The 57,671-nt window shown below is 71.5% G+C and carries 48 protein-coding genes, 3 tRNA genes and 3 rRNA genes (2 of these 54 running past the window's edge); 13 read left to right on the forward strand and 41 right to left on the reverse strand.

Features of this window, described 5'->3' with window-relative positions; all coding sequences use genetic code 11:
* The 3 genes from sufB to HLI28_RS02325 form a co-directional block, all read right to left on the reverse strand.
* Positions 1 to 992, reverse strand: the 5' portion of a protein-coding gene (sufB, locus tag HLI28_RS02315; protein ID WP_171245865.1) for a Fe-S cluster assembly protein SufB. Its footprint begins 460 nt before the window's first position; only the first 992 of its 1,452 coding nucleotides appear in the window; it begins with the start codon at positions 990 to 992; its stop codon lies off the left edge, out of view.
* Entirely contained in the window at positions 989 to 1,735 is a 747-nt protein-coding gene (locus HLI28_RS02320) for a helix-turn-helix domain-containing protein (protein WP_171245866.1), read from the reverse strand. The genes sufB and HLI28_RS02320 overlap by 4 nt, the downstream gene beginning before the upstream one ends.
* A gap of 195 nt (positions 1,736 to 1,930) precedes the next feature.
* Positions 1,931 to 2,557 (reverse strand): HdeD family acid-resistance protein, encoded by a 627-nt coding sequence (locus HLI28_RS02325; protein WP_171245867.1) that lies wholly within the window; start codon positions 2,555 to 2,557, stop codon positions 1,931 to 1,933.
* 39 nt (positions 2,558 to 2,596) lie between these two features.
* On the opposite strand from HLI28_RS02325, the gene HLI28_RS02330 reads away from it, so the two are divergent.
* The 3 genes from HLI28_RS02330 to HLI28_RS02340 all read left to right on the forward strand — a co-directional run bounded on the left by HLI28_RS02330 (position 2,597) and on the right by HLI28_RS02340 (position 5,346).
* The gene (locus HLI28_RS02330) at positions 2,597 to 3,553 is read left to right on the forward strand and encodes an ATP-binding cassette domain-containing protein (RefSeq protein ID WP_171245868.1); all 957 of its coding nucleotides are present in this window, start codon (positions 2,597 to 2,599) and stop codon (positions 3,551 to 3,553) included.
* Positions 3,550 to 4,326: an ABC transporter permease gene (locus HLI28_RS02335; protein WP_171245869.1), complete on the forward strand. Its 777-nt coding sequence runs from the start codon at positions 3,550 to 3,552 to the stop codon at positions 4,324 to 4,326. Before HLI28_RS02330 ends, HLI28_RS02335 begins: the two co-directional genes overlap by 4 nt.
* Before the next feature lie 66 nt (positions 4,327 to 4,392).
* A complete protein-coding gene (locus tag HLI28_RS02340) occupies positions 4,393 to 5,346 on the forward strand; it encodes a COX15/CtaA family protein (RefSeq protein WP_171245870.1) in 954 nt (317 codons plus the stop codon).
* Between the two features lie 16 nt (positions 5,347 to 5,362).
* On the opposite strand, the gene HLI28_RS02345 is transcribed toward HLI28_RS02340, so the two are convergent.
* From HLI28_RS02345 to HLI28_RS02430, 18 genes are all read right to left on the reverse strand, one after another.
* A complete protein-coding gene (locus tag HLI28_RS02345; protein ID WP_171245871.1) occupies positions 5,363 to 6,019 on the reverse strand; it encodes an NUDIX domain-containing protein in 657 nt (218 codons plus the stop codon).
* Positions 6,016 to 7,701: a CTP synthase gene (gene pyrG, locus HLI28_RS02350; RefSeq protein WP_171245872.1), complete on the reverse strand. Its 1,686-nt coding sequence runs from the start codon at positions 7,699 to 7,701 to the stop codon at positions 6,016 to 6,018. The genes HLI28_RS02345 and pyrG overlap by 4 nt, the downstream gene beginning before the upstream one ends.
* Before the next feature lie 79 nt (positions 7,702 to 7,780).
* Positions 7,781 to 9,427 (reverse strand): lipid II flippase MurJ, encoded by a 1,647-nt coding sequence (murJ, locus tag HLI28_RS02355; protein ID WP_171245873.1) that lies wholly within the window; start codon positions 9,425 to 9,427, stop codon positions 7,781 to 7,783.
* Entirely contained in the window at positions 9,424 to 10,311 is an 888-nt protein-coding gene (locus HLI28_RS02360; RefSeq protein ID WP_171245874.1) for a hypothetical protein, read from the reverse strand. The genes murJ and HLI28_RS02360 overlap by 4 nt, the downstream gene beginning before the upstream one ends.
* Positions 10,311 to 11,357: a copper transporter gene (locus HLI28_RS02365; protein ID WP_171245875.1), complete on the reverse strand. Its 1,047-nt coding sequence runs from the start codon at positions 11,355 to 11,357 to the stop codon at positions 10,311 to 10,313. Before HLI28_RS02365 ends, HLI28_RS02360 begins: the two co-directional genes overlap by 1 nt.
* 40 nt (positions 11,358 to 11,397) lie before the next feature.
* Positions 11,398 to 12,588 carry a putative cytokinetic ring protein SteA gene (steA, locus tag HLI28_RS02370; protein ID WP_171245876.1) on the reverse strand — a complete coding sequence of 397 codons (1,191 nt, stop codon included), beginning with the start codon at positions 12,586 to 12,588 and terminating at the stop codon, positions 11,398 to 11,400.
* A gap of 6 nt (positions 12,589 to 12,594) precedes the next feature.
* Entirely contained in the window at positions 12,595 to 14,295 is a 1,701-nt protein-coding gene (gene recN, locus HLI28_RS02375; RefSeq protein WP_171245968.1) for a DNA repair protein RecN, read from the reverse strand.
* A 2-nt stretch (positions 14,296 to 14,297) separates the two neighbouring features.
* The gene (locus HLI28_RS02380; protein ID WP_171245877.1) at positions 14,298 to 15,236 is read right to left on the reverse strand and encodes an NAD kinase; all 939 of its coding nucleotides are present in this window, start codon (positions 15,234 to 15,236) and stop codon (positions 14,298 to 14,300) included.
* Entirely contained in the window at positions 15,233 to 16,123 is an 891-nt protein-coding gene (locus HLI28_RS02385) for a TlyA family RNA methyltransferase (RefSeq protein WP_171245878.1), read from the reverse strand. The genes HLI28_RS02380 and HLI28_RS02385 overlap by 4 nt, the downstream gene beginning before the upstream one ends.
* Entirely contained in the window at positions 16,123 to 16,308 is a 186-nt protein-coding gene (locus HLI28_RS02390) for a hypothetical protein (RefSeq protein WP_171245879.1), read from the reverse strand. The genes HLI28_RS02385 and HLI28_RS02390 overlap by 1 nt, the downstream gene beginning before the upstream one ends.
* A 74-nt stretch (positions 16,309 to 16,382) precedes the next feature.
* A complete protein-coding gene (locus HLI28_RS02395; RefSeq protein WP_171245880.1) occupies positions 16,383 to 17,393 on the reverse strand; it encodes an HAD-IIA family hydrolase in 1,011 nt (336 codons plus the stop codon).
* On the reverse strand, positions 17,390 to 18,076 hold the full coding sequence (locus HLI28_RS02400) for a tetratricopeptide repeat protein (protein WP_246246263.1): 687 nt from the start codon (positions 18,074 to 18,076) through the stop codon (positions 17,390 to 17,392). Before HLI28_RS02400 ends, HLI28_RS02395 begins: the two co-directional genes overlap by 4 nt.
* A 479-nt stretch (positions 18,077 to 18,555) precedes the next feature.
* Positions 18,556 to 18,672 (reverse strand): 5S ribosomal RNA (gene rrf, locus HLI28_RS02405).
* Between the two features lie 114 nt (positions 18,673 to 18,786).
* Positions 18,787 to 21,898 (reverse strand): 23S ribosomal RNA (locus tag HLI28_RS02410).
* A gap of 476 nt (positions 21,899 to 22,374) precedes the next feature.
* Positions 22,375 to 23,901: ribosomal RNA gene (locus HLI28_RS02415) — 16S ribosomal RNA — on the reverse strand.
* Together the 16S, 23S and 5S rRNA genes form the textbook arrangement of a ribosomal RNA operon.
* A gap of 684 nt (positions 23,902 to 24,585) precedes the next feature.
* The gene (locus tag HLI28_RS02420) at positions 24,586 to 24,753 is read right to left on the reverse strand and encodes a hypothetical protein (protein WP_171245881.1); all 168 of its coding nucleotides are present in this window, start codon (positions 24,751 to 24,753) and stop codon (positions 24,586 to 24,588) included.
* Between the two features lie 189 nt (positions 24,754 to 24,942).
* Positions 24,943 to 25,015 (reverse strand) — tRNA-Arg (locus tag HLI28_RS02425).
* Between the two features lie 149 nt (positions 25,016 to 25,164).
* Positions 25,165 to 25,256 (reverse strand) — tRNA-Ser (locus HLI28_RS02430).
* 93 nt (positions 25,257 to 25,349) lie between these two features.
* Here HLI28_RS02430 and HLI28_RS02435 point away from each other — a divergent pair.
* Entirely contained in the window at positions 25,350 to 27,107 is a 1,758-nt protein-coding gene (locus HLI28_RS02435) for a GMC oxidoreductase (protein WP_216077237.1), read from the forward strand.
* A 106-nt stretch (positions 27,108 to 27,213) separates the two neighbouring features.
* Here the strand turns inward: HLI28_RS02435 and HLI28_RS02440 are convergent, their stop codons facing one another.
* Entirely contained in the window at positions 27,214 to 28,515 is a 1,302-nt protein-coding gene (locus tag HLI28_RS02440; protein ID WP_171245882.1) for an alpha/beta hydrolase family protein, read from the reverse strand.
* Positions 28,516 to 28,572: 57 nt separating this feature from the next.
* On the opposite strand from HLI28_RS02440, the gene HLI28_RS02445 reads away from it, so the two are divergent.
* Complete coding sequence (locus HLI28_RS02445) at positions 28,573 to 29,100, forward strand: helix-turn-helix domain-containing protein (protein WP_171245883.1); 528 nt, start codon at positions 28,573 to 28,575, stop codon at positions 29,098 to 29,100.
* Positions 29,101 to 29,104: 4 nt separating this feature from the next.
* Here the strand turns inward: HLI28_RS02445 and bla are convergent, their stop codons facing one another.
* The 6 genes from bla to HLI28_RS02470 form a co-directional block, all read right to left on the reverse strand.
* Positions 29,105 to 30,100, reverse strand: coding sequence for a class A beta-lactamase (gene bla, locus HLI28_RS02450; protein ID WP_216077238.1), 996 nt, complete (start codon positions 30,098 to 30,100; stop codon positions 29,105 to 29,107).
* A gap of 63 nt (positions 30,101 to 30,163) precedes the next feature.
* Positions 30,164 to 30,289 (reverse strand): hypothetical protein, encoded by a 126-nt coding sequence (locus HLI28_RS15710; RefSeq protein WP_281357578.1) that lies wholly within the window; start codon positions 30,287 to 30,289, stop codon positions 30,164 to 30,166.
* Between the two features lie 598 nt (positions 30,290 to 30,887).
* Positions 30,888 to 31,850, reverse strand: coding sequence for an NAD-dependent epimerase/dehydratase family protein (locus tag HLI28_RS02455; RefSeq protein ID WP_171245884.1), 963 nt, complete (start codon positions 31,848 to 31,850; stop codon positions 30,888 to 30,890).
* Between the two features lie 150 nt (positions 31,851 to 32,000).
* Positions 32,001 to 32,606, reverse strand: coding sequence for a TetR/AcrR family transcriptional regulator (locus HLI28_RS02460; protein ID WP_171245885.1), 606 nt, complete (start codon positions 32,604 to 32,606; stop codon positions 32,001 to 32,003).
* A gap of 61 nt (positions 32,607 to 32,667) precedes the next feature.
* Positions 32,668 to 33,600, reverse strand: coding sequence for a CPBP family glutamic-type intramembrane protease (locus tag HLI28_RS02465; RefSeq protein ID WP_171245886.1), 933 nt, complete (start codon positions 33,598 to 33,600; stop codon positions 32,668 to 32,670).
* Between the two features lie 16 nt (positions 33,601 to 33,616).
* On the reverse strand, positions 33,617 to 34,228 hold the full coding sequence (locus HLI28_RS02470; protein ID WP_343035579.1) for a hypothetical protein: 612 nt from the start codon (positions 34,226 to 34,228) through the stop codon (positions 33,617 to 33,619).
* Positions 34,229 to 34,363: 135 nt separating this feature from the next.
* Here HLI28_RS02470 and HLI28_RS02475 point away from each other — a divergent pair, with 135 nt between their 5' ends.
* Complete coding sequence (locus tag HLI28_RS02475) at positions 34,364 to 34,990, forward strand: TetR/AcrR family transcriptional regulator (protein WP_171245888.1); 627 nt, start codon at positions 34,364 to 34,366, stop codon at positions 34,988 to 34,990.
* Between the two features lie 125 nt (positions 34,991 to 35,115).
* Here the strand turns inward: HLI28_RS02475 and HLI28_RS02480 are convergent, their stop codons facing one another.
* Positions 35,116 to 35,421 carry an Atu4866 domain-containing protein gene (locus HLI28_RS02480; protein WP_304604641.1) on the reverse strand — a complete coding sequence of 102 codons (306 nt, stop codon included), beginning with the start codon at positions 35,419 to 35,421 and terminating at the stop codon, positions 35,116 to 35,118.
* Between the two features lie 135 nt (positions 35,422 to 35,556).
* Between HLI28_RS02480 and HLI28_RS02485 the strand changes: the two genes are divergently transcribed.
* The gene (locus tag HLI28_RS02485) at positions 35,557 to 36,402 is read left to right on the forward strand and encodes a helix-turn-helix transcriptional regulator (RefSeq protein ID WP_171245889.1); all 846 of its coding nucleotides are present in this window, start codon (positions 35,557 to 35,559) and stop codon (positions 36,400 to 36,402) included.
* A 35-nt stretch (positions 36,403 to 36,437) separates the two neighbouring features.
* Here the strand turns inward: HLI28_RS02485 and HLI28_RS02490 are convergent, their stop codons facing one another.
* The 6 genes from HLI28_RS02490 to HLI28_RS02515 all read right to left on the reverse strand — a co-directional run bounded on the left by HLI28_RS02490 (position 36,438) and on the right by HLI28_RS02515 (position 44,301).
* A complete protein-coding gene (locus tag HLI28_RS02490; protein WP_171245890.1) occupies positions 36,438 to 37,835 on the reverse strand; it encodes an amidohydrolase family protein in 1,398 nt (465 codons plus the stop codon).
* A 442-nt stretch (positions 37,836 to 38,277) separates the two neighbouring features.
* Positions 38,278 to 38,362, reverse strand: a tRNA-Ser gene (locus HLI28_RS02495).
* 88 nt (positions 38,363 to 38,450) lie between these two features.
* Positions 38,451 to 38,996 (reverse strand): GTP-binding protein, encoded by a 546-nt coding sequence (locus HLI28_RS15385; RefSeq protein ID WP_304604792.1) that lies wholly within the window; start codon positions 38,994 to 38,996, stop codon positions 38,451 to 38,453.
* Between the two features lie 382 nt (positions 38,997 to 39,378).
* Positions 39,379 to 39,795, reverse strand: a complete 417-nt coding sequence (locus tag HLI28_RS02505; protein WP_171245892.1) for a DUF742 domain-containing protein — start codon at positions 39,793 to 39,795, stop codon at positions 39,379 to 39,381.
* Positions 39,796 to 39,803: 8 nt separating this feature from the next.
* Positions 39,804 to 40,253: a roadblock/LC7 domain-containing protein gene (locus HLI28_RS02510; protein WP_171245893.1), complete on the reverse strand. Its 450-nt coding sequence runs from the start codon at positions 40,251 to 40,253 to the stop codon at positions 39,804 to 39,806.
* 76 nt (positions 40,254 to 40,329) lie between these two features.
* On the reverse strand, positions 40,330 to 44,301 hold the full coding sequence (locus tag HLI28_RS02515) for a nitrate- and nitrite sensing domain-containing protein (RefSeq protein WP_171245894.1): 3,972 nt from the start codon (positions 44,299 to 44,301) through the stop codon (positions 40,330 to 40,332).
* Between the two features lie 179 nt (positions 44,302 to 44,480).
* On the opposite strand from HLI28_RS02515, the gene HLI28_RS02520 reads away from it, so the two are divergent.
* Both HLI28_RS02520 and HLI28_RS02525 read left to right on the forward strand, forming a co-directional pair.
* Positions 44,481 to 45,458 (forward strand): zinc-binding dehydrogenase, encoded by a 978-nt coding sequence (locus tag HLI28_RS02520; RefSeq protein ID WP_171245895.1) that lies wholly within the window; start codon positions 44,481 to 44,483, stop codon positions 45,456 to 45,458.
* 31 nt (positions 45,459 to 45,489) lie between these two features.
* The gene (locus HLI28_RS02525) at positions 45,490 to 45,990 is read left to right on the forward strand and encodes a bacterial proteasome activator family protein (RefSeq protein ID WP_171245896.1); all 501 of its coding nucleotides are present in this window, start codon (positions 45,490 to 45,492) and stop codon (positions 45,988 to 45,990) included.
* A 1-nt stretch (position 45,991) separates the two neighbouring features.
* Here the strand turns inward: HLI28_RS02525 and HLI28_RS02530 are convergent, their stop codons facing one another.
* The gene (locus HLI28_RS02530; RefSeq protein ID WP_171245897.1) at positions 45,992 to 46,897 is read right to left on the reverse strand and encodes an EamA family transporter; all 906 of its coding nucleotides are present in this window, start codon (positions 46,895 to 46,897) and stop codon (positions 45,992 to 45,994) included.
* A gap of 172 nt (positions 46,898 to 47,069) precedes the next feature.
* On the opposite strand from HLI28_RS02530, the gene HLI28_RS02535 reads away from it, so the two are divergent.
* A complete protein-coding gene (locus HLI28_RS02535; RefSeq protein ID WP_343035582.1) occupies positions 47,070 to 47,555 on the forward strand; it encodes a DUF805 domain-containing protein in 486 nt (161 codons plus the stop codon).
* 154 nt (positions 47,556 to 47,709) lie between these two features.
* On the opposite strand, the gene HLI28_RS02540 is transcribed toward HLI28_RS02535, so the two are convergent.
* The 3 genes from HLI28_RS02540 to HLI28_RS02550 all read right to left on the reverse strand — a co-directional run bounded on the left by HLI28_RS02540 (position 47,710) and on the right by HLI28_RS02550 (position 51,096).
* Positions 47,710 to 48,660: a carbohydrate ABC transporter permease gene (locus tag HLI28_RS02540; protein WP_171245898.1), complete on the reverse strand. Its 951-nt coding sequence runs from the start codon at positions 48,658 to 48,660 to the stop codon at positions 47,710 to 47,712.
* Complete coding sequence (locus tag HLI28_RS02545; RefSeq protein WP_171245899.1) at positions 48,657 to 49,646, reverse strand: ABC transporter permease subunit; 990 nt, start codon at positions 49,644 to 49,646, stop codon at positions 48,657 to 48,659. The genes HLI28_RS02540 and HLI28_RS02545 overlap by 4 nt, the downstream gene beginning before the upstream one ends.
* 73 nt (positions 49,647 to 49,719) lie before the next feature.
* Positions 49,720 to 51,096 carry an ABC transporter substrate-binding protein gene (locus HLI28_RS02550; RefSeq protein WP_246246265.1) on the reverse strand — a complete coding sequence of 459 codons (1,377 nt, stop codon included), beginning with the start codon at positions 51,094 to 51,096 and terminating at the stop codon, positions 49,720 to 49,722.
* A gap of 254 nt (positions 51,097 to 51,350) precedes the next feature.
* Between HLI28_RS02550 and map the strand changes: the two genes are divergently transcribed.
* The gene (gene map / locus HLI28_RS02555) at positions 51,351 to 52,133 is read left to right on the forward strand and encodes a type I methionyl aminopeptidase (RefSeq protein ID WP_171245901.1); all 783 of its coding nucleotides are present in this window, start codon (positions 51,351 to 51,353) and stop codon (positions 52,131 to 52,133) included.
* A gap of 60 nt (positions 52,134 to 52,193) precedes the next feature.
* Here map and HLI28_RS02560 read toward each other — a convergent pair whose 3' ends face one another.
* The gene (locus tag HLI28_RS02560; protein WP_171245902.1) at positions 52,194 to 53,015 is read right to left on the reverse strand and encodes an HAD family hydrolase; all 822 of its coding nucleotides are present in this window, start codon (positions 53,013 to 53,015) and stop codon (positions 52,194 to 52,196) included.
* 1 nt (position 53,016) lies between these two features.
* The gene (serS, locus tag HLI28_RS02565; protein WP_171245903.1) at positions 53,017 to 54,285 is read right to left on the reverse strand and encodes a serine--tRNA ligase; all 1,269 of its coding nucleotides are present in this window, start codon (positions 54,283 to 54,285) and stop codon (positions 53,017 to 53,019) included.
* Between the two features lie 128 nt (positions 54,286 to 54,413).
* Between serS and HLI28_RS02570 the strand changes: the two genes are divergently transcribed.
* A complete protein-coding gene (locus HLI28_RS02570) occupies positions 54,414 to 55,505 on the forward strand; it encodes a diacylglycerol/lipid kinase family protein (RefSeq protein ID WP_171245904.1) in 1,092 nt (363 codons plus the stop codon).
* 18 nt (positions 55,506 to 55,523) lie between these two features.
* Positions 55,524 to 57,671: the beginning of a hypothetical protein gene (locus HLI28_RS02575; protein ID WP_171245905.1), read on the forward strand. The gene runs 2,295 nt beyond the window's last position; the window shows 2,148 of its 4,443 coding nt (coding positions 1-2,148); its start codon is at positions 55,524 to 55,526; its stop codon lies off the right edge, out of view.

Consider the following 57,671-nt stretch of genomic DNA (forward strand, 5'->3'; position numbering starts at 1 on the left):
GTCTCGCCGCGGGCGCGCTCGCCCAGCAGGTAGATCGCCGGGTACTTCATGGTGACCTTGGAGCCGATGTTGCCGTCGACCCACTCCATGGTGGCGCCGGCCTCGGCCGTGGCGCGCTTGGTCACCAGGTTGTAGACGTTGTTCGACCAGTTCTGGATGGTCGTGTAGCGCACGCGGGCGTTCTTCTTGACGACGATCTCCACGACCGCGGAGTGCAGCGAGTCGGTGGAGTAGATCGGCGCCGTGCAGCCCTCGACGTAGTGCACGTAGGAGCCCTCGTCGGCGATGATCAGCGTCCGCTCGAACTGGCCCATGTTCTCGGTGTTGATCCGGAAGTAGGCCTGCAGCGGGATGTCGACGTGCACGCCCGGCGGCACGTAGATGAACGAGCCGCCCGACCAGACGGCCGAGTTGAGCGCGGAGAACTTGTTGTCGCCGGCCGGGATGACCGTGCCGAAGTACTCCTCGAACAGCTCCGGGTGCTCGCGCAGGCCGGTGTCGGTGTCGACGAAGATGACGCCCTGGGCCTCCAGGTCCTCGCGGATCTGGTGGTAGACGACCTCGGACTCGTACTGCGCCGCGACGCCGGCCACGAGGCGCTGCTTCTCGGCCTCGGGGATCCCCAGCTTGTCGTACGTCGCCTTGATGTCCTCGGGCAGGTCCTCCCAGCTGGTGGCCTGCTTCTCGGTGGAGCGGACGAAGTACTTGATGCGGTCGAAGTCGATGCCCGTGAGGTCGGCGCCCCAGTTCGGCATCGGCTTCTTCTCGAACAGGCGCAGCGCCTTGAGCCGACGCTTGCGCATCCACTCGGGCTCGTCCTTCAGGTCCGAGATGTTGCGCACGACGGCCTCGTTCAGGCCGCGCTCGGCCGTCTGGCCGGCCGCGTCGTCGTCGTGCCAGCCGTACTCGTAGGCACCGATGGAGTTGATGATCTCCTCGTCGGTGCGCTGCTCCGGTGCCGCCTGGGCGGCGTCCTGGGTGGGGGCGCTCATCGTGTTCCTTCCTGCGTACCGCGGGAGCGGCCGGCGGGGGTGGTGGGAGCAAGCGGGACGTTGGTCACGCAGGCGTGCGCGCCGCCCGCGAGCGTGGCCAGACGTTGGACGTGGGTCCCGAGCAGCCGGGCGAAGGCGTCGGCCTCCGCCTCGCACAGCTCGGGGAAGTCCTCGGCCGCGTGCTGGACCGGGCAGTGGCCCTGGCACAGCTGGACCGTGGGGACCCGGGGGCCGGCGACCGGCCGCACCGAGGCGGCGTAGCCGTCGGCGGCGAGCAGGTCCGCGAGCTGGGCGGCCCGCTCGTGCGGGTCGGTGCCGGTCAGGCGCGGGGCGTAGCGACGCACGACGGCGTCGTTGCGTTCGGCGGCGAACTCCGCCACCGCCTGGTCCCCGGCCGTGCGGCGCAGGTAACGCATCACCTGCGTCGCGAGCTCGACGTCCTCGCCCCCGAGCTCGGCCTGTCCCGCGGTGCTCACCACGTAGCGCCGTGCGGGACGGCCCCGGCGGGCCTGACCGCCCGCGGGCCCGGCGTCGTGCACCGCGATGGTGCCGTCCTGCTCGAGGCAGGCGAGGTGACGGCGCACGGCGGCCGAGGTGAGGCACAGGGTGCGGGCCAGGTCACCGGCGGTGACCGGTCCGTCGCTGGCGACCAGTGCGAGGACCCGGCGGCGCGTGCCGTCGGTGTCCGCTCCGGCGTGCGGCACGGTGCCGACCGGTGTCGGGGTCGTCGTCAACGTGCTCACCTCCCGGGGGTCGTCCGGGGCATCGTTCGGCCCGGACCTGACGTCGATATAGAGAACATCCTTGTTGCGAAATTACGAATGTCAAGCAAGGCATGCCTCACCGAACCCCGCGACCGGCACGTTCGTGCGGGCGTCGGGACCGACGTCACAGAGGTTTCACCGGCGGTTCACCTGGACGAGCGCGACCGCCGTCGATCACTCCTCGACGATCTCGCCCTCGATGACCTCGTGACCGGACCCGGCCGGACCGGGCTGCCGGCCGATCGAGCGGAGCTTGACCCCCAGGGCGATGAGCGCCGCACCGATCACGACGGCGAAGACGCCCACCACGACGGCCATCGCGGTGATCGCCGTGCCAGGGTTGGCGAAGCAGACGACCGCCAGCGCGACGAAGAGGATTCCGGAGAGCAGGCTGAGCAGCCACGAGGCTCCTCCCCTGCCACGCACCGCGAACGCCCCCACGATCTGGAGCAGGCCGAAGATCATCGCCCAGATCCCGACCAGCACGACGGCGATCGTCAGGAACACCCCGGGCAGGAACAGCAGCGCGGCGCCGAACGCCACGGCCACCACGCCGATGCCGAGGTTGCCCGAACCCGCCGGGGTCCCGCGGCGACGCAGGCCGTCCACGAGCGAGACCAGGCCGTCCACGAGCACGAACGCGCCGAAGACCTGCACGAGCAGGTCCGGGACGTCGCGCGGGAGCACCATGGCCAGCAGGCCGAAGACCACGGCCAGGACGCCGCGGACGACCGGCCAGTACCAGATCCGTCGCGCGATCTGCGCCAGGTCGGCCGGCGGGGTGAAGGTGTAGAAGGACATCGTCGCTCCCTGGGTTCCGTCGCCTCGTAGAATCCTCGGGTGCCCACCACCGATGCGCCACCCGGCGCCGCCGTCGTCGTGCGCGGCCTGCGCAAGACCTACGGCGGCCGCGACGTCGTCGACGGGCTCGATCTGCAGGCTACCGCCGGAGCGGTCACCGCGGTGCTCGGCCCGAACGGCGCCGGCAAGACCACCACCGTCGAGTGCTGCGAGGGCCTGCGCTCCCCCGACGGAGGCACCGTCCGGGTCCTCGGCCTGGACCCCGTCGCCGACGCCGCCCGCCTGCGGCCCCGCGTCGGGGTGATGCTCCAGGACGGCGGCCTGCCGACCGGCGTGCGTGCCGCGGAGATGCTCCGCCACGTGGCGGCCATGTACGCGGCGCCCCGTGACCTGCACGAGCTCTCCGCGCGGCTCGGTCTGGACGCCTTCGCCCGGACCACCGTCCGCCGCCTCTCCGGGGGCCAGCGCCAGCGGCTCGCGCTGGCGGCCGCCGTGGTCGGGCGCCCCGAGGTCGTGTTCCTCGACGAGCCGAGCGCCGGGCTGGACCCGCAGTCCCGGCACGCCGTGTGGGACCTCGTCCGCGAGCTGCGCGACGAGGGGGTCGCCGTGGTGCTGACCACGCACCTGATGGCCGAGGCCGAGGACCTGGCGGACCTCGTCCACGTCGTCGACCACGGACGCGTCATCGCCTCCGGGAGCGTGCCCGAGCTCGTGGCGGCCGGTCCCGGGTCCTCGCCCACGATCCGTCTGGAGGCGCGGCCCGGCCTCGACGTGGCCGCGCTCGCGACCCGCCTCGCCGAGGACGACGGCGACGCCTGGACGGCCGCCGAACCGTCCCCCGGGGTGTACACCGTCACCGGCGACGCCGGACCGGCCGCGCTCGCGACGCTCACCGCGTGGCTCGCCGAGCAGGACGTGCTGGCACGCCGGGTCACCGTCGGACGGCGCACCCTCGAAGACGTCTTCCTCGACCTGACGGGACGGCACCTGCGATGAGCCCCTCGACCACCCCCGCCGTGCACGCCGGCGCGGCTTCTCCCGCCCGGCGCGTCGCGGCCCAGGCCGGATTCGAGACCCGGGCGATCCTGCGCAACGGCGAACAGCTGCTCGTGACCATCGTGGTGCCCGTGCTCCTGCTCGTGGGCCTGGTGCGGACCTCCGTCGTCGAGCTGGACACCGCCGGCGCGACCCGCGTCGACTTCGTCACCCCGGGCGTCCTCGCCCTGGCCTGTGTCACCACGGCCTTCACCTCGCAGTCCATCGCCACCGCCTTCGACCGGCGCAACGGTGTGCTGCGCCTCCTGGCCACCACGCCCCTGGGACGCGGCGGGCTGCTCGCCGGGAAGGTCCTCGGGGTGCTCGCCGTCGAGGCGGTCCAGGTCGTCGTGATCGGCACCGTCGCCCTCGCCCTCGGGTGGCGGCCCGAGCCGACGGGGCTGCTGCCCGCCGCAGGTCTGCTGCTGCTCGGCACCGCGGCCTTCACCGCCCTCGCCCTGCTCCTGGCGGGGACCCTGCGCGCGGAAGGTGTCCTCGCGGTGGCCAATCTCGTGCTGGTGCTGCTCGTCGTCGGCGGCGGGCTCATCGTGCCCCCGGCGGAGCTGCCCGGGCCGCTGGCCCACGTCGCGGCGTTCCTGCCCTCGGGGGCCCTCGGCGAAGGACTGCGCGGCGCCCTGCTGGGCGACGGCGTGCCCGCGCTGAGCGTCGTGGTGCTCGTGGCCTGGACGGCGGCCTTCGGTGCCGGCGCCGGACGGCTGTTCCGCTGGCACTGACCGACATCACACCCATGACCCCGACGACGGGCGAGAACGGCCCGCCGCAACGGCTACCGTGGTGCTGTGAGCACGTCCGCACCCGCCGAGGCCTCCCGTACCCCCGCACGCCGTGACCGGTTCGCCCGGTTCCGCGGCTGGACCCGGGGCGTGCTGATCGCCAACGTGATCGCCCAGATCGGCATCATCGTCACCGGGGGCGCCGTGCGGCTCACCGGGTCCGGGCTGGGATGCTCCACGTGGCCGCAGTGCGAGCCCGGGAGCTTCACCCCCGTCTTCCACGCCGAGGTCGGGATCCACCCCTACATCGAGTTCGGCAACCGGCTCCTGACGTTCGTCCTGGCGGCGATCGCGGTGCTCGTGCTGCTCCTGGTCCTCACCGACCGCCGCCGGTCGCGTGCCTACCGGTGGCTCGGCGTCGTCCCGCTGGCCGGCGTCCTCGCCCAGGCCGTCATCGGCGGCGTCGTCGTCCTGCTCGACCTCCACCCGGCGTGGGTGTCGCTGCACTTCGTCGTCTCGGCGGCGCTGGTGTGGCTCGCCGCGTACCTGTTGCACCGGCACCGCGAGGGCGACGGGGCCCCGACCCCGGTCGGGCCCCGCACCGTCACCCTCACCGGGCGTGCCCTGGCGCTGCTCGTGGTACCCGTCGTGCTGCTCGGCGTCGCCGTCACCGCCGCCGGACCGCACTCCGGGGACGCGGAGGTCGGCTACCGCCTGGCCGTCGACCCGCTGCGCATGACACGCGCCCACTCGGCCTCGGTGTGGTTGTTCGTCGGGGTGCTCACGGTGCTGCTGGTCCTGCTGCACCGGACCCCCGACGCTGCCGAGGACCCGCTCGTGCGCCGCGCGCGGGCCGGCGCGTGGCTCCTGCTCGCCGTGACCCTGGCCCAGGGCGCGGTCGGCTACGTCCAGTACTTCACCGGGCTGCCCGAGATCCTCGTCGCGCTGCACATGCTGGGCGCGGGTCTGCTCGTGTGGGCGACGGCGAACGCCGTCCTGCGGCTGCGCACCCGCGCCTGACCCACCACGCCCGCGGTCAGTCGGGCAGCACTCCCCGGCGGTAGGGCCACTCCGCCTCCACAGGTCGCAGCGAGGCCCAGCCGCCGGCACGGCTCGCCGCCGCGGCCAGGATGCCCGTCACGGCGGACGGGTTGTGCAGCTCACCGGCGAGGACGTGGGCGACCGCCTCGTCCAGCGGCACCCAGGCCGTGACGATCTCGGCCTCCTCGCCGTGCCGTTCGTGGCGTTCGGCCTCCGGCACCTCGTGCACGTCCCGCGCGAGGAAGATCCGCACGGACTCGTTGCTGAAACCAGGCGTCGTCGCGTAGTCGGCCAGCACGTCCCAGCGGTCCGCGACGACGTCGGCCTCCTCGGCGAGCTCGCGCGCCGCCGCCTCGACGGCGGGTTCGCCGTCGACGTCGAGCAACCCGGCCGGCACCTCCCACATGACGGTGCGCACCGGGTGCCGGTACTGGCGCAGCAGCAGGACCCGGTCCTGCGGATCCAGGACGACGATCGCGACGGCTCCCGGGTGGTCCAGGTACTCGCGCGTCACGACGCCGGCGTCGCCGAGGTCGATGTCGTCGCGCACCAGGTCGAAGACCGTGCCGGCATGCACCGTGGTCCGGCCGACGACGGGCCGCGGGGCGACCTCGTCCCGGCCCGCGACGACCTCCGACGTCCGGCCGCTCACGCGGTCGCGCCCTGGCGCTCCAGGGCCGCGGCGACGAGGCCGGAGAACAGCGGGTGCGAGCCCGTCGGCCGGGACTTGAACTCCGGGTGCGCCTGCGTGCTGATGTAGTACGGGTGCACGTCGGCGGGGAGCTCGACGAACTCCACGAGGTCACCGTCGGGCGAGGTGCCGCTGATCCGCAGCCCGGCCTCCTCCAGCCGGTCGCGGTACAGGTTGTTCACCTCGTACCGGTGCCGGTGCCGCTCGGAGACCTCCGTGGTGCCGTAGGTCTTGGCCGCCACGGACCCCTCGGCCAGGGCCGCCGGGTAGGCACCGAGACGCATCGTGCCACCCAGGTCACCGTCGCCGCCGACGATGGCGAGCTGCTCGGCCATGGTGGCGATGACGGGGTCGGAGGAGTCCGGGTCGAACTCCGTCGAGGACGCCTCCGTCAGCCCCAGCACGTTGCGTGCGTACTCGATGACCATGGACTGCAGCCCGAGGCAGATGCCCAGGGTGGGCACGAGGTTCTCACGCGCCCAGCGCAGCGCCCCGACCTTGCCGTCGATGCCGCGCACCCCGAAGCCGCCGGGCACGAGGACGGCGTCCACACCGGCCAGGGCCTCCTGGGCCCCCGCGGGCGTGGCGCAGTCGTCCGCCGCGACCCAGCGGATCGCGACCCGCGTGTCGTTGTCGAAACCGCCGGCGCGCAGCGCCTCGGTGACCGACAGGTAGGCGTCGGGCAGGTCGATGTACTTGCCGACCAACGCGATCTCGACGTTGTGCTCGGGGGCGTGCACCCGCTCCAGGACACGGTTCCAGCCGCCCCACTCGACGTCGTGGAACGGCAGGTCGAGCCGGCGCACCACGTAGGCGTCCAGCCCCTCGGAGTGCACGACGCGCGGGATGTCGTAGATGCTCGGCGCGTCCGCCGCGTTGACGACCGCCTCGTTCTCCACGTCGCACATCATCGCGATCTTGTGCTTGATGGGGGTCGGCACGGTCCGGTCGGACCGCAGCACGATGGCGTCCGGCTGGATGCCGATCGAGCGCAGCGCGGCGACGGAGTGCTGGGTCGGCTTCGTCTTCAGTTCGCCGGAGGGCCCGATGTAGGGCACGAGGGACACGTGCAGGAAGAAGCAGTCGTCGCGGCCGAGCTCGTGGCGCACCTGGCGGGCCGCCTCGAGGAACGGCAGCGACTCGATGTCTCCGACCGTGCCGCCGATCTCGGTGATGATCACGTCGACGTCGGGGCCGGCCTGGTCCCGCATCCGCAGCTTGATCTCGTCGGTGATGTGCGGGATGACCTGCACCGTGTCGCCGAGGTACTCCCCGCGGCGCTCCTTGGCGATGACGCGGGAGTAGACCTGGCCGGTGGTCACGTTGGACGAGGCCGGGAGCTCGACGTCGAGGAAGCGCTCGTAGTGCCCGATGTCCAGGTCGGTCTCGGCGCCGTCCTCGGTGACGAACACCTCGCCGTGCTGGAACGGGTTCATGGTGCCCGGGTCCACGTTGAGGTACGGATCGAGCTTCTGCATCGTGACCCGCAGCCCGCGGGACCGCAGCAGGCGTCCGAGGGAGGAGGCCGTCAGCCCCTTGCCGAGAGACGAGGCGACGCCGCCCGTCACGAAGATGTGGCGCGTCGGGTGCGTGGCACCGGCGCGGCTCGAGGAACGGGAGGTTCGGTTCACGGTGTCAGCCACGGAACTCCATGCTAACCGAACCCCGCCCGCTCGGCGTGCGGGACACGGGGGTCGAGAGCGTGCCGTGCGGCACAGCGGGTCACCGGCGTCGCAGCAGCCGTCGCCCCGTGCCGAGGGCCCGCGACCGCACGTCCCGGTCGGCCACCGCCGCCGCGAGCAGGACCACCAGCGCCGCGAGCAGCCCCGCGAGAAGCCCCCACCCGACGTCGGCGGCGATCCAGGCGGCCTCGAGGTCGTCCGTGGCACGATCCACGACCGGCACCGCCCAGCGCCCGGCGACCGCGCCGAGCGCGCCGGCGAGCACCGCGACACCACCGGTGCGCACCACGCCGCGCAGGGCGGGTGCCCCCACCCGGCGCCGCACCGCCAGCAGCAGGGCCGCACCGGCGACGGTCATGCCGACCGTGGTGGCCCCGCCCAACCAGGCCAGCACAGCCTGCTCGACGTCCGCTCCCCCGGCGAAGACCGGGACCGCGAGCCCCACGCCGACGGCGACGACGACCCAGCCGGACGCGGTCGCCAGGACCGCGGCCCGGGGGGCGCCGACCGCGTACAGCAGGCGCGACAGCTGCAGGATCAGGGCGTAGCCGAGCAGGCCGGGTGCCATCCAGGCCAGCGCGGCGGCGAGCCCCTCGGCGTCCCCGTCCGCCACCACGCCGAAGACGTTCTCGACCAGCGGCGCCGCGGCGACGAGGGCGGCGGCACCGGCCGCCGAGACGACCACGAGGACCCGCGTGGTCGACGACACCAGCCGCGCGAGGTCGTCGCCGCGTCCCTGGGAGGCCAGCTCGGAGAACCGCGGGAAGGCGCTCGTCGCGATCGGGAAGGCCAGGACCGCGTACGGCAGGAAGTAGACGTTCTGGGCGTACAGGAAGATCGTCCATGTCCCGTCACCCCCGGCCTCGTTGGCGGACGCCATCGTGGCCAGCAGCGCGAGCTGCTGCGCGACCAGCGCGCCGATGCCCGCCGAGGCCAGCCGTGCGGCCCGCCGGCCCTCGCCGTCCGGGAAGCGCAGGGTGGGGCGCAGCCGCAGCCCCGTCCGCGCGACGGGCACGACCAGCGGCAGCGCGAGGAACGCCACCCCCGCCGTCATGCCCCAGGCGAGCCAGCCGAGTGCCTGGGACGTGAGCTCGGCGACGTCCTGCTGGTTGCCCTCGGCCAGCTGCCCGAAGCGGGCGTAGACCCCGATGACGACGAGGCTGGAGACCAGCGGCGCGAACGCCGGCCAGAAGAAGCGGTTGTGGGCCTGCAGGATGCCGCCGAGGACGACGGCCAGGCCGTACAGCGGCACCTGCACGGCGAAGACCCGCAGGAAGTCCGCCGCGACGGCCACGTTGACCGGGTCGTGCAGCCGCAGGACGTGCTCGGCGAGGGGGTCGGCGAGCAGCGCCATGAGACCGGCGACCGGGAGGAGGACCACGACGGTCCAGCCCAGCAGCGCCGAGGCGGTCCGCGAGGCGTTCTGCCGGTCCCCGCGCACGAGGAACCCGGACAGCAGCGGGACGACGGCACCCGTCAGGGCGCCGCCGGCCGCGATCTCGAACAGGACGTTCGGCAGCAGGTTCGCGGCGTTGAGGGGGGCGTCGACCCCGTCGGTTCCCACGAACCGGGCCTGCGCCAGCCAGCGCCCGAACCCGACGACCCGGCTCGCCAGCGTGACGACGGTGATCAGTGCCGCCGCGCCGGCGACCGCCGAGCCGATCCGCCGAGCGCCCGGCGCGCTCACCCGGCCGCGCCCCCGGCGTCGGGCGCCCGGCCCGCGACCGCCGCGGGTGCCGCGGGGCGCCGACCGAGCCGGTCGAGGTGCCGCAGCCACGGCGTGCGATCGATGACGGCGGAGAAGCTGACCCGCTCCGACGCGAGCGTCAGCCCCACCACGGCGGCCAGCGCCCCGACCCGGACCGCGCGGGGCGCGGAGACCGCCCACTGCGCCCCCACGAAGGCACCCAGGGCGTTCGCCCCACCGTCGCCGAGCATGTCGCGCTCGGCCAGGTCGGCGGGCGCGGACGCCGCCGCGACACCCAGCACCGCACCCGTGGTCCCGCGGCCCGGTGCGGCGAGCACCCCCGCGGACAGCGCCGCGGCGGCCTTCAGCGCCCTGCCCGGTCGCAGGTCGAGCAGGTTCACGAGGTTCGCGGTGCCGGCGATCAGCGCGCCGTTGACGACGACGTCCGCCAGGTGCCCGGCCGCACCGCCCCGACGGGGTGTTCCGACCGCCGCGGCGAGGAGCGCCGTCGTCCCGATACCCAGGACCTTCAGGCCGCCGGTCGTGACCTCGCCGCGCGACAGCGCGCCCAGGTGACCCCGCAGCCCCTTGGTGCGGGTGGTGGTGTCCTCGGCGAGGTCGTCCACCACGCCGAACGCCGCGGCGCCCGTCGTCGCCGTCACCAGCGCCGCACGCGTCCTGGCGTCGGCGCCCCCCGCGACCGCTCCCACGACGAGCCCGGCGGCCGCCGCCGGGCCCTCCAGCATGGAGACGGGTTCGTCGCGATGGTTCGTCCGCGTCCACCGCTCGCGCCCGCCGGGTGGTGCGGACTCCAGCACCTGACGCGCGACAGCGGTCGCCGCGGCGGCGGACAGCCCGGCCGCCAGCAGACGGAGCGACCGCATCAGGAGTCCTCGCCGGTCGTCCCGGTGTCCCCGGTGGACGCCTCGTCACCGGTCGTGCCACCGGACTCCTGCGCGGCGTCCTCCCCGTCGGGGGCCCGGACCACCGGGGGCACGGCCTCGGCGTCCTCCTCGAACCCGTACTGCCCGACCTCGTCGGCCGCCTGCGCGGCGATCGCCAGCGGGACGTTCATCCGCATGGTCTCCTGCTCGATCCCGCTGACCGTGCTCGTGGACGCCACGACCTCCTCGGTCGCCCGCAGCTCGGTGAGCAGGTCGCCATCGACCGCGGTCGGGCCGGCCACGACGACCGTGCCCGCCACCGACTGCAGCGTCACCACGGTGCTCGGCACGTCGACGTCCTCGTCCACCTCCGGCGACTCCGAACCGGGGGCACCGTCGTCCTCGGCCGCACCCGCGGTGAGCAGCAGCACCGCGTCCGCGGGCGCCGACGGCGCGAACCGGGAGTCGACGAGGCCGACCTGGGTGAGCAGCTGGTAGAGCTCGACCGCGCGGTCGCTGCGCTCTCCCGGCGTCTGCTCGTCGGCCTCGGTCAGGGCCACGCCCAGCACCGTGCCGAGCACCTGGGACGTGGTGGCGTCCTCGGCCACCATGTCCTCGAGACGGCCCCGCTGGCCGTCCGCGACCGTGTCGCGGAGCACCGAGTCGTCGACGGCGTCCCAGGACTCGGTCATCGAGGACTGGGCCACCACCCGGGCCCCGGCGGCCTCGAGCTGGTTCACGACGTCGAGCTCCAGGGTCTCGGAGATGCCGTCGACGTCCACGACGGCCACGTTGACGTCCTCGAGCGAGCCGTCGACCAGCTCGGCACCGGCCCCCAGGGCGTACGCCTGCAGGTCGGCGAGCTCCGCCTCGGTCGCGGTGAGGCTGTCGCGCAGTGCGGTGCGCTCCACGCGCAGCGCCTCCACCTGGTCCGTGAGCTGGTCCCCGATGGCGTTCTGCAGGGGGCCGGCGCCCAGGATGATGCCGACCGCGAGCGCCAGGAAGACGCTGATCAGCGAGACGAGGTGGTAACGGAAGTCGATCACGGGGTCGGGGTGCTCCTAGGTCGAGGGGATCGCGGGCGGCTCAGCCGCCGAAGAGGCTACCGATCCACGACACGAGGTCGTCGATCTGGGCTCCGACGAGCCCGAACGCGGTCTGCCCGGCTGCCGTCGACCACAGGGCGGCCAGGACCGCCGCCACGCCGGCGAGCGACAGCAGCGTCAGCTGCAGGTTGGAGATCCTGGTGCGGTACAGCCGGGAGACACCCTTGGCGTCGACCAGCTTGCCGCCCACCCGCAGCCGGGTCAGGAAGGTGCTCGCCATGCCGGCGCGGCCCTTGTCGAGGAACTCCACCAGGGTGGCGTGGGTGCCGACCGCGACGATCAGCTTGGCGCCCTTGTCGTCGGCGAGCAGCATCGCGATGTCCTCGCTGGTGCCGGTGGCCGGGAACACGACGGGGTCGACCCCGAGCGCCCGCACGCGCTCCAGTCCCGGGGCGTTGCCGTCGCGGTAGGCGTGCACGACGATCTCGGCGCCGCAGGACAGCGCACGGTCCGAGACCGAGTCCATGTCCCCGACGATCATGTCCGGCCGGTACCCGGCGTCCAGGATGGCGTCCGCCCCGCCGTCGACACCGACCAGAACGGGCCGGTTCTCCGCGATGTACGAGCGCAGCATCGCGAGGTCCTCGCGGTAGTGGTACCCGCGCACGACGATCAGCACGTGCCGGCCGTCGATCTCGGTGCGCACGTCCGGCACGCCCACGCCGTCGAGCAGCAGGTCGCGCTCACGCCGCAGGTAGGACAGCGTGTTCTCGGCGAACCGCTCGATCTCGTCGGAGAGCCCCTCGCGCGCGGCGGCGAGGTCCCGCTCCACGGTCTCGGGCGTCTGCCGGGTGCCCGTCGCGAAGGGCTGACCGTCCACGAGCACGGCGCCGCCCTCGATGTTCACCCGCGCGCCGTCGTGCACGGTCATGATCTCCGGACCGAGGTCGTCGACCAGGATGATGCCCGCCTGCAGCAGGATGTCGGGACCCGCGTTCGGGTAGCGGCCGGTCGTCGACGGCGCGGCGTTCAGCACCGCGCACGGGCCGGCGGCCACCAGCGCCTCGGCGGCGACCCGGTCGATGTCGGCGTGGTCGATGACGGCGACGTCGCCCGGACGCAGCCGCTTGGTGAGGTCCTTGGTCCGCGCGCCGACGCGCGCCGTGCCCCCGCCGTCGGCGTCGTCGCTGGTGTCGGGGCTGCGGTCGGCCCGGCGCAGGATCATTTTCATCGCCGCCTATCGTCCCACGGCCGAGGACTCGAGAAGTTCGAGGGCGTGCTGACGTGCCGTCGCGGAGTCCTCCTGGCCGGACAGCATCCGCGCCAGCTCTCGGACCCGGTCGTCCTCGGCGACCTGCTGGACCCCGGTGACGGTGACGTCGTCGCCCCCGGTGGCCTTCGTCACGACCAGGTGGGCGTCCGCGAACGCGGCCACCTGCGCCAGGTGCGTGACGACGACCACCTGGGTGCGACGGGCCAGCTGCGCCAGGCGGCGGCCGACCTCCACGGCGGCGCGGCCCCCGACCCCGGCGTCGACCTCGTCGAACACGAAGGTGGGCAGCACGGGCTCGTCGCCGGCCGTGGCCAGGGCGACCTCGACCGCCAGCATGACGCGCGAGAGCTCACCGCCGGAGGCTCCCTTGCCCAACGGGCGGGCGGGGGCCCCGGGGTGCGGTTCGAGCAGGAAGGCGACCTGGTCCGCACCCGAGGGCCCGGGCTCGGTCCCGCGCACCTCGACCTCGAGGCGCGCCCCGGACATCGCGAGGCCCGACAGCTCGGCGGTGACCGCCTCGGCGAGCCGGTCGGAGGCGGCCCGACGCCCCGCCGTCACCCGCGTGGCGAGCTCGGCGAGGCGGTCGTCCAGCTCGACGACCCGGTCGCGCATCGCGGTGACGCGGTCGTCCCCGTCGTCCAGGTCGAGGAGCCTCAGCCCGGCGTCGGAGGCCCAGCGCAGCACCTCGTCGACGGTGTCGCCGTAGCTGCGGGTCAGCGTGCCGAGCTCGGCGAGTCGCTGGTGCGCCGTCTCCAGCGCGGCCGGGTCGGCCTGCAGGTCGGCCACGTAGCCGGACAGCTCGGTCGCCACGTCGTTGACGAGGTAGGTCGCCTCCGCGAGCCGCCCGGCCTGCTCGCCGAGCGCCGGGTCCGCCTCCGCGACGGCCTCCAGGGAGCGACGGGCCTGCTCGAGCGCGTGCACGGCGGACCCCTCGGTCTCCATGTCGAGGCCGACGACGGCGTCGTGCGCCCGCTGGGCGGCCTGCCGCAGCTCCTCGGCGTTGCCGAGCCGCGACGTCAGGGCGGTCAGCTCCGCGTCCTCGCCGGGCTGCGGGTCGATGCGCTCGACCTCGGCCAGCCCGAGCCGCAGCAGCTCCGCCTCGCGGGCGCGTTCGGCGGCGCGCGACGTCAGGTCGTCGATCTCGGCCCGCAGCCCGGCCCGTTCGGTCCATGCGGCGCGATAGGCGGACAGCACCTCCGCGTGCTCGGACCCGGCGAACCGGTCGAGAGCCTCGCGCTGCTTGGCCGGCGTCCGCAGCCGCAGCTGGTCGGACTGCCCGTGGACCGTCACGAGCTCGTCGGCGACCTCGGCCAGGACCCCCTGGGGCACTCCGCGTCCGCCGAGGTGGGCGCGGGACCGGCCCGCGGCGACCGTGCGCACGACCACGACCGAGCCGTCGTCGTCCACGCTGCCCCCGGCGTCGTCGACCCGTCCGACGACCTCGGGGTGACGGGTCAGGTCGATCCGGCCCTCCACGACGGCCCGCTCGGCACCGGGCCGGATGCCGCCCGGGTCGGCCTTGCCGCCCATGAGCAGCCCGAGCCCGGTCAGCACCATGGTCTTGCCCGCACCGGTCTCACCGGTGATCACGGTCAGGCCCGCGGACAGCGGGACCCGTGCCGAGCGAATGACCCCGAGGTCCTCGATCGCGATCTCCTCGAGCACCCTCACGCCTCCTTCTGGCCCTGGTCGGTGGGCACGGACCGCCGCGCCGAGCCGTCGGCGGCCTGCCGCCAGCCGATGACGGGCAGGTTGAACTTGGACACGAGCCGGTCCGTGAACGGGGCCGGCATCAGGCGGGCGAACCGGAGCGGGATCGCGCCGCTGCGGACGTGCACGCGGGAGCCGGCGGGCAGCTCGATGCTGCGCCGGCCGTCGCACGTCAGCACGCCGGGGACGGGACTGCGCTCCAGGACCTCCACGACGTACTCCGAGCGCGGGCTGATCACCAGGGGCCGGGAGAACAACGCGTGGGCGGACAGGGGCACCAGCAGGACGGCGTCGACGTCCGGCCACATCACCGGTCCCCCGGCGGAGAAGGCGTGCGCCGTGGAGCCGGTCGCGGTCGAGACCAGCACGCCGTCGCACCCGAAAGAGCTCAGCGGACGACCGTCGACGGCGATCCCGACCTCGAGCATGCGCTCGCGGTCGCCCTTCTCGATCGTGGCCTCGTTCAGCGCCCAGCCCGTGACGGGCTCGTCCTGGTCCGGCCGGTGCACGACGACGTCGACCACGCGCCGCTCCTCGACGACGTAGTCGTGGGCCGCCAGCCGGCGCACGGCGTCGTGCAGGTTCTCGCGCTCGGACTCGGCGAGGAAGCCGACGTGGCCCAGGTTGACCCCGAGCAGGGGCACGTCCGTGCCGTGCGTCAGCTCCGCGGCGCGCAGGATGGTGCCGTCCCCGCCGAGCACCATGACGACCTCGGACTCGGCGACGCCCTCGCGCAGCCGGACGGAGGAGATCCGGTCGCCGAAGGTCTCGGCGAGGTCGTCGTCGTGCAGCGTGACCTCGAAGCCGGCCGCCTCGAGCTCCTCGACCGCCTCGGACATCGCGGCGACGGCGCGTGGACGGCCCGCGTGGGTCACGATCAGGACGCGGCGCGTCATCTCTCACCTCCCGTGCCGGGCCGGGCCACGGCGATCACCGGCGGCAGCTGGCCGTCGGGCTCCCAGGCGGCGGACCGGTCCGCCGCCTGCCGTACGGCGCTGTCGTCGGCCGTGGCGAGCTCGGCCGAACGACGCAACCAGACGAAGAACTCCCGGTTGCCGCTGGGCCCGGGCACCGGGCTGGGCACGACGGCCCGTGCCACGAGCCCGTGGCCGGCGGCTGACGTGACGACGTCCGTCACCGCCGCGGCGTGCAGCGACGGGTCGCGGACGACGCCCCCGCTGCCGAGCCGGTCCCTCCCCACCTCGAACTGCGGCTTGACCAGGAGCAGCAGGTCGGCCCCCGGCGGGACGGACGCGGCCACCGGACCCAGCACGAGCCGCAGGGAGATGAACGACAGGTCACCGACGACGACGTCGGGCGGCACGGGCAGGTCGTCGGGCGTGAGGTCGCGGACGTTGAACCCTTCCACGACGGTGACGCGAGGGTCGCTGCGCAACGCGTCGACGAGCTGGTCGTGCCCGACGTCCATCGCGACGACGTGCGACGCCCGACGCCTCAGCAGCACGTCGGTGAACCCGCCGGTGGAGGCGCCCAGGTCCAGGCAGCGGGCGCCGACGAGCCGGTCCGTCAGGGCACGACCCGCCGGCTCCCGCGACAGGGCGTCCAACGCCCCGGCGAGCTTGCCGCCGGCACGCGAGGCGTAGCCGGGATCGTCCGGGTCGGGGGTGACGGTCAGACGGTCGTCGTCGCCGACGGGTGCGGACGCCTTGGTGACGACGGTCCCGTCGACCAGGACCCGCCCCTCGGCGACGAACGCGGTGGCCTGGCGACGGGACCGGGCCAGTCCGCGCCGCACGAGCTCGCTGTCGGCACGGCTGGGCATCAGGCCTCCGCTCCGTCCGTCCTCGAGCCCTCGGGGTCGTCCAGACGCGCCCGCAGGTGCTCGTGCACGGCCTCGAAACGCGCCGGGTGCTCGGTCGTCGGCAGGTCGTCGAGCCCGTCCAGCGGGGCGAGCGAGGTGGTGCGGTCGGTCGGCTGGTCGCCGACGGCAGTCGCGTCGTCCGACATGGCACTCCCCTCGATCGATCCTGCTCAACGCTACCTGGTCGGGCCCGTCCGGCCGTCCCGACGCACAGGAGCCCTCAGACGGTCAGTTCCGGCACGCTGTCCGCGGCGACCTGCTCGCCATCGTCGACGGCGCTCCACGCGGCGGCACAGGCTGCCCGCACGACGTCGATGCCGGCGGGGCCCTGGTCGTCGAGCTCGAGCCGGCCGTCGACAACGCGGGCCGCCCGGTCACCGCACCGCCACCAGCCGCCCTCGCGGGACGGTGCCTCGTGCGGCTCGAGGAGGGACCGCAGGTCCGCCCCCACGAAGTGCGGGCGCAGGCCCGGCTCGGCCAGCACCGCGTCCCGGGCCGAGGAGACCCCGGTCAGGACGTGCAGTCCGGCGTAGCCGGCGGCCCGGGCACCGGCCAGGTCGGTGTCCAGCCGGTCCCCGATCACCAGGGGACGCTCGGCACCGACCCGGTCGACGGCCAGGCGGTACATCGTCGGCGAGGGCTTGCCCGCGCTGTCCGGCTCGATCCCGGTCGCGGCGACGACGGCCGCGACGAGCGCGCCGTTGCCGGGCGCGAAGCCCCGGGCGGTCGGCAGGGACATGTCACGGTTGCTCGCGACGTGCCAGGCTCCGGCAGCGACCGCGTAGGCCGCCTCGGCCAGGTCGGCCCACCCCAGCTCCGGCGCGAATCCCTGGGCCACGGCGTCCGGCGCGTCGTCGGCGCTGCCGACGACCTCGAAACCCACCTCGCGGACCGCCGTGACCAGTCCCCGTCCGCCGACGACCAGCACGCGGGCCCCCGGCTCGAGGCGCGTGGACAGGAGGCTGGCGCAGGCCTGCGCCGCCGTCATGACCTCGTCCGGTGACGTGGGGATGTCCAGGTCGGTGAGCTGGCCGGACACCTCCTCGGGTTCGCGGGAGGCGTTGTTGGTCACGAAGAGCAGCTGCAGGCCGGCGTCACGCGCCGTGCCCAGGCTCGCGGCCGCGTGGTCGATCGGCAGGTGACCCTGGTAGGCCACCCCGTCGAGGTCGACGAGAGCGAGGTCGTAGGCCTCGGCGAGCGGGACGTCGCAGGCCTCGAGACCGGCGCTCACCGGTCGGCCTCCGCCTCGTTCCCCTCGTCGGCCGACTCGTCGTAGGCGTCGAACACGACCACGTCCTCGTCGGGCGTCGCGGCGGCACCGATGGCCCGCTCGAGCGCCGCCGGGTCGACGCCTGCCAGGACCGTCGCGGCCTCGTCGGACCGTCCTGCGGCCTCCAGGGCGACGGCCCGTGCCTGCAGGACGCGCAGGCCGAGGTCACCGCGCCGCTCCGACGCGGGGATGCGGTCCAGGACGACCAGTGCGGCGTCGTGCTCGCCGAGGTCGGTGCGGGCGCCGCTGACGACGATGGCCAGCTCCGTCCGCGCCTCGGCGTCGAGCGTGCGCGCCTCCTCGGACCCGGCCAGGGCGATCGCGCGCTCCGGGCGGCCGAGCCCGCGTTCCGCGTCGGCCATCAACGGCAGGTGCTCCGAGGAGCCGTTCAGGCGCCGCACCGTGCGCAGCTCGCGCAGCGCCTCGGCGTAGCGTCCGGTGCGATAGGCGGCGATCCCCGCGGCCTCGCGCACGACGTCGATGCGCCCGGCACGGCGGACCGCCGCCTGGGCGTGGGCGTAGGCGAGCTCCGGGTCGGCGTCGAGCAGGCGACCGGCCATGACCAGATGGGCGCCCACCCGCTCGGCGTTCTCCTTGCTCAGTCCGCGCAGCCGGGCACGTGCCTCCTTGTCGAGGTCACGCATGTGCACGTCCTCGGGGAGCTGCGGGTCACTGGGGCCACGGTCGGCCGGGGCGGCGGGTCGATCGCCGCGGGGCGCACCGCGGTTGCCACGGTGCTGGTCGTCCGCGCGGTCCCGGTGCCCGCCGTGCGGGTGGCCTCCGTCGCGACGGCGCGAGTCCTTGCCCCGGCGGGGTTGACCATCACGGCGCGGCTGGTCACCGCGTCCGGGACGACCGTCCCGCGACGGGCGGCCCCGAGGGGCTCCCCCGCGCGAACCTCCGCGTGGCGCTCCCCGGCGCGGGTCGTGTCCGTCGCCGGAATCCGGGGTGCCGCGCGGCGTGTCGTTCACTGTGGTCCTCTCGTGGCTGGGCAACGCCCGATTCTCCCATGTCCGTCGGCCAGCCCGCGAACCGGCCCCCCGCGGGCTGCGGTGGGCGCATGTGGAGTCGCCCACACAGCAGCAGGCCCCCCACCTGTGGTGGGGGGCCTGCTGTGAAGGGTGTCCGGCGGCGTCCTACTCTCCCACCCCGTCTCCAGGGCAGTACCATCGGCGCTGAAGGGCTGAGCTTCCGGGTTCGGTATGGGACCGGGCGTTTCCCCTTCGCTGTGACCGCCGTAACGCTATCGAGTTGTTCGGGTCCCCCTGGTGTGGCCGGCCCTGGTGGGGCTGGCGTGGGGGTGGTGCCCGTTTCTCGGGAACCGCACAGTGGACGCGTGCATAGCAGTGTATGTGTATGGAAGTTGTCGGCTGATTAGTACCGGTCAGCTGCGACAGTCGTTGGTCCTGTCTTCCACTTCCGGCCTATCTACCCAGTGGTCTAGCTGGGTGCCTTCACAGGACTGGCCTGTTGGAAACCTCATCTTGAAGCAGGCTTCCCGCTTAGATGCTTTCAGCGGTTATCCCTCCCGAACGTAGCGAACCAGCGGTGCTCCTGGCGGAACAACTGGCATACCAGAGGTTCGTCCGTCCCGGTCCTCTCGTACTAGGGACAGCCCTTCTCAAGTTTCCTGCGCGCGCAGCGGATAGGGACCGAACTGTCTCACGACGTTCTAAACCCAGCTCGCGTGCCGCTTTAATGGGCGAACAGCCCAACCCTTGGGACCTACTCCAGCCCCAGGATGCGACGAGCCGACATCGAGGTGCCAAACCATCCCGTCGATATGGACTCTTGGGGAAGATCAGCCTGTTATCCCCGGGGTACCTTTTATCCGTTGAGCGACGGCGCTTCCACGAGCCACCGCCGGATCACTAGTTCCGACTTTCGTCCCTGCTCGACCTGTCGGTCTCACAGTCAAGCTCCCTTGTGCACTTGCACTCGACACCTGATTGCCAACCAGGCTGAGGGAACCTTTGAGCGCCTCCGTTACTTTTTGGGAGGCAACCGCCCCAGTTAAACTACCCACCAGGCACTGTCCCTGGTCCGGATCACGGACCGAGGTTAGATGGTCGATGCGGTCAGAGTGGTATTTCAACGGCGACTCCACCGGCGCTGGCGCGCCGGTTTCGTAGTCTCCCACCTATCCTACACAAACCGCACCGAACACCAATACCAAGCTGTAGTAAAGGTCCCGGGGTCTTTCCGTCCTGCTGCGCGTAACGAGCATCTTTACTCGTAGTGCAATTTCGCCGAGTTCGTGGTCGAGACAGCGGAGAAGTCGTTACGCCATTCGTGCAGGTCGGAACTTACCCGACAAGGAATTTCGCTACCTTAGGATGGTTATAGTTACCACCGCCGTTTACTGGGGCTTAAATTCTGGGCTTCGCCGAAGCTGACCCGTCCTCTTAACCTTCCAGCACCGGGCAGGCGTCAGTCCGTATACATCGTCTTGCGACTTCGCACGGACCTGTGTTTTTAGTAAACAGTCGCTTCTCCCTGGTCTCTGCGGCCCTCACCGCTTCCCCCAGCAAGTGGGTTCACGGATCAGGCCCCCCTTCTCCCGAAGTTACGGGGGCATTTTGCCGAGTTCCTTAACCACGATTCTCTCGATCGCCTTAGTATTCTCTACCTGACCACCTGAGTCGGTTTGGGGTACGGGCGGCTAGAACCTCGCGTCGAGGCTTTTCTTGGCAGCTGAGGATCACCCGATTCCCGCATACGCGGTATCTGTCGACTCTCACCCTCGTGCCTCGCGGATTTGCCTACGAGGCGGGCTACGGCCTTGGACGTGGTCAACCATCGCCACGCCGGGCTACCTTCCTGCGTCACCCCTGTTAACACGCTTACCTAGTACCGGCTCGGGTCCCACGCCTAGTCACCGGTGACGTCCCGAAGGACGTCGGTGGTGGTTCGGGGTGGTTAGCATCACCGGATTCGGTATGGGCGGTTCTTCGCCGGTAGGAGAATATCAACTCCTTGTCCATCGACTACGCCTGTCGGCCTCGCCTTAGGTCCCGACTTACCCAGGGAGGATTAACCTGGCCCTGGAACCCTTGGTCATTCGGCGGACGGGTTTCTCACCCGTCTTTCGCTACTCATGCCTGCATTCTCACTCGTGTGGTCTCCACCGCTGGATCACTCCGCGGCTTCACCGCCCACACGACGCTCCCCTACCCGCCCACACGCCTGAACACCGATCGAGTCGGTGCTGGGCTTGTGTGAGCGCCACGGCTTCGGCGGTGTACTTGAGCCCCGCTACATTGTCGGCGCGGAATCACTTGACCAGTGAGCTATTACGCACTCTTTCAAGGGTGGCTGCTTCTAAGCCAACCTCCTGGTTGTCTGGGCAACTCCACATCCTTTCCCACTGAGCACACGCTTAGGGGCCTTAGCCGGTGGTCTGGGCTGTTTCCCTCTCGACTACGAAGCTTATCCCCCGCAGTCTCACTGCCACGCTCTGGCTTGCCGGCATTCGGAGTTTGGTTGACGTCAGTAACCTGGTAGGGCCCATCGGCCATCCAGTAGCTCTACCTCCGGCAAGGAACGCGTGACGCTGCACCTAAATGCATTTCGGGGAGAACCAGCTATCACGAAGTTTGATTGGCCTTTCACCCCTAACCACAGGTCATCCCCTCAGTTTTCAACCTAAGTGGGTTCGGTCCTCCACGCCGTCTTACCGGCGCTTCAACCTGCCCATGGCTAGATCACTTCGCTTCGGGTCTAGACCCGGCGACTGAATCGCCCTGTTCGGACTCGCTTTCGCTACGGCTTCCCCACACGGGTTAACCTCGCCACCGAGCACTAACTCGCAGGCTCATTCTTCAAAAGGCACGCCGTCACCCCCACCAGGGAGGCTCCGACGGCTTGTAGGCACACGGTTTCAGGTACTATTTCACTCCCCTCACGGGGTACTTTTCACCGTTCCCTCACGGTACTGATCCGCTATCGGTCACTAGGTAGTATTTAGGCTTAGCAAGTGGTCTTGCCAGATTCACACGGGATTTCACGGGCCCCGTGCTACTTGGGATCCCCTCCACCAGGCCACGCGATTTCGTCTACGGGACTCACACCCTCTACGGTCCGCCTTTCAATGCGGTTCGACTATCACGCGACTTTCTTACTGGTCAGAACCATGTCAGTGGTTCTCGGAAGGTCCCACAACCCCGCACACGCAACGCCTGACAGCTTGACACGCATACGGTTTGGCCTCATCCGCTTTCGCTCGCCACTACTCACGGAATATCTCTTCCTGTCGGTACTGAGATGTTTCACTTCCCGACGTTCCCTCCAGGCGCCCTATACATTCAGGCGTCGGTGACCGCACATGACTGCGGCCGGGTTCCCCCATTCGGACACCCTCGGATCACAGCTCGTTTGCCAGCTCCCCGAGGCTTATCGCAGGCTACAACGTCCTTCTTCGGCTCCTAGTGCCAAGGCATCCACCATGTGCCCTTAAAAACTTCGACACACTACAAAATTGCTACAGAAATCCAAGAAAACACACCCCACCAGCCCCTGAAGGCAAGGAGGGATGTACTTGAACATCTGGGATGCTCGCGTCCACTGTGCAGTTCTCAAGCAACGGACGGACCCGCCGGCACCTGGCCCACCTACCCCCACCCGGCCCACCGACAGCTCACGCTGCGGCACCCGTGGGAGCGGTCTGCGACCGACCGACGACCCGTATCCATCAAGACCCCGACCAAGCGGCCGGCTGCCTCAGGACCCAACAGTGTGCTCACCAGCCCCGCCACCAACCAGGCCGACCCTTCCGACCGCGAACCCGGCACCCCCGAAGAGGCACCGCACGGTGTACTAGCTCGACCCACCCAGCGGCAGGCTGTAGTCAATGTTCCACCCAGAGCAACCACCAGACGCACGAACGGCGCCTCAAGCGGCTGTGCATGACCCCCCACCAGGGTGGCAGGTATGTGCTCCTTAGAAAGGAGGTGATCCAGCCGCACCTTCCGGTACGGCTACCTTGTTACGACTTAGTCCCAATCGCCAGTCCCACCTTCGACCACTCCCTCCGGACGAACCGGTTGGGCCGTGAGCTTCGGGTGTTACCAACTTTCGTGACTTGACGGGCGGTGTGTACAAGGCCCGGGAACGTATTCACCGCAGCGTTGCTGATCTGCGATTACTAGCGACTCCGACTTCATGGGGTCGAGTTGCAGACCCCAATCCGAACTGAGACCGGCTTTTTGGGATTCGCTCCACCTTACGGTATCGCAGCCCTCTGTACCGGCCATTGTAGCATGCGTGAAGCCCAAGACATAAGGGGCATGATGATTTGACGTCATCCCCGCCTTCCTCCGAGTTGACCCCGGCAGTCTCCCATGAGTCCCCGGCATGACCCGCTGGCAACATAGGACAAGGGTTGCGCTCGTTGCGGGACTTAACCCAACATCTCACGACACGAGCTGACGACAACCATGCACCACCTGTGCACCGACCTTGCGGAACCACCATCTCTGGCAGCGTCCGGTGCATGTCAAGCCTTGGTAAGGTTCTTCGCGTTGCATCGAATTAATCCGCATGCTCCGCCGCTTGTGCGGGCCCCCGTCAATTCCTTTGAGTTTTAGCCTTGCGGCCGTACTCCCCAGGCGGGGCACTTAATGCGTTAGCTGCGGCACGGAACTCGTGGAATGAGCCCCACACCTAGTGCCCAACGTTTACGGCATGGACTACCAGGGTATCTAATCCTGTTCGCTCCCCATGCTTTCGCTCCTCAGCGTCAGTTGCGGCCCAGAGACCTGCCTTCGCCATCGGTGTTCCTCCTGATATCTGCGCATTCCACCGCTACACCAGGAATTCCAGTCTCCCCTACCGCACTCTAGTCTGCCCGTACCCGATGCACGCCCCAGGTTGAGCCTGAGGTTTTCACACCAGACGCGACAAACCGCCTACGAGCTCTTTACGCCCAATAATTCCGGACAACGCTTGCGCCCTACGTATTACCGCGGCTGCTGGCACGTAGTTAGCCGGCGCTTCTTCTGCAGGTACCGTCCACCCGAAGGCCTTCTTCCCTGCTGAAAGAGGTTTACAACCCGAAGGCCGTCATCCCTCACGCGGCGTCGCTGCATCAGGCTTTCGCCCATTGTGCAATATTCCCCACTGCTGCCTCCCGTAGGAGTCTGGGCCGTGTCTCAGTCCCAGTGTGGCCGGTCGCCCTCTCAGGCCGGCTACCCGTCGACGCCTTGGTAGGCCATTACCCCACCAACAAGCTGATAGGCCGCGAGCCCATCCCCCACCGAAAAACTTTCCAACACCCGACATGCGTCGAGTGCTCGTATCCGGTATTAGACCCCGTTTCCAGGGCTTATCCCGAAGTGGAGGGCAGGTTGCTCACGTGTTACTCACCCGTTCGCCACTGATCCACCCAGCAAGCTGGGCTTCACCGTTCGACTTGCATGTGTTAAGCACGCCGCCAGCGTTCGTCCTGAGCCAGGATCAAACTCTCCGTGAAAGAGAGAAAACACCACACACCACCAGGGCGTGCGATGCCATATCGATACTGGCCAGACAAGCTAGCAAAAAAACTAGTTGTCCGATCCAAAGGAACCAATGAAGGTTCAAAATTTGGCATTGACTATCAAGCACACTGTTGAGTTCTCAAACAACCGACACACACCATCCGAAAGCCGGAACCATCCGTCCCGACCCCGTCCGGGGCAACCCCTCTAACTTAGCATTTCGCTTTTCTCTCTGCAAACCGCCCCGATCTTTTCGATCGGATACAGCTTTGACAAAAGCGACCTGCTCCACCCGGTTCAAGGCGCACAATGCTACCTGTCCCGGAGGGTGGTGGTCGTCAGCTCCGGCCCGGCCACCGAATCGAACTTTGCAGCTCGTTCATCTGGTGTCCGTCGGCCCGTCGGGCTGACGTCAGAGAACATTACCGATGCCTCTCCCCGAGAGTCAACGTCGGACGACGTGGCGCGCGCCACTCTCGCGGCAGAGGCCCGGAATGCTGCCGCTGGAGCACCCACGATCAGGTCTCCGACCGGCGGTGCGGCGGCTGGCCTCGGCGAGACGACCTGTTCCGCAGGCGGCTCCGCCGTGTCGGCACCGTGAACGGCAGGTGGTCGACAGCCGGCAGCGAGGCCGGGTCCGTCCGGACGTGCTCTCGTCGCGCCGTGCGATCCCGACCTCAGGACTCGCCGGTCCGGCCCGCACGCCAGATCATGACCACGCCGACCACGGCGAGGAGCGATCCACCGATCGACATCGTGAGGCCGAGCGCCTCCCCGAGCTCGCGCACCTGGGACAGCACCACGGCGAGCACTCCCCCTGCGGCCCAGCATCGGGCCGGTCGCACACGGCGTCGTCCGGCGCGCGACGCCGTGACGGGCAGGACTTCTCCGCAGGAGAGGCGTCCGCTCCCCCGCTCGTGCACCCGGGGCAGCGGCGTGCGGAAGGTGGAGGCCGGGTCGCCGGCGCGGTCGGCGGACGGTCCGGAAACGACGACGGGGCCCACCAGATGATCTGGTGGGCCCCGCGTGTGCTGCGCGCCCGGAGGGATTCGAACCCCCAACCTTCTGATCCGTAGTCAGATGCTCTATCCGTTGAGCTACGGGCGCAGTACGTCCGATGCGTTCGCACCGGCCGACGAGAACTCTACCGCCCTCCACGCCGATCCCCAAACCGGATCGGCCGTTCGTGACCCACGCCACGGGATGGCGATCGAGGCCACAGAAAAGGCCCCGGGCGTCGAGCTCCGAGGCCTTCCTGGCGGAGACGGCGGGATTTGAACCCGCGAACGGGTTGCCCCGTTACCACCTTAGCAGGGTGGCGCACTAGACCAGACTATGCGACGTCTCCTCGCGGCCGGTGACGACGCACGTCGCCATGCCGCGGCGACCAGACTAACCGCCAAGGACCGGATGGAGCAAAGCGCCGTCGTATCGTCAGGGCATGGCGCGCACCACAGTGGGTGAGGACTACGACGTCCTCGTCATCGGATCCGGGTTCGGCGGCAGCGTGGCGGCGCTGCGGCTCACCGAGCGGGGCTACCGCGTCGGTGTCCTCGAGGCGGGTCGGCGGTTCGCCGACCACGAGCTGCCCCGCACGTCGTGGGACCTGCGGCGCTTCCTCTGGGCACCTGCGCTCGGGTGCTTCGGCATCCAGCGCATCCACCGCCTCCGGGACGTCCTCGTCCTCGCAGGTGCCGGCGTCGGCGGCGGATCGCTCGTCTACGCCAACACGCTGTACCGCCCGGTCGGCAGGTTCTGGTCGGACCCGGCCTGGTCCGGCATCACCGACTGGGAGTCCGAGCTGCAGCCCCACTACGACCAGGCCGAACGCATGCTCGGCGTCGTCGACTACGGACGCACCACACCGGCCGACGAGGTCATGCGTGACGTCGCCCGGAGCATGGGCGTCGAGTCCACCAGCCGCACCGCACGCGTCGGGGTCTATCTCGGGGACGACGACGCGACCGGGGCGGCCGCCGGGCCGCGGGACCCGTACTTCGGCGGGATCGGCCCGGACCGGAGCCCCTGTCGGCACTGCGGCGAGTGCATGACCGGGTGCCGGCACAACGCGAAGAACACCCTCGTCAAGAACTACCTCTACCTGGCGGAGCGCGGGGGCGCGCAGGTGCATCCCCTCACCACGGCCACCGCCGTCGTCCCGTCCCCCGACGGGGGCTACGAGATCCGCACCCACCGCACCGGCCGCCCGTGGTCACGTCGCCGGACCCTGCGCGCCCCGCAGGTCGTCCTCGCCGCCGGCACCCTCGGCACGCAACGACTGCTGCACGCGATGCGCGACGCCGGCACGTTGCCCCACCTGTCGGACCGCCTCGGCGAGCTGACCCGGACGAACTCGGAGGCGCTGCTCGGGGCCGGCCTCCCCGCCAGGGACCGGCACGAGGCCGACTACACCCGCGGCGTCGCGATCACCTCGGCGTTCGCGCCGGACGACGAGACACACGTGGAGCCGGTGCGCTACGGGCGAGGATCCAACGCGATGGGGCTGCTGCAGACCGTCCTGGTCGACGGCCGACGCCGCCCCGGGGACCGTGCCCGATGGCTCCGCTGGCTGGGAGAGCTGTGGAGGCAGCGCAGGCACCTGCCGTCGCTGCTCGACCTGCGCGGGTGGTCGCAACGGACCGTCATCGCCCTGGTGATGCAGAACCGGGACAACTCGCTGACGACGTTCACCCGCCGCGGTGCGCTCGGCCGGAGGCTGTCCTCCCGCCAAGGGACCGGTGAGCCCAACCCCGCGTGGATCCCCGTCGCGCACGACGTCGTCCGCGCGATGGCCGCACGGATGGGCGGCGTGCCCGCCGGAAGCATCGGCGACCCGTTCGACGTCCCGATGACCGCGCACATCCTCGGCGGGTGCACGATCGGTGAGTCGGCCGACACGGGTGTCATCGACCCCTACCACCGGGTGCACGGTCACGACGGCCTGCACGTCCTCGACGGCTCCGCCGTCACCGCCAACCTCGGGGTGAACCCGTCACTGACGATCACGGCGATGGCCGAGCGCGCGTGTGCGCTCTGGCCCAACCGCGGGGAGCCCGACCGGCGCCCGGCCCCCGGAGGCTCGTACACCGCCGTCACCCCGACCCGCCCGGTCCGACCGCTCGTCCCCGAGACGGCTCCCGGGGCCCTGCGCCTGCCCGTCGTCGAGATCCGCACACGACGCGACAAGGCGACGCCGTGACGTCGCACCCCGGCCGGTGGCGGAGGGCGGGGTCTGCTGCACCGGGGGCCCGGGACGGCTCCAGACTCGATGACGTCCGTCCGCGCGGCCGCCGTCGGGTGCGGCGCTAAGCCGCCGTGTGCCGGACGACCCACTCGGTGACGATGCCGACGACCTCGGGATCGACGGGGCGGCGCACTTCCTCGCGGTACAGCCGGAGGGAGGGCGTGCCCGGTTGGCGACGCAGCGTGTGCGACAGGTCCGGGATGCGGTGGACGGTGACCTCGGCGGGAGCGGTGGACCGGACGACGTCGAGGTCGTCGCTGCTGACCTGGAGGTCCTTCTCGCCGGTGATCGCGAGGACCGGGGCGGTGATGCGGCGGATGTCCTCGACCGGGTCATGGGCCATGTACTCGCGGACCCAGCGGGCGTTGACCCGGGCCCCGTTGACACGCGCGACGTCGGCCGTCGTGGCCTTGAGCCTGCGGTGGTTGCCCCGCACCCTGTCGACGAGGTCGATGCGCAGCAGGCGCATGACGGCGCGCAGCACGGCAGGAAGGCCGTCTCGCAGCCTCTCGGCCTGCTGCACGAGCACCTCCTCACCCGGACGTGCCGCACCGGCGAGGAGTACGACGCCCGCCAGGTGTGTGTCCCCCGCCGCGACGGCGGCGGCGAGCAGGGCACCCTCGCTGTGGCCCAGGACGACGACGCGAGCGGGGTCGACCCCTGGTTGTGACGCCAGCAGGGCTCGGGCAGCACGTGCGTCCGCCACGAGGTCCGACACGCCGGCAGCGCGCCAGTCTCCGGGGCTGGCGCCGACACCCCGCTTGTCGTAGCGCAGGCTGGCCACGCCGCGGGCCGCGAGGGCGTGCGCAAGCTGGCGGGAGACGTCGACCTGCAGCCGTGGGTGGCTGCCTTCACGGTCCAGCGGCCCGGAGCCCGGCAGCAGCAGCACCGCCGCACGCGCAGGACTGTCGGGACGGCAGACCGTGCCCGCCAGAGTCGCCCCCTCGGAGGTGAAGCGCACGTCGTGCTCGCGGATGGCTGTCGGCGGCGAGGACTCGGTCGTCACGCCGCGTGACGCGAGCGTATCGGCGACGGTGCGGGCGCCCTCGTGGCCGAGGAGGAACTCGTCCCAGCGGGCGCCACGCAGCTCGATCCGCAGCGCCGGCTGACCGCGCCGCACCGAGACGACGGTGCGACGCATGCGACCGCCCTCACGACGGCGCCACGTGCCGACCTTGCGCAGCCCGGGCACACCCAGGCCCGGCGCGCGGATCCCTCGTGCGGCGCGCATGCCGTCGCGCTCCACGGACACGGCGGCGACGGCGGCCCACGGGACGCTGATGTCGCGCACGAGCCCGGCGACCTTCTCGTACACGCTGAAGGACACGGACAGCTCGGACGGGGTGGAGGTGATCGTCGGCATGACCTAGATTGTTCTCATCGATGGAAGCATTGTCAAGATTGAGAATGGTGAGTGACCATGACGCTGTCGAGCCTTCTGCTGCACCCGGTGCGGCTGCGGGTCGTCCAGACGTTCCTCGGACGCGGCGAGCTGACGACCGCAGCACTGGGGAGGCATCTCGCCGACGTCCCGTCGGCCACGCTCTACCGACACGTCAACGCCCTGCTGGAGGCCGGCGTGCTCGAGGTCGTCGACGAACGCAAGGTGCGCGGTGCCGTCGAGCGCACCCTGGTCCTGCGGACGGCCCGAGCCAGCCTCGGTCCCGACGAGGCGGCCGCGATGACCGCCGAGGAGCACCGTCGGGCTTTCGCCGTGTTCGTGGCCGGGCTGATCGGCGACCTGGACCGCTACCTGGCGCGCGGGGACCAGGATCTCGCGCGCGACCGGGTCGGCTACCGGCAGTACGCCGCCCACCTGACCGACGAGGAGATGGACGACTTCGTCGCCGATCTGCGCGCCGTCATCGAGCCCCGGCTCGAGCTCGCGCCAGGCCCCGGCCGACGACGCCGACTGGTCAGCCACGTCCTGATGCCGGACGCCGACTGACGGGTCATTCGAACGCGTCGAGCACCTCACGGGCCGCGGCGGCGACGAGTCGGTCGTCGTGGTCGGCGTCCGGCTGCCCCTTGTCGGAGAAGACGGCGAGCACGACGGGAGCGCGACCGGGCGGGGTGACCACCGCGATGTCGTTGCGGGTGCCGAACCCACCGGTCCCGGTCTTGTCGCCCACGGCCCAGCCCGCGGGTGTGCCGGCGCGGATCAGGTCGTCGCCGGTCGTGTTGCCGAGGAGCCAGTCGTTGAAGAGGTCTCGGTCGTCGGTGTCGAGCGCCGCCCCGACGGCGAAGGCCCGCAGGGTCGCGGCCATGGCACGCGGGGTGGTCGTGTCGCGGACGTCCCCCGGGACGGCCTCGTTCAGGGAGGGTTCGTCGCGCACGGGCCGTGTCACGTCGTCGCCGACGGCCTGAAGGGCCGATCGGAGGCCTGCGGGCCCGCCGACGTCCCGCAGCAGGAGGTTGGCGGCGGTGTTGTCGCTGCGGCGGACGGCGGCCTCGGCGAGCTCACGGCGGGTCATCCCCGTGCTGACGCGGTCCTGCGTCACCGGCGAGTACGCGACGAGGTCCGCCTCGGTGAAGGTGAGGACCTGGTCGAGCTCCGTGTCGTCGGTCGTGGCGAGCACCACCCCCGCGAGCGGCGCCTTGATCGTGGACGCGTAGGCGAAGCGCTCGTCGGCCCGGTACTCGACCTGCTGCCCGGACCCGGTGTCGACGGCGACGACGCCGAGGCGGGCGTCGAACTGCGCCTCCAGCTCCTCCAGCGCCCGGGCCACCTGCGGGTCCGTCGGCACCTCATCGCCGGGACCGGCGGAGTCGGGAGGCTCGGTGGCCTCGCGGCCGGCCACCGCCGCCGGTGGCTCCTCGGCCACGGCGGCGGACGACCCGTCGTCGGGGCCTTCCTCGACGGCGCCGCAGCCTGCCCCGAGCAGCAGGACGAGGACCGCCGGCAGGTACCGACGCGCGACGGTCCGGGATGTGGTGCGATCGCGCACGTCGTCTCCTCCTTCTCGCGCGGAAGGGCCTGGTCCATGGACGGCTCCGACGTCGGCCGGTGGTCAGCCGCCGGGTTCGACGAACCGAAGTTCCCGACCATCCGGCGGGTCGGGCCCGCCGACCTCCACGCCATTCTCGATCACCGCGGACAGGCCGTCGACGAGCGCGGTCTTGCCGGCCGGGTCCACCTGTCCCGGGTGACCCTCGTGGGCCACTCCCAGGGTGCCCGGACGGTCGCCGGACCGTGCGCGCTCGTGTGCCGAGCACCGCCGACCGGATGCCGGGGCCGGCGGTGCTCAGCGGTCTGGGCGCCTACAGCGCGGTCGGGCTCAGTTCCAGAGCCCGACCATGAAGAGGACGGCGCCGAGGAGGACGATCAAGGTCGTCCACCAAGCGGCCTGCTCGAGTCGGCTGGTCATGCTTACCTCACCTTCGGATGTGTGTCAGACGTCTGTTGGGCGCGCTCGGCGGATCAGCTCCACCACAGGAACAGCACGATCGCCAGCAGAGCGAGCGGGGCCAGCGAGAGCCAGCGCACGGTGCGGGTGTCCACGGGTCACCTCCCTTCGGTGTCGATCGGCGCCGACGGCCATGTCGCACGTCGGAGCAGCAAGGTGGTCGGCTCGCCCGCCTCGCCCCAGGAGCAGCCGGGCGGCGCGACGGGGCAGGACAGCTCGATCCGCGGTCTGGGTCGACGGCCCGGTGACGCTGCCGGGACCGACGTCGAGACTCGGGCCGTCGACCACGGCGCGGCCGCCGTGCACGTCGGTCGGAGGCCGGTCTCGCTCAGGACGGGGCGCGCTCACCGGCCGCCTGGCTCAGCTGGGTCGAGTACCAGTCGAGCGTGCTCTCGAGCGCTTCGAGCAGCGGCGTCGGGTGCGCCTCGAATCGTTGCTCGAACGCGGTCGACACCATGTTCTGCGGAAGCAGGTGCTGGTAGAACATCTCGGCGTACTCGGCCATGAACGTCTCGTCGAACGGTCCGTACGGACGGGCTTCCTCGAGACGGTGCACCCGCAGCGGGCGCCCGACCAGACGACCGACCTCCCGGTGGACCTCGTCGGTCGTGACCGCCGGGACGGCAGGCAGGTGCCAGACCCGCCCGCCGTCCTCCTCGCGGGCCTCGCCCAGGGTGGCAAGTCCAGCGGCGACGTCCGGGACGAAGGAGTAGCTGTGCGGGAGGGAGGTGTCGCCGAGGGCGAGGACCGGCTCGTCGGTCAGCGCCCCGGGGAAGAACGCACCGCCGAGGGTGGAGTTGACGACGCCCGGACCGAAGAAGTCGGCGGAGCGACCCAGGGCGACCCAGGCGTCGCCTGCTTCGTGCCGACGGAGGTAGAAGCTGTCGAGGTCCGCGCGCATGCGGCCCTTCCGGCTGGTGGCTGCCCAGGGCGTGCTCTCGGTGATCGCCTCCCCGTCGGCCTCACCGTAGGGGTACAGCGTGTCCAGCACCACGAGCCGGGCGCCGTGGTGCGAGGCTGCGCGGACCACGCTGCGCGCGATCCGCGGCATCACCTCCACCTGCAGGTGATAGGAGACGTTGACGCAGTGGTAGAGGACGCTCGCTCCTTCGGTGGCCCGGAGCGCCTGCTCTGGATCCGTGAGGTCGGCTCGACGCAGTTCCGCGCCGGCGGGCGCCTCGACGGCGCTGCGGTCGACCACTCGGACACGATGACCTCGGGTCACCAGCGCTCGCGCGAGAGTGGTGCCGGCCGGGCCGGCACCAAGGACGACGTGCAGGGAACTGTTCATGAGGACTCCTCGGGGTGAGTGAATGGTCAGTCACTTAGACGGGCGAAAAAATGGGCCCGCCGATCTGCGGGCCGGCCATCAGTCGATGACGACGAGGACTGCGTACGTCATCGGAAGGGCCGCGACGAGCGCGACCACGACGGTGCGCCACTACGGCGGGCCATCGTCCTCGACCTCCTCCCGTGTCAGTGGCGCCGCGGGCGAGGGGTGGCGGATACCGCGACTGAGCGCTCTGGCCCACGACTGGTCGAGGTCCGGGATGCCCAGCATCGTGAGCAGGTGGCACAGCTGGCCCACCGCGACGAATCGCTGGACCTGCGCATCCGAGCCCCGCGACCGGGACTGTGCAAACGACGTGATGCGAGCGACCCCCCTGGTCATCGATGCGTGGATCTCCGGGACGTCGGACGCGCTCAGGGCGTGCACCTGGAGCAGGAGGAGATCGCGGTCTGCGATCAGTCGGGCGTAGGCACCCCCCATGGCCTCCAGCACATCGGCAGGTTCGACGGACGCAGAGGCGCTCGCACCTTCCTCCAGCGCTGCCTCCACCAGATCGAAGCACCGGTCGAGGGCTGCCACGAACAAAGCCGTCTTGTTCGGGAAGAGCTTGAAGACGTACGCCGGGGAGATACCCGCGTCCTGCGCGAGGGCCGTCGTGGGAGTCCCCAGGTAGCCCGTGCGAGCGAACGTACGAATGGCGCTGTCCACCAGAGCGGTCCGTCGGGACTGAGAGGTGGAGGTCACGGTGCGCGCCATGTGAGTGACTGTACACTCACTCCTGTCGGACAGCAACCCCTCGGGACCATGCGTCGTCGGCTCATCGTGCGGGTGTGCGAGCGGGGCCGGTGCTGCGCGTCGTCCACCAGATGATGGTGGTGATGACGACCAGTGCGGCGCTCGGGATGAGATACGTGATCGAGCCGGCGGCCTCCGCCCGGCCGCTGAGTGCCCCGCTGACATCGGTGTGCAGGGTGGTGGCCAGCACCAGGCCCACGACGTTGTAGAGCGCGTGGAGCGCGACGGCGACCTCGAGCCCACCGGTGCGCCACGTGATGACAGCCATCGACCCGAACAGCACGAGGTACGAGGTGAGGATGTAGGGGTCGAGCGAGCCGTGGGCGAGCGCGAAGAGGACGGTCGTGACGACGACGCCGAGCACCGCACCCGAGCGGGCACCGCGGGTCCACCCCCCGACGACCCGAAACACCAGGCCACGGAGCCCGTACTCCTCGCCGGCGGCCGCCAGCGGCGTCAGCAGCATGCCGATCACGAAGTACGCCACGAGGTCCGCGATCGTCCACGGGATCTGCTCGCCGGGCTCCAGCAGGGAGCTGACGGAGACCGCGACGAGCAGCAGCGGACCGAAGACCAGCAGCGTTCGGGCCACGAGCCCGTACCGGAAGCGTCCGACCACGGAGTGCAGTGAGCGGGCGGGCAGTCCGTAGAGCCAGCGTTGCAGCAGCATGGAGTAGGGGATCAGCACCGCGAGGGAGAGGGTGCCTGCGGCATGCTGGAGCGGGGTGGACCCCGCACCTCCCATCAGGTGCGCGTCGATGAGGGACGCACCGAACAGGAACAGCTGGGCGAAGCCGACGAGTCCGGCGAGCAGCAGCACGATGGCCAGCAGGCCGCGCGGGATGCGGCGCGCGTCGCCCGCGTACACGCGGTGGTACTCGACGTCGGCCGGCACACCGGATGGACGGGTCGGCCCCTCGAGCTGGAGGGGAGGGTTCTTGGTGGCGTTGGGCACGGTTCTCCTGGTGAGGTCAGCCGGCGAGGTCGTCGAGCCAGTTCGAGCGCATCCGGAGGGCGCGTTCGGTGCTACCGATGACCGCAGCGATCCCGACGAGCACGTTGCCCGTCGGGGGAAGGCGGATGGGCGAGGTGAAGGTCCCGATCGAGTCGGCGACGGGAGGGACCTGGGAGATCTCCTGGATGATCTGCGGGACGGCTACGCACACCCCGGCGAGGACGAGCAGGGTCGAGGCGAGGCCGACGACCCGGCTCAGGCGAGGACGCTCGTGGTGCAGACGTGCGCGGCGCCCCTCGGCCGAGGAGGGGTGGGGGATCAACGGCACCTCCCCACCGCCCGCGGGTACGTAGTGGCAGCGTCGGAGCCCGAAGGTGCCGACGGCGACCTCGATGCGGCCCCCCGGCACCACGAGCCGCGCCGGCAGCGTCGAGACGGCGAGCTGTACTCCGTCGCGGTAGAGACGCGCACGGACCGCGCCGTCGGAGCCGTCGCCGGCTCGGCGGACGTCGACGGCGTAGGTGGAGGCCGCACCCCCGGGCCCGGGCAGCGTCAGCGTGCGCAGCGACCTGCCGGCCAGCTGCCACCAGCGGAAGGGCGGCAGCGGCTGCCCGGTTCCAGGACGCACGCGCCGTGCAGCGAGGCGATTCCGCGCTCCGTCGAACATTCACGCTCGCCCCCTCTCGTTCTAGTACGCTGTAACAGAGATGTTGGAGTGGACGCTATCACACTGTGATACTCAATCCAGGCGAGAGGGACGGGCATGGGTGCGCGCACCGAGGAACCAGGAACGCGGGACAAGATCCTGATCGCCGCGGCGACGATGCTCGGCGAGAACCCGACCGCCCGCTTGAGCGTCCGGGCGGTCGCCGCTCGCGCTCAGGTGAGCACCGGCTCGCTACGGCACTTCTTCCCGACGCAGCGAGCGCTCATCGATACCGTGATCGCCGGGCTCTACGAGGTCGACATCCCCGACGACCCGATCGACGACCGCACGAGGACGCCGAGCGGACGTCTCCTCGCGGGGATGCAGCTGCTCCTGGCACAGGTGGGCGCCGGAGACAGCGCACGCCAGCACTGGGCGGCGCTGTACGACGCATACATCGCCTCCCCTCCCACCGACGACGAGGCCGCGACCTACTTCGCCCTGGAACGCCTGGGCCGCCAGCGCGTCGAGCGTTGGCTGGCGGCTCTCGCCGAGGAGGGTGCGATACCCGCTGGCGATATCGCGCAGCGCGCGCGGTTCCTCATGACCGTCCTCAACGGCCTGATGACAGAACGCGCCCTGCCCGCCGACGCGCTGCAGGTCCAGACCGAGACCGAGACACTCCGCCTGGCGGTGCACGCCGTCATCTCCGGACCCGTCCAGGAGCCGGGACCCGACACCTGACCCCGACCACCGGACCGACATCGTCCGTGCGGGACGGCTGAGGGAGGTGGTGCGGCCCCGCTGCGCGGCTCCTGGCCCACGACCCCCGGCGGACGATCGTCACCCCGGGCGACGGGCCGACCCCCTCAGCTCTCAGACCCGGGGCGTCCCTCCCGGTAGAGCACGAGGTGCTCGTGGAAGAGCACTCCGTCGCGGATGTCCCCGGTGGCAGTGAAGCCGGTGTCGTCGGCGTAGTCGATGTGGGAGCCGGTGACGGTGTAGCTGCCGGTGTAGGCGCTACGCCTCGTCCCGCGGGCTTCGTCGTAGCGACCGTCGGCTCGCAGCTCCTGGCGGATGTGCCCGTCGGCGGTCACCCACATCCCGGTGACGTCCATCGCCTCGATCCCTGGTGCGGATCGGGTCTCCTGCGGCGGGTCCGGCTGCTTCGGCACGATGTCTTCCTCTCGTCTCGTCGGTCTCCTTCAGCAACCCAGCCTGGACGGACGTCGGGGCGAGGGCCAGGGCGGCCTGCGCCGGGGTACGGCACACCCAGGGACGGGGGCGGGGCCCGGGTCTATCCTGCGCGCATGGGCGGACGCAACGATCTCGGCGACTTCCTCAGGGCGCACCGCGGCCGGGTACGACCCGACGATGTCGGGCTGGCTTCGTACGGCGCCCGCCGGGTCGCGGGGCTACGCCGTGAGGAGGTGGCTGTGCTGGCGGGGATGAACAGCGACTACTACGCCCGCCTGGAGCAGGGGCGTGAGCGCAGCCCGTCCCCGCAGGTCCTCGAGGCGATCAGCGGGGCGCTGATGCTGGACGACGATGCTCGTGCGCACCTGTTCCGGCTCGCGGGAACCGTCCCACCGGGGAGACGCGGGGTGCCCCGGGAGTCGATCAGCCCCGGGATGCGTCAGCTGCTGGACGGGTACCCGAACGCCGCGGCGTTCGTCCTCAACCCCGCCACGGACGTCCTGGCGGCCAACGCCATGGCGACGGCGCTCTTCTCGCCCTTCGTGACGATGGACAACCTGGCTCGCATGACCTTCCTGGACCCCGCCGCTCCCAGCTTCTTCGCCCACTGGGCGCGGGCGGCCGAGGCGGTGGTCGCGGAGCTGAGGCATGCCACGGGCCTCAACCCGCAGTACCGGCGTCTCCACGAGACGGTCCGTCGCCTGATCGAAGAGAGCGACGAGTTCGCCACGCTGTGGTCCTCCCATGCCGTTCAGGGGAAGACCCGCGCGAGCAAGGAGCTTCTCCACCCCGATGTCGGGCGCCTCCACCTGACCTTCCAGAGCTTCGACGTCCGGGGAGCGACGGGCCAGCAGCTGGTGATCTACCACGCCGAGCCGGGGAGCCCGAGCGCCGAGGCCCTCGCTCTGCTCGGCAGTCTGCACGTCACCCGTCGCCAGGACGCCGGTCCCGGACGCTGACGCGTCCGCGTCGGCACCACGGCGCCCTTCGCCCCTCAGGCGGTCGGGATGGTGTTCAGCACGTACTCCCGCGAGGCGTGGACCTCGTCGCGCAGGGCGGGCAGATCGACGCCCAGGACCTGACCGTCCCACTTGCGAGGCTCGCCGTTGATGAGCACCGCACTGATGTTGCGGGCATCGGACCCCAGGACGACGGTGCCGATCGGGTCGTTGAGCGGCATGTTGTTGAGGTCCTCGGCGCGGATCACCAGGAGGTCGGCCTTCTTGCCAGGGGTGAGCGAGCCGGTGATGTGTGCCAGGCCGTTGGTGCGGGCTCCCTGGAGGGTCGCGAAGTCCAGCACGTCGCGCGAGGTGATCCTGGCCGGCTGCTGGTCGGTGCCGTAGGCGGCGTTGACCGCACGCATCCGCTGAATCGCGTGCAGTGCCCGCATCTGCGTGAACATGTCACTGGCCAGTGCGACCTCGACGTCGATGCTCAGACCTGGACGGACGCCGACAGCCAGCGCCTCGTCGATGGCGGGAATCGCGGTCTCCAGACCGATCTGAGCGTCCGAGGTCGGGGCGAGGGCGATGGTCGTGCCGCTCTCGCCGATCGCCCTCCACGCCGCGGACGTCAGGCCGGTGGCGTGGATGAGGGTGAGGTCCGGTCCGAGGAGGCCGTCCCTCGCCCAGCTGAGGACGGCCCGTGACGAGGAGGCACCGAAGAGGGCGTCCACGCTCACGCCGATACCCAGGTCGCGCGCCGTGCGGGCGAGCTCGGTGCCGTAGGCGAGGGCAGGTCCGCTGATCTCGTCGGTGGCCAGGGCTGCGAGGCGCAGCGTCAGCAGCTGGTCGTCGGAGGAGAAGTACTGCTCCTGGAGACGGGCCAGGTCGCCCGGCCACTGCTTGTCCCAGTCACCGAAGTGCGGCCCCATCGAGGCGTGCACCCCCCGGATGCCGGAGTCGACGAGCGCCTCGACCGCGGCGTCGGAGTGCTCGGGAGTGCGGGAGTTGTGGGAGAAGTCGAGCATGCACGTGATGCCGCTGTCGATCGCGGTCAGGGCGGCCAACCGCGTGCCCACGTACATGTCATGGGGCCGGAAGACGGTCGCGTAGCGCGCGAGGGTGGACATCACGTACGCCCCGAGATCATCGACGTCCGGCATGATCCGGCGCAGCTGGGTCTCCCAGGCGTGCCGATGGCTATCGACGAACCCCGGGGTGATGATCGTGTCGGCAGCATCCACGATCACGGCGCCGTCCTGGCTCAGGCCTGGTCCGATCGCGGCGATCGTGTCGCCCTCGACGAGCAGATCCGCTTGGTGCTGGACGCCGTGGCCGGCGTCCATGGTCACGATGGTGGCGTTGGTGAAGAGGATGCGCCGCTTCGGGTCGGGGGACCGGCGCTGCACCTGCTCGAGTACTGCGGGGCTGGTCGTGTCATGGAGGGTCACGAGGGCTCCTGTTCGTCGTGCCGAGGCCAGGAGCCTCAGCGGGGTGGGTACGCGGTCCAGCCTGCGACCGCCCGCGGACGACGACCAGGCCGATCCGTGCCCAGGGATGGCCCACCCACCCTCGACGTGCGATGTCCGGTGCGACCGTCGCCGTCTCGGCCGCCGGCCCGGCGAGCCCCACCGCAGGGCGAAGCTCAGTTCCGGTGCGGAGATCGTGGGGACCGCGGAAGCATCCCGTGCGGGGTACGGCATGCTGCGCCGGGTCAGGAGTCTCTTCGGCCAACGGTGCGAAGCGCCATGGCCACGGGGCCTCCACGCCACCTCACGACCACCCGGGGGGCGAGAGGATCTCCGGACGGCGTCTCCCCGGCCATCCCCTGGCACTCGACCCGCCCGCGACGGGTCGAATGCCAGGAGTCCACGGGGGAACCGTGTGATTCTGCGGAGGGCGGGGGATTCGAACCCCCGGTTGCTTGCGCAACAACGGTTTTCAAGACCGTCACATTCGGCCGCTCTGTCAGCCCTCCTCGGCCCGACAGTCTAGTCGGGCCCTGCCCGGGGAACGACGACGGCCGGGGACGGTGGCACACCGTCCCCGGCCGTCGTCGGTCGAGATCAGCCGGGCTGGCTGCCCGAGCGCAGCTGGCGCATCGCGAGCTGCACGAGCGAGATCAGCGTCTGCTTGGTCGCCGCCCGCGACCGTGCGTCCGTGTAGAGCATCGGCACGTGCGCCGGGATCTGCAGCGCCTCGCGCACGTCCTCGAGGCGGTGCTTGGCCACACCGTCGAAGCAGTTGACGCCGACGACGAACGGGACGCCGCGCGACTCGAAGTAGTCGATCGCGGGGAAGCACTGCTCGAGACGGTCGGTGTCCACCAGCACGACGGCACCGATGGCGCCGCGGACGAGGTCGTCCCACATGAAGAGGAAGCGGTCCTGGCCGGGGGTGCCGAAGAGGTAGAGCCAGAGGTTGCCCGGCAGCGACACGCGCCCGAAGTCCATCGCCACGGTGGTGGTCGTCTTGCGGTCGGTGACCCCGCCCGCGTCGTCGACGCCCATGGAGTGCTCGGTCATCGCGGCCTCGGTGTTCAGCGGCTCGACGTCCGAGATCGAGCCGATGAACGTCGTCTTGCCGACCGCGAAGCCGCCCGCGACCACGATCTTCGTGACGGTGGGGGCGGCGCTGCCGTCCGGCGCGGTCGCCCTGGCGGGAGCCGTGGGCGCGGGGGCCTGCTCCTGTGCCTCCGGAGCCTGCTGCTGGGCCGCCGGGGCGGCGCTCGCGCTCTGCGCCGGGGCCTGGCCCGTCGGGGCGGCCTGGGTGTCGGTCGCCACACCCGGCTGGGGTGCGGTCGAGGCCTGGGGCTCGGACGTCGTGCGCGCCGACGGTGCGCCACCGCCGAGCACGCTCTGGCGCACCGGGCCACCGCTCATCGCGGCGCCCGACGGTGCGGCACCTGCTGTCGACGCGCCCATCGCACCAGCAGGCTGCGAGATCGGCGCCCAGCTGGGAGCGAACCCGCCCGAGCCTGCGGGCGACGCACTGTCAGAGGGCGGAAATGCCATTGAGAACACTCTCCAAGACGCTCAGGGAAAGTCCCGAGTGGTTGCTGCCGTGGCCCGTGTGGACGTTCACGGGGGCCGAGGTGTGCACGGTGATGTGCCCCTCCTCCTGCATGTCCGCCACCAGGACGCGGACCACACCGAGGGGGAGCTTGAGCAGCGCCGACAGTTCGGCGATCGACACGTAGGTGTGCGCGGCGTGCTGAAGGATCGCGCGCTTCTCCGGCGTCAGACCGTGGCTGCTCACCGCTCCCGGCATGACCTCGACAAGCGCCTCGAGCGGTAGATCGGACATCGACGAGCGGACACGACCTCCCGTGACCGCATAGGGACGCACCGTGGCAGCCTCGTAGCCGTCCGCGGATTGCGCGCCCAGGGAACCGAACGGTGCGTGCGTCATGCTTTACCTCATCCCACCTGTGCGGAGCGCTGGTTGCCGTCGACCGGAAGGGCGCCGCGCATCTCCGAGATGAGCTGCGGCGTCAGGGTCGACTCGGTCCGGGACACCAGCAGGGCCATCTCGTACCCCACGAGCCCGATGTCGCAGTTCGCGTCGGCCACCACGGCGAGCACGGACCCGTTCGAGACGTTCATCAGGAAGAGGTACCCGTTGTCCATCTCGATGATGGCCTGGCGGACGTTCCCGCCGTTGAGCTGGCGCGAGGCGCCGCGGGTCAGGCTCGACATCCCCGACACGATGGCCGCGAGCTGGTCGCCGCTGGTCCGGTCGAGCTGGTCCGACATCGCCATGAGGAGACCGTCGGCCGAGACCACCAGCGTGTGGCGGCTGCCCGGCACGGTCCGGACGAAGTTGTCGAGAAGCCACCCGAAGTTGGTCGCTTCAGTACTGAGGGTCACGCTTCCTCCTCGTCAAATGCGCTCTGCTGCGCAGGTCACCGCTGGTGCGGGGCCGATCCTTGGACATCATTCACGCTCAGGAGCCGTTCGTCGAGGCCCTGTCGTCGGTCTTCTCCGACCGGCCACGCGCGGTCGCCGACTGGAAGGCCGACAACCGGGAGCGCAGCTGCTCCGGATCGCGCTCGATGCGGGCGGTGAAGCGCTCCGGAGGCTCCACGGGCTCGTCACGCCGGGTGCGGCGCGTCAGGCCGTTGCCAGTCGGTGCCATGTTCGCGGGCCGATAGCTCTGCTCCTGGTTCGTGGTCGTCACGTTCTCTTCCTGGAAGATGCCGCGCTGCATCAGCGTGGACATCTCCTCGTACAGCACGGCCGACGCCATCCACTCCGAACGCGCCTCGACCGTGTCGGCGACATCGCTCGAGTCGTACGGGTCGACGTCGGAGGTCTCGGTGGATCGCAGCGGAAGGACGGACTCGCCGTAGGAGGTCCGCGCCGGACGCTCCTCCCGGGCCACCTGCTCGGGCTCGGGCGTCGGGGCGGGCTGCGACGACGCCGTCGACTCCGTCGACTGCTGCGGACCCGTCCAGCGTCCCGCCTCCGTCGAGGCTCCGGTCGGCCACGTCGTGCGGCCGGTGGGAGCGGCGGACGGCATCGGCAGCTCGTCGGGACGAGGTGCCGGCACGGGCGCCGAGGTCTCGTGCCCGCCGGCCGGTGCCGCGGGTTCGGCCGGCGCCGGGGTGCGCGACGGGCTCGACGCGGCCCACGGCGTGGACGAGGAGTCCGCCGTCGGAGCGGTGAGCGGGTCGTCGCCCGACCCGACCTGCTGCGGCACGGCCCCGTCCTGGCCGGACGTCCCGGTCGCGCCGGTCGTCTCGGCCGCGGCGGGCTTGCGCCCGAACAGACCACGCTTGCGGTGCCCGGCGCCGGAGGAACCTTCGGTCCGCCGGGTCGGCAGGTCGGACATGAGCTCCTCGAACGCCGGCAGGGCCGAGAACGAGGACGACTCCTCGGTGCGGTCGGTGCTGTTCGCCGAGGACGCGGTGCGCGAGGGCGTCGCCGTGCCCTCGGCCGACGTCCGCTCGACGGGCTCGTACGGGCGCTCGGTCGGCTGCTGAGTGCGCTCGACGGGCTCGAACGGGCGCTCGGTCGGCTGCTGAGTGCGCTCGACGGGCTCGTACGGCCGCTCGGTCGGCTGCTGAGCGCGCTCGACGGGCTGCTGGGTCCGCTGCGGCATCGGTGCGGCCGGGGCGGGGACCGTCGGCTCATAGGCCGGAGCCGAGCTCGCAGGGGCCTCGTAGGGAGCCGAGGTCGCGGGCGTCGGATCCGCGGCCGGGGCAGGCGCCGCGGGTTCGGGTCGCGGCGTCGGAGCGGGCGCAGGCTGCGGGGCCGGAGCGGGCTGCGGAGCCGGGGCCGAGGCCGCCGACGTAGCGTTCGAGGCCGGGGCGGGCTCGGTGCGCGGAGCCGGCGCGGGCGCCGACGCGGCCGACGCCGGGTTCGCCGCCGGAGCCGGCGCGGGCGGCGCGGACTCCGACGTCGCGTCCGTCAGGTCCGGGACGTTGGCCGGGTCGTCGGTGACGGCGTCGAGCTGCAGGGTGCTCTCGGCGAGGTTGTCCATCGTGCGGAAGCTGGAGAACAGCCCCGTGCGCGCCTGGGGCTCGACGGGCTCGGAGGTCGGCTCGGCGGCTTGGGGCAGCGCGATCGCTCCGGAGTGCGCCTCGGGCTCGCTCGGCATCGAGGCCGCCCGACGTCGGCTCGGCAGGGACGCCGCTGCGGGCTGGACCTCCGTCGGCGGCGCCCACTCCCCGTCCGAGGAGTCCGTCTCCTCGAGCTGGGGCGTCTCCAGCGGGGGCAGCACGATCGACTCTGTCGGAGGCGTGGTCGTCTCCGAGCGGCGGCGTCGGGGCATCCCGGCGCGGGTCGTGCCGTCCATGAGGGCGTCGAGATCGACGGGCTCGGCCTCCGGCGGCTCCGGGGCGAGGTGGTGCGACGCGACGGGCTCGCGCGGGGCGGGCGCGGGCTCGACCGGTGCGGGTGCCGGCGTCGGGGCCGCCGGGGCCTCGGCCGTCCGGTCGCTGCCCGGTGCGGGAACCGTCGAGGGCTCGCTCTGCGACACCGGGGTCTCGGCCCGCGGGCTCGTCAGCTGGGCGGCGGAGCGCTGGGTCGCGGCCTCCAGCGGGTCCGTCGGCTGCGGCAGCGGCATCGCCTCGTCCGCGACGAACAGCTCGTCGGGGAAGGTCACCGTGGCGACCGTGCCCCGGCCGTCGCGGCCCGTGGCGAACTCCACCCGGGCCTGCAGACGCTGGGCCAGGCGGCTGACCACGAACATGCCCAGTCGCTGGGCCCCGACCGCGTCCGAGGGCGTCGAGGAGGAGACCTTCGCGTTGGCGTCGGCGATCTCCGCCGGGGACATACCCAGGCCCTGGTCGTGGACGGTCACGACGACCCCGTGGGCCTCGCGCGCCGCGGTGACCTCGACCGCCGTGTGCGGCTCGGAGAACATCGTCGCGTTCTCCAGCAGCTCGGCCAGCAGGTGCGCGGCGTTCAGCGCGTTGTGGCCCAGCATGTGCGGGTCGGCCTGCAGGTTCAGCCGCACCCGGTCGTACAGCTCGATCTCCGAGGAGGCCGTGCGGATGACGTCCGAGACCGGCATCGGTGTGCGCACGCGGCGACCGGAGTCGATGCCGGCCAGGACCAGCAGCGACTCGGCGTTGCGGCGCATACGGGTCGCGAGGTGGTCGAGCCGGAACAGGTTCGACAGCGTCCCCGGGTCCTCCTCGGACCGCTCGAGCTCGTCGAGGAACGCGAGCTGGCGGTTCAGCAGGACCTGGTCGCGACGCGCGACGTTGACGAACATCTCGGCGATGGAGCCACGCAGGGCGGCCTGCTCCCGGGCGACCTCGATCGTCGTGGCGTTGACCTCGTTGAACGCGGTCGCGAGGCGCCCGACCTCGTCCGTGGACTCGATCGGGATCTGCACCGCGTTCATCTCCGGCGCCTGACCCGGCACCGCCATCTGCTCGACCATCTGCGGCAGGCGGTCGCGCACGTCGGCGGTGGCGGCCGTGAGGCGACGGAGCGGGTTGACGATCCGGCGCGCGATGATCAGCGCGATGATCAGCGAGATCAGCACGATGCCGAACGTCGCGGCGATCGTGCCGATCGCCTGGTTCTGGGAGTCGTCCGAGGCGTCGGAGGCGTAGCTGACGGTCTCGTCACGGACGTCGTCACGCACGGGACGCATCGAGTCGACCCAGGCGTCGGACAGCTCGCCCCACTGGGAGGCGGCCGACCGGTCGATGCCGGAGAAGTTCTGGTACCGCAGCGGGAAGCGCAGCGCGTCGAGCTCGTCCGAGAACTCCGGGACGGTGATGTCGAGCCCGAGCCGCTCGGCCTGCTCCTTCGCCGCCGCGTGCAGCTCGTTGGTCGTCTCGAGGGCGTTGACCATGCGGGCCGCCAGCTCGGCGTCGCGGTCGTTGCCGGACTGCGCGGCCCGGGTCGCGTCGGCCAGGGCCAAGGCCACGATCGGCCGCTCGACCGTCTTGGCGAGCATGAGCTCGTCCATCGCGACGTAGGCGTTGAGCAGCTCGGACAGACCGCCGTTCGTCGACGCGGCCGAGACGGACCGCGGGACGTCCAACGCTCGCTCGATGATGTCGGTGTACTGGTCGGCCGCGGCGGCCTCGGTGACCTGCCCCGCGAGGACCTTGCGCTGCAGCTCGTCGAGCACGCGGCGGTCGTCGAGGGTCGTCTGGATCGCGTTCTGGACGTTGACGCTCAGCGCGTCCGACTCGATGGCGCGCAGCTCGGCGTCACGGGCGTCGACCGCGGCGTCGCTCTCGGCCTGGGCCGAGGCGAGCTGCTCCCGTCGCTCCTCGTCGCCGTTGAGCACGGCGATGGCCAGCGCCCGCTCGGTCGCGACCGCGGTTCCCGCGGCGTCCTGCGCCTGGAGGCTGTCGGCGAGCTGGGACGTCTGGTCCGCGCGGACGGCGTCCTGCAGGGCCCCCCAGGAGATGTAGGCGGCCGCCACGACCAGGACGAAGATCGGCACGGCGAGTGTCGCAAGGATCTTCCCGCGAACGCCCAACCTGCGGAGCATGTGGACCTCTCTCCATCACTTATCGTTCGAGGTCGGCGGGGTCGAACCTCCCCGATCCTCCGGCTTCTCGTCGCCTGCCCGCTGGGACATCTCCCCACGCTCGGCGCCGCGCGCGAGTAGTCTTCGTCGGTGTGCGAGCCGTCACGATATCGGGCGATGGGCCCTCAGGGAAACTCACCACGAGTCAGGTCGAGCTCCGGGAGCCGGGCGACGGGGAGATCGTAGTCGACGTCGCCGCCGCCGGTGTCAACCGGGCTGACCTCCTCCAACGGGCCGGCCTCTACCCGCCGCCACCCGGGGCCCCCGCGTGGCCCGGACTCGAGATCTCCGGCACGGTGAACCGACTCGGGCCTGGCGTGTCGGATCGGCGTGTCGGCGACGAGGTGGTGGCGCTGCTCGACGGCGGCGGCTATGCGGAGCAGGTCGTCGTGCGGGCCGGCCAGACGCTGCCCCTCCCCGAGGGCGTCGACCTCGTCGACGCGGCCGCCCTGCCCGAGGCCGTCTGCACGGCCTGGACGAACCTCGTGGACACCGGCCACCTGCGCGCCGGCGAGACGCTGCTGGTGCTCGGCGGGTCGGGAGGCGTGGGAAGCATCGCGATCCAGCTGGGCCGTGCGCTCGGCGCCCGCGTCGTGGCGACCGCCGGCGGCCCCGACCGCACCGCGCGCTGCCGCGAGCTCGGCGCCGACGTCGTCGTCGACCACCGCAGCGAGGACGTGGTCGACGCCGTGCGCGGCGCCACCGACGGTCGCGGCGCCGACGTCGTGCTCGACGTGCTCGGCGGCGGTGCCCTGGGAGACAACGTCCGCGCCCTCGCCCCCGGCGGCCGGCTGGTCGTCATCGGCCTGCAGCAGGGCCGCACCGGAGAGCTCGACCTCGCCCGGCTCATGGCCAAGCGGGCCGTCGTCACCGGGACGCTGCTGCGGTCCCGCACCCCCGAGGAGAAGGCGGAGATCGTCGCGGCCGTGACCGAGCACGTGTGGCCGCTCGTGGCGCGGGGCCTGATCCGCCCCGTGGTCCACGCGAGGCTCCCCTTCGACGAGGCCGAGAGCGCCCTCGGCATGCTCGAGTCCGGCGAGGCCTTCGGCAAGGTGCTGCTGCTGCCCTGACGTGGGCGGCCCGGCACGGCAGACTGGGGGCATGACGGACGAGCAGCCCGGCGAGGAGACCGCGCCTGACGTCGCGAGCACGCGACCCGGGCCGGAGAGGTCGCGCATCGAGGAGCCGGCGAAGGTCATGCGGATCGGGAGCATGGTCAAGAAGCTCCTCGACGAGGCCCGTGCGGCCCCGCTGGACGCCGCGGCACGGGAGCGGCTCGCCGAGATCCACGAGCGGTCGCTGACCGAGCTCGAGGACGGGCTCTCCGAGGACCTGGTCGCCGAGCTGCACCGCATCACGCTGCCGCTGACGGACCACGAGCCGCCGTCGGACGCCGAGCTGCGGGTGGCCCAGGCCCAGCTCGTCGGGTGGCTCGAGGGACTGTTCCACGGCATCCAGACCGCGCTGGTGGCCCAGCAGATGGAGGCGCACCAGGCCCTCGACCAGATGCGGCGCCAGCTCCCACGTGGCGCACGGCCCGGCATGCCGGGCAGCGGCCCGGAGGACGGCGACGCCGCCGCCTCGCCCGGGCAGTACCTCTGACCTACTCCCGCCCGGTCGCCGTCATGGCGATGGCACCGGAGACGAGCACGAGACCGGCGATCTCGGGCCAGCTCGGGAGCTGGCCGAGCACGACCGCGCCCACGACCGTGGCGGTGGCGGGCAGCAGGGCGAGCAGCACCGAGAACGTCGCCGTGCCGATCCGCCGCAGCACGAGCTGGTCGAGGACGTAGGGCACGACCGAGGAGCACACCGCGACCACGAGCAGGAAGCCGAGGAGCCGCAGGTCCGGCACCACGGTGGTCACCGACGTCGCGAAGAACGGCGCGAAGACGACAGCCCCGGTGACCATGCCGACGGCCAGCCCGTCGATGCCCGCACCGCCGCCGGCCACCCGCTTGCCGAGCACGATGTAGCCGGCCCAGCAGGCCGCCGCACCGAGCACGGCGACCAGGCCGACGATCGCGTCCCCGCGGGCCAGGTCGCCCTCCAGCGTGACACCGGCGAGCAGGACCACCCCGGCCGCGGCGACGACGATCGCGCCGCGCTCGCGCCAGCCCCGCCCGGTGATCGCGGCGACGGCGATCGGCCCGGTGAACTCGATGGCGACGGCGACCCCGAGCGGCAGGTGGTCGATCGCGACGTAGAACACGATGTTCATCGCCGCCAGCGCCACCCCGAAGAGCCCGGCGCCCACCAGGTCCTGCCGCGTCCAACGACGCCGCCAGGGGCGTCGCCAGGCGACGAGCACGACAGCGGCCAGCAGGATGCGCCACCAGCTCACGGTGGGCGCCCCGAGGGTGCCGAAGAGCCCGACGGCGACCGCCGCCCCGAGGTAGAGCGTCAGCCCGGAGGCGACGAAGAGCAGCGGCGCCGGGACACGGTCGGCGGCGCCACGGGCGGCCGACGGCGGTGGGCCGGGCCGGGCGGGAGAGGTCGCGTCGGGCACGCGGGGAGCCTACGCGGCGCCGGTCGCCGGTGCCGCCCGACGGCGAGCGCGCCGCCACCCCGGGGACGTCGGCCGCCGCGACCAGGCCGGTCATCCGATGTGCCGCTTTTCTGCGAAGTGTCTGGATTTCCCGTGAAGGGTGCCCTAGGTTCGGCACGCGTCGCCGCGCAGGGTGGCGACCATCGACCAGCACGAGAGGCACATCATGGGATTCGGCACCGCCGTCAAGACCGTCTTCAGCAAGTACGCGACCTTCTCGGGGCGCGCCCGTCGCTCCGAGTTCTGGTGGTGGGCCCTGTTCACGGTCCTGCTGAGCATCGTCGTCAACACGGTCGTCCTGGCGACGGGCGGGATCTCCGTCGACCCGCAGACGATGCTGCCCGTCTACGGCCCGACCTACGGGCTCTCGATCATCCTCAGCCTGGCGCTCCTCCTGCCGAGCCTCGCCGTGACCGTGCGACGCCTGCACGACACCGACCGCAGCGGGCTCTGGTGGTTCATCGGCCTCGTGCCGTTCGTGGGCTGGATCGTCCTGCTCGTCTTCACGGTCCAGGCCGGCACCCCGGGCGCGAACCGCTTCGGTCGCGACCCGAAGGCCGCCGTCGCCCCGGACACCGCCCCGACGGCCGCCGCGGGGACCGAGTCCGCCCAGGCCTGACCACCACCACCGTCCGGCTCACACCGCTGTGAGCCGCGGGACAGGACGGTGAGTGCACGAAGCCCCCGACCGACGTCGTCATCCCCGAAGTGGAGGCCGCCCAGCGGCCGTGAACGCGACGTCGGTCGGGGGCTTCGTGCACCCGTGGACGGGACTACCCCTTCACCGCCCCCGCCAGCATCCCGCGCACGAAGTAGCGCTGGAGGAGCAGGAACACGATCAGCGGCACGATCATCGAGATGAACGCGCCGGCGGTCAGGATGTGCCAGTCACCGCCGCGGGTACCCGCGAGCTCGGCCACCGCGACCGTCAGCGGCCGGTACTCCGGTGCTGCGAACGTCAGGCCGACGAGCAGGTCGTTCCAGACCCAGAGGAACTGGAAGATCCCGAACGCCGCGATGGCCGGGACCAGCAGCGGGAACAGCACGCGGAAGAAGATCTTCACGTGCCCCGCCCCGTCGACGCGGGCCGCCTCGACGAGCGACCGTGGGATGTCCTTCATGAAGTTGTGCAGCAGGAACACCGCCAGCGGCAGGGCGAAGATCGAGTGCGACAACCACACGGCCCAGAACGACCCCGCCATGCCCCAGTTGTTGTAGTTGGTCAGCAGCGGCACGAGGGTGACCTGGATGGGCACCACCTGCAGCGCGAAGACCGCCACGAACAGCAGGTTCCGGCCGGGGAAGTCGATCCAGGCGAAACCGTAGGCCGCCAGCAGCGCCACGGTGATCGGGATGATCACCGCTGGGATCGTGATGACGAAGGTGTTGATGAACACCTCCGACAGCCCCGCCCCGCCGTAGAGCGCCTGGTCGTAGTTGTCGAGCGTGAACTCCGTCTCCCCGGTGAAGATGCCGGGGATGACCGTCCACCAGCCGCTGCGGCGGATGTCGATCTCCGGCCGGAACGACGTCACCAGCAGGCCGACGGTGGGGATGGTCCACAGGATCGCCAGGATCACCGCGGTCAGGGACGCCCATGGCGAGGTCAGGCGGCCCTTGGTGGCGATGGCCCGCTTCTCGAGGCGGGTGAGCTTGCGCTCCTTGACCGGAGCGGTGTCCTCCGTCTCGGGGTTCGTCGTGGGGACGGGCGGCGTCGTACTCATCGAATCTCCTCCGACCTGCGCATCTGCCGCACGTTGTAGGCGACGATCGGGACGACCAGGATGAACAGCACCACGGCGAGCGCCGCGGCCAGACCCTGGTTGTTCTGGCGGAACGCCTGCGTGTAGAACTCGTTCGCGATGATCTGCGTGCCGAACTGGCCACCGGTCATGGTGCGGACGATGTCGAACGCCTTGAGCGTCGTCATGGCGATGGTGGTCAGCACGACGACGAGCGCCGGCCGGATGCTCGGCACGGTGATGAAGCGGAACATCCCCAGACCGTGCAGGCCGTCCAGCCGGGCCGCCTCGACGATGTCGTCCGGGATGGCCTTGATGGCCGCGGCGAGCACCGTCATGGCGAAACCGGTCTGGATCCAGATCATCACGACGATGAGGAATCCGGTGTTCCACGGTTCGCCGATGAGGAACTGCTGGGGCGGCAGCCCGATCCAGACCAGCAGCTGGTTGAGCAGACCGATCTGCTCGATACCCGGCTGGTCGGGCCGGAACTCGTAGACGAAGCCCCAGATGATCGAGGCGCCGACCATCGAGATCGCCATCGGGATGAAGATGAGCGTCTTGGCGATCTTCTCGAAACGTGCCCGGTCGACGAGCACGGCGTAGACGAGCCCGATGAGCGTGCTGACCAGGGGGGCCAGGATGACCCACGCCGCGGTCACGACGAGCACCTTCTGGAACTGCGCTCCGGTGAGCATCGTCACGTAGTTGTCGAAGCCGACGAACTCCGTGGTGGTGCGGTTGAAGAACGAGTTGTACAGCGTCTCCAGCCCGGGTCGGAGCAGACCGTAGGCGATGAGCAGCAGGGCGGGACCGACGAAACCCGCGGCGACCACCCACGAGGGGATGCGCTTGGGTCGGTCGACGAGGAACAGGATCAGGCTCATCACCGCGACGAACAGCGCGATGCCGATGCCCATGACGATGAACTTCTCGGTGACCGTGTCAGGATTCAGCAACCAGTCCACGACAATTAACTCCTCACGGCGTAGGACGGACCGGGTCCGCCGACGAGGTGTCGGCGGACCCGGTCCGCGGGTGTCACGGCCAGCTGTTCTCGATCTGGTCGGTGACCTCCTGGGTCGAGGAACCTGTCACCCAGTTGACCATGCCGGTCCAGAAGGTCCCGGCACCGACCTCACCGGGCATGAGGTCCGAGCCGTCGAACCGGAACACCGTTTCCTCGTCCGCGAGGATCGCGGCGGCGTCCTGGTCGAACTCCGTGGCGAGGTTGTTCACGTCGAGGCCGTTGTTCGCGCTGATCCAGCCGCCGTCGGGCGTGGCGATGGCCTTCTGGTTCGCCCAGTCCGCGCTGGCGAGGTAGGTCTGGAACGCCTGGACCTCGGGGCGGTCGTCGAACGCGAGCACGAACTCCCCGCCACCCAGCATCGGCTGGCTCTCGCCGTCGCCGGGCAGGTAGAACGCGTAGACGTCACCGTCCGACCCGACCTCGGTGCCCTCCGGCCACTGCGTGGCGTAGAAGTTGGCCATGCGGTACATCCAGCAGGTGCCGTCCAGGACGCCCGTCCCGGCCTGGTCCCAGGCCGTCGTGGCGATCGAGTCGACCCCGCCCAGACCCGCGTTGACGTAGTCCGGGTTCTTGAGGATCTGTCCGGCCTCGTCGAACGCGTCGACGATCTGCGGGTCGTTGAACGGGATCTCGTGCTTGTACCACTGGTCGTAGACCTCGGGGCCGGCCGTGCGGAGCACGACGTCCTCGATCCAGTCGGTCCCGGGCCAGCCGGTGGCGTCACCGGACTCGAAGCCGACGCACCACGGCAGGACCTCCTGCTCGGTGGCGATAGTCTCGCTGAGCTCCAGCAGCTCGTCCCAGGTCTCCGGGATCTCGTAGCCGGCGTCGGCGAACGCCGCCGGGTTGTACCAGACGAACGACTTCGCGTTCGCCCCCAGCGGGGCGGCGTAGAAGGTGCCGTCGACCGAGCCGTACTCCTTCCAGTCCTCGCTGAAGAACTCGTCGACGTTGGCCACCGTGGCCTCCGGAGCCTCGACGACCTCGTCCGGGTAGTCGGACACGATCGTGTTCAGCAGGCCGGGCTGCGGCATGTAGGCGATGTCCGGGGTGTTGCCGGCCTGGATCCGGACGAGCAGCTGCGCCTCGAACTCGCGCGAGCCCTCGTAGTCCACCGTGACGCCGGTGCACTCCTCGAACGCGTCGTAGGACATCTCCTGCTGGGTCTGCTCGGGCTCGACGATCGAGGTGTAGATGCTGACGCTCGTGCCCTCGAGGTCGCCGAACTCGTCGTACGCGGCGCAGTCGATGTCCTCGGCGGTCCCGCCGCCGCTGTCACCGCCGCCGTCAGAGGTGTCGTCGTCCCCGCCGCCTCCACAGGCGGCCAGCACCAGGGCGAGGCCGGCACCACCGGCCACGACCGCCAGTCGTCGGCGATTGCTCGCCATGGTCCTTCGTGTCATCAGACTCTCCACTCCGTCGTGCGGTCAGCCGGCGGCCGTCCACCGTCGGACGACTCCGGTCGGGACCGTCCGGCGGACGTGACCGCAGGACGTCTTCCCTGATGAAAGTCGACCGCAAGGTTTCACCCGGTGCAACCTCACCCGGTGCACATCTTGATGACGATGCCGTAACGATCATGCCCTCGTGGATGTGTGACACCCTTGAGCCGACACCGTCGGACCGGACCGGAAGGACCCCCATGATCGAGCTGAGGACGCCCCGTGAGATCGAGGAGATGCGTCCCGCCGGTCGCTTCGTCGCCGAGACCCTGCAGGCCGTGCGCGAGGCGGCCGAGCCCGGCGTGAACCTGCTCGAGCTCGACGCGCTGGCGCACCGGCTCATCAAGGAGAAGGGCGCCGAGTCCTGCTACATCGACTACCACCCGTCCTTCGGTGCCAGCCCGTTCGGCAAGGTGATCTGCACCTCCGTCAACGATGCCGTGCTGCACGGACTCCCCCACGACTACGACCTCGTGGACGGTGACCTGCTGAGCATCGACTTCGCGGTCGCCGTCGACGGCTGGGTGTCCGACTCCGCGATGTCGTTCGTCGTCGGCGAGTCCCCGTCCCCGGAGCGGGCCGCCGCGGACGAGAAGCTGATCCGCACCACCGAGGTCGCCCTCGAGGCGGGGATCGCCGCGGCGCAGCCCGGGAAGAAGATCGGCGACATCTCCGCCGCGATCGCCGCCGTCGCGCGCGAGGCCGGGTACTCGATCAACACCGACTTCGGTGGCCACGGCGTCGGGCGGACCATGCACGGCGACCCGCACGTGCCCAACGACGGCCGCGCGGGACGCGGGTTCCCGCTGCGCCCGGGCCTGGTCATCGCCATCGAGCCGTGGTTCCTCGAGACCACCGACGAGATCTACACGGACGAGGACGGCTGGACCCTGCGGTCGGTGGACGGCTCGCGCGGGGCGCACAGCGAGCACACCATCGCGATCACCGCCGACGGCCCGCTGGTCCTCACCGCGCGCGACTGAGCCCTCGACCGGGTCGGCGCCGTCCCCCGACGGCCCGACCCGGGGCGCTCCGGTCGGGGCCTACGGCGCCTCGAGGAGCGAGCGCAGGACGGTGACCGCGCCGTCGTCGTCGATCGGGCCGGTCACCTCGTCGGCGGCCGCCCGCACCGTCTCGTCCGCGTGCCCCATCGCCACGCCGCGGGCCGCCCAGCGCAGCATCTCCAGGTCGTTGTGCCCGTCGCCGACCGCCACCGTGCGGTGCGGCTGCAGGTGCCGCCGTCGCCGCACCTGCTCCAGCGCGGTCGCCTTCGAGACCCCGAGCGGCGCGAGGTCCATCCAGGCGCTCCACCCGACGGCGTAGGTGACGTCCTCGAGGCCCAGGTGCTCGACCAGCTCGTGGAAGTGCCCCGAGGTCGAGTCGGGCCGCCGCACGATGACGCGGGTGACCTCGGAGGACCACAGGTCCTCCATCGGGACGATGACGTGCTCGCCCTCCAGCTCGCCGTCCGGGAAGTGCTCCGTCATCCGGAAGCCGACGCCGAGGTCCTCCACCGCGTACCGGGCGTCGGGGAGCTGCTCCCCCAGGAGGCGCAGCGCCGGCTCCGGGTCGAACGTCACGACGTCCTCGGTGACCCACCCGTCGGGCGCCGACGGGTCCAGCCGCACCGTGACCGCCCCGTTGGAGCACACCATCCACCCGGTCGCGATCCCCAGCGCGGACGCGACCGGCAGCATGGCCAGCAACGACCGGCCCGAGGCGAGCACCACCTCGTGGCCCGCGTCGCGCACGGCGCCCACGGCCTCGCGGACGGCGTCGGTCAGGTCGCCGTCGTAGGACAGCAGCGTGCCGTCGATGTCGAGGGCGACCAGCATCGGCCCGTCCGGCGGCAGGGTGCGGGACATCTCAGCGCACCGGCTCGAGCACCTCGAGGCCGCCCAGGTAGGGACGCAGACCCGCGGGGACGTGCACCGAACCGTCCGGCTGCTGGTGGTTCTCCAGGATCGCGACGATCCACCGGGTGGTGCCCAGCGTGCCGTTGAGGGTGGCCACCGTCCGGGTGCCGTGCTCGACGCGTTCGCGCACGTTGAGGCGCCGCGCCTGGAACGTCGTGCAGTTCGACGTCGAGGTCAGCTCGAGGTAGCGCTGCTGGGTGGGCAGCCACGCCTCGCAGTCGAACTTGCGGGCCGCGCTGGTGCCGAGGTCGCCGGCCGCCGTGTCGATCACCCGGTACGGCAGCTCGACGGCGGCCATCATGGCCTCCTCCCAGGCGAGCAGGCGCTGGTGCTCGGCCTCGGCGTCGTCCACGGAGCAGTAGCTGAACATCTCCACCTTGTGGAACTGGTGGACGCGGATGATGCCGCGCACGTCCTTGCCGTGCGAACCCGCCTCGCGGCGGTAGCAGGCGCTCCAGCCGGCGTAGCGCTTCGGACCGTCCGACAGGTCGATGATCTCGTCGCCGTGGTAGCCCGCGAGCGCCACCTCCGAGGTCCCGACGAGGTACAGGTCGTCGCGCTCGAGGCGGTAGACCTCGTCGGAGTGCTCCCCGAGGAACCCGGTGCCGCGCATCGTCTCCGGGGTGACGAGCGTGGGCGTGATCATCGGGGTGAAGCCCTCGGCGAGCGCCTTGTCCATGGCGGCCTGCAGGATGGCGAGCTCGAGCCGCGCGCCGACGCCGGTGAGGAAGTAGAACCGCGACCCCGAGACCTTCGCGCCCCGCTGGGTGTCGATGGCCCCGAGCCCCTCCCCGAGGTCGAGGTGGTCGCGGGGCTCGAAGCCCTCGGCGGCGAAGTCGCGCGGAGTACCGACCGTGCGGACGGTGACGAAGTCGTCCTCGCCCCCGGCCGGGGCGCCCTCGACGATGTTCGGGATCCGGAACAGCAGCTCGTCGAGCTCCGCCTCGGCCTCGTTCGCCGCGGCCTGGTGGTCCTTGACCTCCTGCGCGAGCTGCTTGGTCCGGCCGATCAGCTCGGCCTTCTCCTCGCCCTGCGCCTGGGCGACCTGCTTGCCCATCGCCTTCTGCTCCGCCCGCCGGGACTCGAACTCCGCCAGAGCGGAACGGCGGCGGGACTCGGCGGACAGCGCTGCGTCCACCAGGGCCTGGTCCTCGCCGCGGGCTCGCTGGCTCGCGCGGACGGCGTCGGGGTTGTCACGCAGGAGGCGGATGTCGATCACGCCCGCAAGCCTAACGGCCGCGCGCGGGGCCGCTCCCGGGCGTCCGGCCGGCACCGGCGGCACCGGACGGTGCCCCGTCCCGGGGACGCCGTCGTGCAGTCCTGGGGGATCAGTCCTATCTTTCGGTCATGCCCTGGGAACTCCTCGTCGGGGTCGTCGCGTTGGTCGTCGGCCTGTCCGCCCTCGTGGTCGCGCTGGTCGTGCTCCGGCGCAGCCGCCGTCCCACCCCGTCCCCGTCACGGGGTGACGCCGACGCCGCTGCCCGCCCGCAGCGTCCGCAGCTCGCCGTCGTGGTCAACCCGTCCAAGGCGAGCACCCGGCGGGCCATCGAGACGGTGCGCCGCCTGGCCGGCGAGGCCGCGCTGCCCGCGCCCCGCTTCTACGAGACGACCGTCGAGGACCCGGGCACCGGGCAGGCCCGCGAGGCCGTGCGCGACGGGGCGGACGTCGTCATCGCGGCCGGCGGCGACGGCACCGTGCGCGCCGTCGCGGAGGGCATGCTCGGCACGGAGGTCCCGATGGGGATCCTCCCCGCCGGCACCGGGAACCTCCTGGCCCGCAACCTCGACCTGCCCCTGACGGACACCCAGGAGGCGCTCGCCGTCATCCTCGGAGGCGTCGACCGCTCCATCGACGTCGGTCGCATCCGCGTGACGGAACGGCCGCCGGACGAGGAGGACGACGACGACACCGCGCACCTGTTCCTCGTCATCGCCGGCCTCGGCTTCGACGCCGCGATGGTGGCCGACGCCGACGACCAGCTCAAGGACAGGATGGGCTGGGTCGCCTACTTCCTCGCGGGTGCCCGCCACCTGCACGGGCGACGCATGGCCACACGCATCGCCGTGGACGACGAGGAGCCGGTGGAGACGCGGCTGCGCAGCATCATGGTCGGCAACTGCGGCCGGCTGCCCGGTGGCATCAACCTGCTGCCCGACGCCTCGCTGGACGACGGCGTGCTCGACGTCGCGGCGATCGACACCCGGGCCGGGCTGGCGGGCTGGGCACAGCTGTTCGGGGAGGTCGTCGCCCAGGGCATGGGGGTGCAGAACGACCTGCCGGCCAAGATCGGGCGCATCGACCACGTCAAGGCCCGGCGAGCCACCATCCGGGTGGAGGACGGCGAGCAGGCGCAGGCCGACGGCGAGGTCCTGGGCCGGGCCATCCAGATCGAGACCTGGGTGGAGCCCGGGACGCTGGTGGTCCGCGCCCCCGCCTGAGCCGCTTAGGCTGACGGGGTGCGTCCCCTCGTCCGACTCGTCGTCGCGGCCGTGGCGCTCCTGGTCACCGCCGCGGCCGTCGTCCTGCCGACGAGCGCGCAGGCCGAGGAGTCCACGGCCCCGACCGACACCCCGCTCGTGCTGGTCGGCGTCGCCGGCCTGCAGTGGACGGACATCGACGCCGCCCGCACCCCGAACCTGTGGCGCCTCGTGGGCGGCGGGTCGGTGGCCTCGGTGTCGGTGCGCACCCTGACCCCGACCTGTCCCCGGGACGCCTGGTTGTCGCTGTCCGCGGGCAGCCGGGTCGTCACCGACGCCGCGCAGGACCCCCGCGAGGAGGACGCCGGCGCCGACGGCGACGGGGAGTCCGCCGAGGAGCCCGAGCAGCCCTGCCCGCCGCTGCCGACGCTCCCCGCCGCCGACACCCCGACCACGGTCCAGGTCCCCGGCTGGGACGCGCTGGTCGCCGAGGAGGCCCTGGCCTCCCCCGCTGCCCGACCCGGCACGCTCGGCCGGCTCGCCGACACCGTCGGGACCTGTACGACGGCGGTCGGCCCGGGCGCCGCGCTGGCGACGGCGGACCGGTCGGGGCAGGTCGGCCGCTTCCTGTCGAGCTCGGACGACCTCGAGGCCGAGGACCTGACCGCCTGCCCGGTGACCGTCGTCGACCTCGGCGAGCTCCCGGACGCCGCGACCGAGCGGACGGACGCGGTGTCCGCCGTCGACGCCGCGGTGGGCCGGATCGCCGACCTGCTGCCGGCCGGGGGGCGGCTCGTCGTCGCCGGCCTGGCCGACACCCCGCTGGGCCCGGCGGACCTGCAGGTCGTGGTCGACTGGACCCGCCCCGGCGGCGGGGCGACCTGGTTGACCTCGACGTCGTCCCGGTGGCCCGGTGTGGTGGTCTCGGGCGACCTGTCGGCCACGCTGGCCGACGCCCTGCTGACCGAGGCCGACCCCGCGGAGCTCGCCGCGGCGAAGGAGGACCCCGACAGCCGGCTCGCCGAGCTGAGGTCGGCGTTCACCGGGTCCGCCCTGGAACGGGGCGAGGACCGCCGGTCGTCCGTCTCCCGCACGGTCGAGAACCGCCAGTACCTCTCGGTGCTCACCGAGACCCTGCCCCGCATGACCCCCGTGCTGGTCGGCGTGCTGGCCCTCGGGGTGATCGGCGTGGTGACGGGCCTGCTGCTGGCCCGACGGCGTGCGGAGGGCGCCGACACCCCCCGGGACCCCTGGCGCACCCGGACGGCGCTCGCGGTGCTGACCGTCGTGGCCTGCCTGCCCGCGGCCGCCACGCTGGCCACCCTGGCCCGCTGGTGGGTGTGGCCCGTGCCCGTCACGGTGCTCTGCCTCGCCGTCGGGGTCTCCGCGCTGGCCGTGGCGCTGGGCGCCTGGTGGGTCCGGGTGCTGCTGCCCCGCTCCCCGTGGCGCCTGCCGACGACCCTCGCCGCGGCGACGTGGCTCGTGCTGACGATCGACGGGCTGACCGGCACGACGCTGCAGCAGGGGTCGCTGCTCGGTCCGGCCCCCTCCCTCGGCGCACGCTTCTACGGGTTCTCCAACTCGGTGTTCGCCGTGTACGCGGTGGCCGGACTGGTGCTCGCCGCCGGGCTCGCCGCGCTGCTGCGCGACCGCGGTGCGGCACGCCGCACGCAGGCCTGGGTCGCCGGCGCCGTCGGCACGGTCACCGTGCTGGTGGACGGGCTGCCGCCGTTCGGTGCGGACCTGGGCGGCATCCTCGCGCTCGTGCCCGCCTTCGCGGTGCTGGTGCTCGGCGTCGCGGGGATCCGCCTGACCTGGCGGCGGGCGCTCCTGGTGCTGCTCGGCGCCGCGCTGGTCGTCGCGGTGATCGCCGTCCTGGACTGGGCCCTGCCGCCCGCCACGCACCTGGGCGGGTTCGTGGACTCCGTGCTCGACGGCAGTGCGCTGTCGGTGATCGCGGGCAAGGCGGCCGGTGCCTGGGCGACCGTCGCGAACCCCGCCGGCGCGTTCGCCGCCGTGGTCTGCGCGGCCGCCGCGTGGGCGGTGCTGGACCCGCGTCGCGCCCGGCTCGGCGGCCTGACCGCCGCGTACGACCGCGACCCGCTGCTGCGTCGCGCCGTGGTCGCGATCGTGACGGTCGGCGTCGTCGGCACGGCGGTCAACGACTCCGGCGTCGTGGTGGCGATG

The sequence above is a fragment of the Isoptericola sediminis genome (genome assembly GCF_013085345.1).
Classification (GTDB): Bacteria; Actinomycetota; Actinomycetes; order Actinomycetales; family Cellulomonadaceae; genus Isoptericola; species Isoptericola sediminis.

What these genes read in the sequence shown, in the direction of transcription:
- HLI28_RS02325 (WP_171245867.1), bottom strand. Translation starts at nt 2,557, where the DNA reads ATGTCCTTCTACACCTTCACCCCGCCGGCCGACCTGGCGCAGATCGCG.
- HLI28_RS02335 (WP_171245869.1), top strand. Translation starts at nt 3,550, where the DNA reads ATGAGCCCCTCGACCACCCCCGCCGTGCACGCCGGCGCGGCTTCTCCC.
- HLI28_RS02360 (WP_171245874.1), bottom strand. Translation starts at nt 10,311, where the DNA reads ATGCGGTCGCTCCGTCTGCTGGCGGCCGGGCTGTCCGCCGCCGCGGCG.
- steA (WP_171245876.1), bottom strand. Translation starts at nt 12,588, where the DNA reads ATGAAAATGATCCTGCGCCGGGCCGACCGCAGCCCCGACACCAGCGAC.
- HLI28_RS02380 (WP_171245877.1), bottom strand. Translation starts at nt 15,236, where the DNA reads ATGACGCGCCGCGTCCTGATCGTGACCCACGCGGGCCGTCCACGCGCC.
- HLI28_RS02385 (WP_171245878.1), bottom strand. Translation starts at nt 16,123, where the DNA reads ATGCCCAGCCGTGCCGACAGCGAGCTCGTGCGGCGCGGACTGGCCCGG.
- HLI28_RS02390 (WP_171245879.1), bottom strand. Translation starts at nt 16,308, where the DNA reads ATGTCGGACGACGCGACTGCCGTCGGCGACCAGCCGACCGACCGCACC.
- HLI28_RS02400 (WP_246246263.1), bottom strand. Translation starts at nt 18,076, where the DNA reads ATGCGTGACCTCGACAAGGAGGCACGTGCCCGGCTGCGCGGACTGAGC.
- HLI28_RS02435 (WP_216077237.1), top strand. Translation starts at nt 25,350, where the DNA reads ATGGCGCGCACCACAGTGGGTGAGGACTACGACGTCCTCGTCATCGGA.
- HLI28_RS02440 (WP_171245882.1), bottom strand. Translation starts at nt 28,515, where the DNA reads ATGCCGACGATCACCTCCACCCCGTCCGAGCTGTCCGTGTCCTTCAGC.
- HLI28_RS02445 (WP_171245883.1), top strand. Translation starts at nt 28,573, where the DNA reads ATGACGCTGTCGAGCCTTCTGCTGCACCCGGTGCGGCTGCGGGTCGTC.
- HLI28_RS02455 (WP_171245884.1), bottom strand. Translation starts at nt 31,850, where the DNA reads ATGAACAGTTCCCTGCACGTCGTCCTTGGTGCCGGCCCGGCCGGCACC.
- HLI28_RS02460 (WP_171245885.1), bottom strand. Translation starts at nt 32,606, where the DNA reads ATGGCGCGCACCGTGACCTCCACCTCTCAGTCCCGACGGACCGCTCTG.
- HLI28_RS02475 (WP_171245888.1), top strand. Translation starts at nt 34,364, where the DNA reads ATGGGTGCGCGCACCGAGGAACCAGGAACGCGGGACAAGATCCTGATC.
- HLI28_RS02485 (WP_171245889.1), top strand. Translation starts at nt 35,557, where the DNA reads ATGGGCGGACGCAACGATCTCGGCGACTTCCTCAGGGCGCACCGCGGC.
- HLI28_RS02505 (WP_171245892.1), bottom strand. Translation starts at nt 39,795, where the DNA reads ATGACGCACGCACCGTTCGGTTCCCTGGGCGCGCAATCCGCGGACGGC.
- HLI28_RS02525 (WP_171245896.1), top strand. Translation starts at nt 45,490, where the DNA reads ATGACGGACGAGCAGCCCGGCGAGGAGACCGCGCCTGACGTCGCGAGC.
- HLI28_RS02540 (WP_171245898.1), bottom strand. Translation starts at nt 48,660, where the DNA reads ATGAGTACGACGCCGCCCGTCCCCACGACGAACCCCGAGACGGAGGAC.
- HLI28_RS02550 (WP_246246265.1), bottom strand. Translation starts at nt 51,096, where the DNA reads ATGGCGAGCAATCGCCGACGACTGGCGGTCGTGGCCGGTGGTGCCGGC.
- map (WP_171245901.1), top strand. Translation starts at nt 51,351, where the DNA reads ATGATCGAGCTGAGGACGCCCCGTGAGATCGAGGAGATGCGTCCCGCC.
- HLI28_RS02560 (WP_171245902.1), bottom strand. Translation starts at nt 53,015, where the DNA reads ATGTCCCGCACCCTGCCGCCGGACGGGCCGATGCTGGTCGCCCTCGAC.
- HLI28_RS02570 (WP_171245904.1), top strand. Translation starts at nt 54,414, where the DNA reads ATGCCCTGGGAACTCCTCGTCGGGGTCGTCGCGTTGGTCGTCGGCCTG.